Annotated in this window: 48 protein-coding genes (1 of these 48 running past the window's edge); 8 read left to right on the top strand and 40 right to left on the bottom strand. The window is 57.9% G+C overall.

From position 1 onward, the window contains the following. Positions 1-553, top strand: partial view of a polysaccharide pyruvyl transferase family protein gene (locus AAZU54_RS20880; protein WP_425635343.1) — the 3' portion only. 248 nt of this gene lie to the left of the window's left edge; 553 of the gene's 801 nt are visible here — the last part of the coding sequence; its start codon lies beyond the left edge, outside the window; its stop codon occupies positions 551-553. Between the two features lie 67 nt (positions 554-620). On the opposite strand, the gene AAZU54_RS20875 is transcribed toward AAZU54_RS20880, so the two are convergent. From AAZU54_RS20875 to rfbC, 5 genes are all read right to left on the bottom strand, one after another. Next, entirely contained in the window at positions 621-959 is a 339-nt protein-coding gene (locus tag AAZU54_RS20875) for a ComEA family DNA-binding protein (RefSeq protein ID WP_425635344.1), read from the bottom strand. A gap of 185 nt (positions 960-1144) precedes the next feature. Next, positions 1145-2026, bottom strand: a complete 882-nt coding sequence (rfbA, locus tag AAZU54_RS20870; protein WP_392464783.1) for a glucose-1-phosphate thymidylyltransferase RfbA — start codon at positions 2024-2026, stop codon at positions 1145-1147. Between the two features lie 4 nt (positions 2027-2030). Continuing rightward, a complete protein-coding gene (gene rfbD, locus AAZU54_RS20865; protein ID WP_434727619.1) occupies positions 2031-2927 on the bottom strand; it encodes a dTDP-4-dehydrorhamnose reductase in 897 nt (298 codons plus the stop codon). Next, positions 2924-3994 carry a dTDP-glucose 4,6-dehydratase gene (gene rfbB, locus AAZU54_RS20860; RefSeq protein WP_434727618.1) on the bottom strand — a complete coding sequence of 357 codons (1071 nt, stop codon included), beginning with the start codon at positions 3992-3994 and terminating at the stop codon, positions 2924-2926. The genes rfbD and rfbB overlap by 4 nt, the downstream gene beginning before the upstream one ends. A gap of 246 nt (positions 3995-4240) precedes the next feature. Further along, positions 4241-4786 carry a dTDP-4-dehydrorhamnose 3,5-epimerase gene (rfbC, locus tag AAZU54_RS20855; RefSeq protein ID WP_434727626.1) on the bottom strand — a complete coding sequence of 182 codons (546 nt, stop codon included), beginning with the start codon at positions 4784-4786 and terminating at the stop codon, positions 4241-4243. Between the two features lie 578 nt (positions 4787-5364). Between rfbC and pseH the strand changes: the two genes are divergently transcribed. Continuing rightward, the gene (gene pseH, locus AAZU54_RS20850; RefSeq protein WP_434727617.1) at positions 5365-5928 is read left to right on the top strand and encodes a UDP-4-amino-4,6-dideoxy-N-acetyl-beta-L-altrosamine N-acetyltransferase; all 564 of its coding nucleotides are present in this window, start codon (positions 5365-5367) and stop codon (positions 5926-5928) included. 58 nt (positions 5929-5986) lie between these two features. Continuing rightward, positions 5987-7033 carry a pseudaminic acid synthase gene (gene pseI, locus AAZU54_RS20845; RefSeq protein WP_434727616.1) on the top strand — a complete coding sequence of 349 codons (1047 nt, stop codon included), beginning with the start codon at positions 5987-5989 and terminating at the stop codon, positions 7031-7033. Positions 7034-7188: 155 nt separating this feature from the next. Here the strand turns inward: pseI and AAZU54_RS20840 are convergent, their stop codons facing one another. The 27 genes from AAZU54_RS20840 to mtnA all read right to left on the bottom strand — a co-directional run bounded on the left by AAZU54_RS20840 (position 7189) and on the right by mtnA (position 43181). After that, positions 7189-8340: an acyltransferase family protein gene (locus tag AAZU54_RS20840; protein WP_434727615.1), complete on the bottom strand. Its 1152-nt coding sequence runs from the start codon at positions 8338-8340 to the stop codon at positions 7189-7191. 71 nt (positions 8341-8411) lie between these two features. After that, positions 8412-9614: an O-antigen ligase family protein gene (locus AAZU54_RS20835; protein ID WP_434727614.1), complete on the bottom strand. Its 1203-nt coding sequence runs from the start codon at positions 9612-9614 to the stop codon at positions 8412-8414. 87 nt (positions 9615-9701) lie between these two features. Next, a complete protein-coding gene (locus AAZU54_RS20830) occupies positions 9702-11087 on the bottom strand; it encodes an undecaprenyl-phosphate glucose phosphotransferase (protein WP_434727613.1) in 1386 nt (461 codons plus the stop codon). A 145-nt stretch (positions 11088-11232) separates the two neighbouring features. After that, on the bottom strand, positions 11233-12654 hold the full coding sequence (locus AAZU54_RS20825; RefSeq protein WP_434727612.1) for a mannose-1-phosphate guanylyltransferase/mannose-6-phosphate isomerase: 1422 nt from the start codon (positions 12652-12654) through the stop codon (positions 11233-11235). A gap of 183 nt (positions 12655-12837) precedes the next feature. Then, positions 12838-13944, bottom strand: coding sequence for a DUF1972 domain-containing protein (locus AAZU54_RS20820; protein WP_434727611.1), 1107 nt, complete (start codon positions 13942-13944; stop codon positions 12838-12840). Positions 13945-13990: 46 nt separating this feature from the next. Next, positions 13991-15121, bottom strand: coding sequence for a glycosyltransferase family 4 protein (locus AAZU54_RS20815; protein ID WP_434727610.1), 1131 nt, complete (start codon positions 15119-15121; stop codon positions 13991-13993). Positions 15122-15214: 93 nt separating this feature from the next. Then, on the bottom strand, positions 15215-16627 hold the full coding sequence (locus AAZU54_RS20810) for an O-antigen ligase family protein (protein WP_434727609.1): 1413 nt from the start codon (positions 16625-16627) through the stop codon (positions 15215-15217). Further along, the gene (locus AAZU54_RS20805) at positions 16620-17966 is read right to left on the bottom strand and encodes a hypothetical protein (RefSeq protein ID WP_434727608.1); all 1347 of its coding nucleotides are present in this window, start codon (positions 17964-17966) and stop codon (positions 16620-16622) included. Before AAZU54_RS20805 ends, AAZU54_RS20810 begins: the two co-directional genes overlap by 8 nt. A gap of 64 nt (positions 17967-18030) precedes the next feature. Then, positions 18031-19794, bottom strand: a complete 1764-nt coding sequence (locus AAZU54_RS20800; RefSeq protein ID WP_434727607.1) for an asparagine synthase-related protein — start codon at positions 19792-19794, stop codon at positions 18031-18033. Between the two features lie 49 nt (positions 19795-19843). Beyond that, entirely contained in the window at positions 19844-20563 is a 720-nt protein-coding gene (locus AAZU54_RS20795) for an acyltransferase (protein ID WP_434727606.1), read from the bottom strand. Next, entirely contained in the window at positions 20560-21786 is a 1227-nt protein-coding gene (locus tag AAZU54_RS20790) for a hypothetical protein (RefSeq protein ID WP_434727605.1), read from the bottom strand. Before AAZU54_RS20790 ends, AAZU54_RS20795 begins: the two co-directional genes overlap by 4 nt. 63 nt (positions 21787-21849) lie before the next feature. Then, entirely contained in the window at positions 21850-22968 is a 1119-nt protein-coding gene (pseG, locus tag AAZU54_RS20785) for a UDP-2,4-diacetamido-2,4,6-trideoxy-beta-L-altropyranose hydrolase (protein WP_434727604.1), read from the bottom strand. Between the two features lie 11 nt (positions 22969-22979). Next, the gene (gene pseF, locus AAZU54_RS20780; protein WP_434727603.1) at positions 22980-23675 is read right to left on the bottom strand and encodes a pseudaminic acid cytidylyltransferase; all 696 of its coding nucleotides are present in this window, start codon (positions 23673-23675) and stop codon (positions 22980-22982) included. Further along, positions 23672-24832, bottom strand: a complete 1161-nt coding sequence (gene pseC / locus AAZU54_RS20775; protein WP_434727602.1) for a UDP-4-amino-4,6-dideoxy-N-acetyl-beta-L-altrosamine transaminase — start codon at positions 24830-24832, stop codon at positions 23672-23674. The genes pseF and pseC overlap by 4 nt, the downstream gene beginning before the upstream one ends. A 3-nt stretch (positions 24833-24835) precedes the next feature. Further along, positions 24836-25834 carry a UDP-N-acetylglucosamine 4,6-dehydratase (inverting) gene (gene pseB, locus AAZU54_RS20770; protein WP_434727601.1) on the bottom strand — a complete coding sequence of 333 codons (999 nt, stop codon included), beginning with the start codon at positions 25832-25834 and terminating at the stop codon, positions 24836-24838. 614 nt (positions 25835-26448) lie between these two features. Beyond that, entirely contained in the window at positions 26449-27807 is a 1359-nt protein-coding gene (locus tag AAZU54_RS20765; protein WP_434727600.1) for a Wzz/FepE/Etk N-terminal domain-containing protein, read from the bottom strand. A 174-nt stretch (positions 27808-27981) separates the two neighbouring features. After that, positions 27982-29043, bottom strand: a complete 1062-nt coding sequence (locus tag AAZU54_RS20760) for an LPS O-antigen chain length determinant protein WzzB (protein ID WP_434727599.1) — start codon at positions 29041-29043, stop codon at positions 27982-27984. A gap of 217 nt (positions 29044-29260) precedes the next feature. Further along, complete coding sequence (locus AAZU54_RS20755) at positions 29261-30700, bottom strand: MBL fold metallo-hydrolase RNA specificity domain-containing protein (RefSeq protein WP_434727598.1); 1440 nt, start codon at positions 30698-30700, stop codon at positions 29261-29263. 104 nt (positions 30701-30804) lie between these two features. Beyond that, on the bottom strand, positions 30805-31068 hold the full coding sequence (locus AAZU54_RS20750) for a lipopolysaccharide assembly protein LapA domain-containing protein (protein WP_186554762.1): 264 nt from the start codon (positions 31066-31068) through the stop codon (positions 30805-30807). A 19-nt stretch (positions 31069-31087) separates the two neighbouring features. Further along, positions 31088-31387 carry an integration host factor subunit beta gene (gene ihfB, locus AAZU54_RS20745; RefSeq protein WP_186554761.1) on the bottom strand — a complete coding sequence of 100 codons (300 nt, stop codon included), beginning with the start codon at positions 31385-31387 and terminating at the stop codon, positions 31088-31090. Positions 31388-31879: 492 nt separating this feature from the next. Further along, positions 31880-33556 carry a 30S ribosomal protein S1 gene (gene rpsA / locus AAZU54_RS20740; RefSeq protein WP_186554760.1) on the bottom strand — a complete coding sequence of 559 codons (1677 nt, stop codon included), beginning with the start codon at positions 33554-33556 and terminating at the stop codon, positions 31880-31882. 122 nt (positions 33557-33678) lie between these two features. Beyond that, positions 33679-34365, bottom strand: a complete 687-nt coding sequence (cmk, locus tag AAZU54_RS20735) for a (d)CMP kinase (RefSeq protein ID WP_186554759.1) — start codon at positions 34363-34365, stop codon at positions 33679-33681. After that, positions 34362-36569, bottom strand: coding sequence for a bifunctional prephenate dehydrogenase/3-phosphoshikimate 1-carboxyvinyltransferase (locus AAZU54_RS20730; RefSeq protein WP_428628897.1), 2208 nt, complete (start codon positions 36567-36569; stop codon positions 34362-34364). The genes cmk and AAZU54_RS20730 overlap by 4 nt, the downstream gene beginning before the upstream one ends. Before the next feature lie 225 nt (positions 36570-36794). Beyond that, positions 36795-37889, bottom strand: coding sequence for a prephenate dehydratase (pheA, locus tag AAZU54_RS20725; RefSeq protein WP_186554757.1), 1095 nt, complete (start codon positions 37887-37889; stop codon positions 36795-36797). Continuing rightward, positions 37889-38974 carry a 3-phosphoserine/phosphohydroxythreonine transaminase gene (gene serC / locus AAZU54_RS20720; RefSeq protein ID WP_312155340.1) on the bottom strand — a complete coding sequence of 362 codons (1086 nt, stop codon included), beginning with the start codon at positions 38972-38974 and terminating at the stop codon, positions 37889-37891. The genes pheA and serC overlap by 1 nt, the downstream gene beginning before the upstream one ends. Before the next feature lie 70 nt (positions 38975-39044). Beyond that, the gene (gyrA, locus tag AAZU54_RS20715) at positions 39045-41810 is read right to left on the bottom strand and encodes a DNA gyrase subunit A (RefSeq protein WP_186554755.1); all 2766 of its coding nucleotides are present in this window, start codon (positions 41808-41810) and stop codon (positions 39045-39047) included. 294 nt (positions 41811-42104) lie between these two features. Then, on the bottom strand, positions 42105-43181 hold the full coding sequence (mtnA, locus tag AAZU54_RS20710) for an S-methyl-5-thioribose-1-phosphate isomerase (protein WP_312156451.1): 1077 nt from the start codon (positions 43179-43181) through the stop codon (positions 42105-42107). Positions 43182-43290: 109 nt separating this feature from the next. On the opposite strand from mtnA, the gene AAZU54_RS20705 reads away from it, so the two are divergent. From AAZU54_RS20705 to AAZU54_RS20690, 4 genes are all read left to right on the top strand, one after another. Continuing rightward, positions 43291-44613 carry a TRZ/ATZ family hydrolase gene (locus tag AAZU54_RS20705; protein WP_434727597.1) on the top strand — a complete coding sequence of 441 codons (1323 nt, stop codon included), beginning with the start codon at positions 43291-43293 and terminating at the stop codon, positions 44611-44613. Between the two features lie 64 nt (positions 44614-44677). Beyond that, positions 44678-45376 carry a bifunctional 2-polyprenyl-6-hydroxyphenol methylase/3-demethylubiquinol 3-O-methyltransferase UbiG gene (ubiG, locus tag AAZU54_RS20700; protein ID WP_186554752.1) on the top strand — a complete coding sequence of 233 codons (699 nt, stop codon included), beginning with the start codon at positions 44678-44680 and terminating at the stop codon, positions 45374-45376. A gap of 2 nt (positions 45377-45378) precedes the next feature. After that, positions 45379-46050 (top strand): N-acetylmuramic acid 6-phosphate phosphatase MupP, encoded by a 672-nt coding sequence (gene mupP / locus AAZU54_RS20695; RefSeq protein ID WP_434727596.1) that lies wholly within the window; start codon positions 45379-45381, stop codon positions 46048-46050. 92 nt (positions 46051-46142) lie between these two features. After that, positions 46143-46883, top strand: coding sequence for a YciK family oxidoreductase (locus AAZU54_RS20690; RefSeq protein WP_186554750.1), 741 nt, complete (start codon positions 46143-46145; stop codon positions 46881-46883). A gap of 152 nt (positions 46884-47035) precedes the next feature. Here the strand turns inward: AAZU54_RS20690 and AAZU54_RS20685 are convergent, their stop codons facing one another. The 7 genes from AAZU54_RS20685 to AAZU54_RS20655 form a co-directional block, all read right to left on the bottom strand. Continuing rightward, positions 47036-47821, bottom strand: a complete 786-nt coding sequence (locus tag AAZU54_RS20685; RefSeq protein WP_312155194.1) for a TenA family transcriptional regulator — start codon at positions 47819-47821, stop codon at positions 47036-47038. Positions 47822-47860: 39 nt separating this feature from the next. Continuing rightward, positions 47861-50317, bottom strand: a complete 2457-nt coding sequence (locus AAZU54_RS20680; protein ID WP_312155196.1) for an EAL domain-containing protein — start codon at positions 50315-50317, stop codon at positions 47861-47863. Positions 50318-50500: 183 nt separating this feature from the next. Next, positions 50501-52333, bottom strand: coding sequence for an ABC transporter ATP-binding protein (locus tag AAZU54_RS20675; protein ID WP_186554747.1), 1833 nt, complete (start codon positions 52331-52333; stop codon positions 50501-50503). Further along, positions 52326-52958: a DsbA family protein gene (locus tag AAZU54_RS20670; protein ID WP_186554746.1), complete on the bottom strand. Its 633-nt coding sequence runs from the start codon at positions 52956-52958 to the stop codon at positions 52326-52328. The genes AAZU54_RS20675 and AAZU54_RS20670 overlap by 8 nt, the downstream gene beginning before the upstream one ends. A gap of 3 nt (positions 52959-52961) precedes the next feature. Beyond that, complete coding sequence (locus AAZU54_RS20665) at positions 52962-53894, bottom strand: rhodanese-related sulfurtransferase (protein WP_186554745.1); 933 nt, start codon at positions 53892-53894, stop codon at positions 52962-52964. Between the two features lie 176 nt (positions 53895-54070). After that, positions 54071-54367, bottom strand: a complete 297-nt coding sequence (locus AAZU54_RS20660) for a BolA family protein (protein ID WP_186554744.1) — start codon at positions 54365-54367, stop codon at positions 54071-54073. A 10-nt stretch (positions 54368-54377) separates the two neighbouring features. Then, on the bottom strand, positions 54378-54899 hold the full coding sequence (locus AAZU54_RS20655; RefSeq protein ID WP_264235162.1) for a DUF2059 domain-containing protein: 522 nt from the start codon (positions 54897-54899) through the stop codon (positions 54378-54380). A gap of 154 nt (positions 54900-55053) precedes the next feature. Here AAZU54_RS20655 and AAZU54_RS20650 point away from each other — a divergent pair, with 154 nt between their 5' ends. Further along, entirely contained in the window at positions 55054-56448 is a 1395-nt protein-coding gene (locus tag AAZU54_RS20650) for a class II fumarate hydratase (protein ID WP_434727595.1), read from the top strand. 100 nt (positions 56449-56548) lie between these two features. Here AAZU54_RS20650 and AAZU54_RS20645 read toward each other — a convergent pair whose 3' ends face one another. Further along, a complete protein-coding gene (locus AAZU54_RS20645; protein ID WP_186554741.1) occupies positions 56549-57511 on the bottom strand; it encodes a DMT family transporter in 963 nt (320 codons plus the stop codon). Positions 57512-57671 lie beyond the last annotated feature (160 nt).

The raw sequence follows: 57671 nt of genomic DNA, 5'->3' as shown, positions 1-57671 counted from the left end.
TGTGTTCTGCAGTCGTCACCACTACCATGCGGTACGTGGGCAAAAATGCCTGGCACAGATCAATCAGCCAAAAAGCCAACCCGTACTCGGCGACCCCGGTCTGTTAGCCTCATCACTGGTTGCCAAGCCCGGCACGAAAAAAATCCGGGTCGGTCTGATCCCGCACATTGCTCATCGCACTGCTCCGGAAATCACCGACTTGCTGAGCAGAATTCCCGGCGCAAAAATCATCGACGTCTATTCGCCAGTCAAACAAGTACTAGAGGAAATTGCCTCGTGTGAGTTTGTTTTGTCGACCAGCCTGCACGGTTTGATTGTGGCGGATTCGTATGGCGTACCCAACCAATGGCTGATGCTTGAGCGCAATGTACGCAAAGAATTCAAGTATCAAGATTATTATTCCAGCTTTGCGATGAGCCAGCCCGCACCCGTGACAACGGAACAAGTTAGACTTGGGCAAGACTGGTCGATCGAACAGTGCATGGCTGACTATGCCCGTCCCGGTCTCGAAGCGATGCAACAAGGGTTGATCAAGGCCTTTCCTGCCCTGTGAGAGAATAACCAGCATTGAAAAGTAGCGAGCACTGTATCGTTAAACGATACAGTGCTGGGCCAGGTCCTTACTCCACGCTCAACTTGTCTCGATTACGTTCCAATAGAGCACTGCCAATACCCTTGACCTCCAGCAGCTCGTCAACAGTGGCGAAGGGGCCATTGGCTTCGCGGTAAGCTATTACTGCTTCTGCTTTGGCTTTACCGATCCCGTTGAGCTCCTTTTGCAGCGTCTGGGCATCAGCCTGGTTTACATTGACTTTAACGGTTTGTGTTGTTGCTGAAGACTCTACTGCATGGGTAGCCGTCAATGCTGAAACTGCGGGAGTAGCCGGGGCCGCGCTGAGTGAAAAGGACAGGCCCGCGAACAGCGGAAGAAACAGGTAAGAAAGAACGGTATTGCGCATTTTTCACACTCCTGTGCGATGAGATTTGCAGGGCAGCGTTTCCGTAGCTGCCACACAAACCTAGCGCGTCTGAAGTTCCGACGAAAGTGCGCGAAGGATGAGAATCTTTACTGAATTAGACGTCACACTTTATGTCCTCTTCTTGGGCAAAAAGTCGCACAAGAAGAGGATATAAAACTTACCAATTAATAAACCTTATCTTGCAACAAGCGCTTCAAATACTGACCGTACCCATTCTTCGCAAGAGGCGCGGCAAGCTTTTCAAGTTGCTCTGCACTGATCCAGCCCTGGCGGAACGAAACCTCTTCCGGGCACGCCACTTTCAAGCCCTGGCGGCGCTCGATGGTCGCGATATATTGACTGGCTTCGAGCAACGAATCGTGGGTGCCGGTATCCAGCCAGGCGTAGCCGCGGCCCATGATTTCAACCGACAGCTTGTTACGCTCAAGGTAGGCGCGGTTGACGTCGGTGATCTCAAGCTCGCCACGTGGCGAGGGCTTGATGGCCTTGGCGATCTCGACCACATCCTGATCGTAGAAATACAGGCCGGTTACCGCGTAGCTGGACTTGGGTTGCAGTGGCTTCTCTTCAAGGCTGATAGCGGTCCCTTGGGCATCGAATTCAACTACGCCATAGCGTTCAGGATCATGCACGTGGTAGGCGAACACGCTAGCACCAGTGGCACGACTGTTGGCGTTGCTCAACAGGTGCTGGAAGTCGTGGCCGTAGTAGATGTTGTCACCCAACACCAACGCCGACGGATCATTGCCAATGAACTGCTCACCAATGATGAACGCCTGCGCCAGGCCATCCGGAGAGGGTTGCACGGCGTAGGAAATATTCAGGCCCCACTGATTACCGTCGCCCAGCAACTGCTCGAAACGCGGCGTGTCCTGCGGGGTGGAAATGATCAGGATGTCGCGAATCCCCGCCAGCATCAGCGTAGTCAGCGGGTAATAGATCATCGGCTTGTCGTAGACCGGCAAGAGCTGCTTGGAGATCGCCAACGTTGCAGGGTGCAGTCGAGTACCCGAGCCGCCTGCCAGAATAATGCCTTTACGTTTCATGCGGTTATTTCCCTTGTATTTCCGTCAGCATCCGCGCAACGCCCAGGCGCCAATCAGGAAGCTGCAAACCGAAAGCCTTTTCAAGTTTTTGCGTGTCGAGTCGCGAATTGGCTGGCCGCCGCGCAGGCGTGGGATAGGCGTCGGTGGTCAACGCCGAAACCGCCTGCGCCTTGACCTTCAGCTCAATGCCCGACTGCTCAGCCCGCTCAAGAACGTAGCGCGCATAGCCACACCAGGTGGTTTCACCTCGTGCCGCAAGATGGTAGAGCCCACCCAGTTCAGGCTTGGCGCGCCAGGCGACGATCGCATGCGCCGTCACATCTGCGATCAACTCAGCACCGGTTGGTGCGCCGAACTGATCATCGATTACCCCAAGGGTGTCTCGCTCGCCAGCCAGGCGCAGCATGGTCTTGGCAAAATTATTGCCACGCGCCGCGTACACCCACGAGGTGCGGAAGATCAGATGCGAGCACGCCGAGGCTTGAATAGCCTGCTCTCCAGCCAACTTGCTCAGACCATAGACATTCAGCGGCCCCACCACGTCTTCTTCGCGCCAGGGCGCTTGACCCTCCCCTGGGAAGACATAGTCAGTGGAGTAATGCACCAGCAGCGCACCTGAACGTGCAGCGGCCTGCGCGAGCACTTCGAGCGCCTCGGCGTTGACGCGATGAGCTTGCGCCTGCTCGGACTCGGCCTTGTCTACCGCGGTGTAAGCCGCCGCATTGACAATCACATCTGGCGCCCAGGCCTGGACGGTCTGCGCCAAACCTTGCAGATTGGCGAGATCACCGCAGTAATCCTGACTCTTGGAGTTAAGGGCCAGCAGCTCTCCCAGCGGGGCCAGGCTGCGCTGCAGCTCCCAGCCGACCTGGCCGTCTTTACCAAGCAGCAAAATCTTCATTCGCTGCGCTCGCCGTAGTTCTTCTCGACCCACTCGCGGTAGTTGCCCGACTGCACGTTTTCAACCCACTGCCAGTTGCTCAGGTACCACTCGACCGTCTTGCGGATACCGGTCTCGAAGGTTTCCGCAGGCTTCCAGCCCAGCTCACGCTCGAGTTTGCGCGCATCGATGGCGTAACGGCGGTCATGGCCTGGGCGGTCGGTGACGAAGGTGATCTGCTCGCTGTAGGACTTGCCATCAGCGCGCGGGCGAAGCTCATCGAGCAAAGCGCAAATGCGGTTAACGATCTCCAGATTTGGCTTCTCGTTCCAGCCGCCAACGTTGTAGACCTCACCCACCTTGCCTGCCTCTAGCACCCGGCGAATCGCGCTGCAGTGATCTTTTACGTACAGCCAGTCGCGGATTTGCTGGCCGTCACCGTAGATCGGCAGCCCTTTGCCACCCAACGCGTTGACGATCATCAGCGGGATGAGCTTTTCCGGGAAGTGGAACGGGCCGTAGTTGTTGGAGCAGTTGGTGGTGAGAACCGGCAGGCCATAGGTGTGGTGGTAGGAGCGCACCAAGTGATCGCTGGCCGCCTTGCTCGCGGAGTAAGGGCTGTTTGGTTCGTACTGGTGCGTCTCGGTGAACGCCGGGGCGTCAGGCGCCAAAGAGCCATAGACTTCGTCGGTGGAAACATGCAGGAAACGGAACGCTTGCTGCGCATCGCCCGGAAGGGCTTTCCAGTAGGCGCGCACCGCTTCGAGCAGGCGGAAGGTGCCAACGATGTTGGTCTGGATGAAGTCTTCCGGGCCATGAATCGAACGATCGACATGCGACTCGGCGGCGAAATTGATCACCGCACGCGGCTGATGCTCGGCCAGCAACTTCTCGACCAGCGCCGAGTCGGCGATATCGCCGTGGACGAACAGGTGCTTGGGGTTACCATCGATGGACGCCAGGCTCTGCACGTTGCCCGCGTAGGTCAGCTTATCCAGGTTGATGACCAGCTCATCTGCTTGAGCTACCCAGTCCAGGACAAAGTTGGCGCCGATAAAGCCGGCTCCGCCGGTTACTAAGATAGTCATTGTTCGGATCTTTTCAGTGGTGTCGAGAAAAAGTGGGCGGGCGTCAGCGTCAGCCAAGCATGGAAAATGCCCGGAGTCTGTCCACAGAGAAGCAGAAAAACGACCTCATCCATGGCCTAGCAGTGCCCCCAGCACTGGCCAGTGTCGGGATCAACGCCACATTGTACCGCCAAAGTTGGCCAACCGTAGAAATTGGCACGCCGATGCGAATCGAGACGAGCTACAGATAAGAGGCTGCAAAAACGTTCAATCGAAGCAGTCGGCGTCTTTGAGTACATTGCCAAGCTTGTCCTTACCAGACAGTAAAGGTGGCTCGCTCAGGGGCCAGCGGATAGCAACCTGCTGGTCATCCCAAGCCAAACAGCGTTCATGCTCGGGAGCGTAATAGTCCGTGGTTTTGTAAAGAAACTCAGCATAGTCCGAGAGCACCACGAATCCGTGTGCAAAGCCCTCCGGAACCCAGAGCTGATGCTTGTTCTCGGCGGAAAGATAAGCGCCGACCCATTGACCGAAGCTTGGCGAAGAACGGCGAAGATCCACCGCAACATCGAACACCTCACCTTCGATCACACGCACAAGCTTGCCTTGAGGCTGCTGAATTTGGTAATGCAACCCGCGCAGAACACCTTTACTGGAGCGAGAATGGTTGTCTTGGACAAATTGAACCTTGCGCCCAATAGCGTCTTCGAATAGCCGATGGTTGAAGCTTTCGAAAAAGAAACCGCGATCATCACCGAACACGCGAGGTTCGAAGAGAATCACATCAGAAATAGCTAACGGGGTTGCTTTCACTGTGAATAATCCAAAAATGAATGCCGGATTGAGTGAGTCTATGCCTGCACGGTTGAGCTGATGGCACCCACTCAATTTAATCCTTCCAAAATACCATACGTAGTCCACGACAGGCGACCCAGACCAATTCGAACAAATGCAGCCTTAACTGGAGATATTAACGACTTGACTACCCGTGTAGTACGGGTACATCAGAGACACTACTAGTAACCGCTAAATCTCAGGCGAGCCCGACAGCTAGACTCGCATCCGCATTTGCTCTGAGCACGTCAATGCATCAGTCTGGCAGGACACTCAGGATCTCGTCTCACTAAGCCAGCGAACGGTAGGATGCGCGCGCCCCAACCGGCATGGAAAATACTCTACATAGTGGCTCTATGCCCACCTACACACACGGGCGGATCGCTCCTTCTAGACCCTGCAATGGGCGCAAAAGGCGGCCTTCGTGCGACCGGCACCTAGATTTGACAAGTCGCTTGACTGATAATCTGTCAAGTCAATTTGCCGGACACGCTTCCTTCCCCTACTGGGGACGCTCACCAGCGTTACCGGCTAAACTTAAACCCAGGAGTAGATGAATGGCACTTCGGCTGTTGTGTGAAAGCGATTTAAGCCTGATTCTGGGTTGGCGCAACACGCCAGCCGTGCGAATGAGCATGTTTTCCACACACGAAATCAGCGAAACAGAACACCGCGCCTGGTTTTCGCGCACGCAAGTGAACCCAACTGTTCGTTGGTATATCTATGAAAATGAGCAGGGCACTGCCGACGGCGTGATCTCTCTGACTGAAATAAACGAAAAAAACCGCAGTGCGTTCTGGGGGTTTTATACAAACCCATCAGCCCCTTTAGGGACAGGTACTAAGTTGGGCCTGCAGGCGATGAATCAGGCTTTCGAAGTTGATAAACTTCGAAAGCTCAGCACTGAAGTACTGGCCAACAATGAAAAAAGCCTAAAACTTCATCGACGCTTAGGCTTTCGTGAAGAAGGCATATTTAAAGAGCACCATCTCACTGAAGCCGGTTACACCGATGTCGTCAGGTTTGGCATGCTGTCTTCAGAGTGGCGCATCCATCAACCGGACGTGTTAGCGTACCTCTCTCAATTTAACATGCCCGGTGAAGTTTTCACCCCAGAATGACGATTCATATGTGCCCGGTAGAACCGCGCCATCCACCCCTTTTCAAGAGGCATTACCCATGGCTTTCGTAATCAATGGCAGATCGATCGGCAGTGACCACCCTCCGTACATCATTGCCGAGCTGTCTGCCAACCATAATGGGGACTTGCAGCGCGCCTTTGATACCATCAAAGCCGCCAAAGACAGCGGTGCGGACGCGATAAAGATTCAGACCTACACCGCTGATACCATGACCATCGATTCTGATAGAGAAGAGTTCATGATTCGCGGAGGCTTGTGGGATGGCTACAAGCTCTATGATCTGTACAAGCAGGCTGAAACACCCTACGAATGGCACAAAGCGATTTTCGACTATGCCAATCAATTGGGCATCACGCTCTTTTCTACTCCGTTCGACGAAACGGCTGTCGACCTGCTCGAATCGCTGAATGCACCAGCCTATAAGATCGCTTCCTTTGAAGCCACCGACTTGCCCTTGATCCGTTACGTTGCAAGCAAAGGTAAGCCAATGATCATGTCAACCGGCATGTGTTCGGAGGAAGAAATCGCCGAAGCCGTGGGTGCAGCACGCGAAGGGGGCTGCAAGGACTTGGTCCTGCTTCACTGCATTAGCAGCTACCCTGCTCCAATGGACCAGGCAAACCTCGCCCAGATGGCAGGGCTTACGGATCGCTTCGAGACCATTCCAGGGCTGTCTGACCATACACTCGGCACTACCGTATCCGTTGCGGCAGTGGCGCTTGGCGCCTGCGTGATCGAAAAGCACTTTACCCTCAGTCGTAATGACAAAGGGCCGGACAGTGAGTTTTCGCTCGAGCCCGAGGAGCTGCAACGCCTGTGCAAAGACTCCTTCGATGCTTGGTCTGCTATTGGCAAACGGAGTTTTGAGCGGCAAAAGGCCGAGGAAGGTAACAAACAGTTCCGTCGTTCAGTGTATTTTGTCAAAAAACTCAAGGCAGGCGACGTTATCCAAGCCACCGATATTCGTCGTATCCGCCCCGGCTTTGGCTTGGCGCCCAAGTATTTTGATCAACTGATTGGCAAAAAAGTCACAGCGGACATCGACTTTGGTACCCCAGCGAGCTGGGAGCTGATTGAAAAGTAAGATAATCCAGCGTTGACATGCCTCACGCCTGGATAGGCTCGTTGCCGCGCAAGCGGTCTTCACCTGCGCTGTGAAGACCGCTGTCCAGAGTCGACAGCAACGCCCGCCGAAGCGCCTGCTCTATCCAGCCAGATTAGACCCGCCAACCCTATTACTTAGCTACTCACTGGACGCTTACCAGGAACTTGAGAAGCCCCAAGCAACCTGCGCCCGAACTTCTGCCCTGGCAGCTCGACATACTTGTAAGTCAGTGCTGAGACCAGCACGACACACACAATCACGGCGCACACGATCATGTTATTGACGCTGACACTACCGCTGTCCAGGAACCGGGTACCACTGATCGTTGGGGCGAGGGGGCGTCCTAAAAACTTCTGCGCCACTATAAACAGCGAAACGAAGCAAAACAGAACTGCCGCATGGGTCATGTAAATCGAGTAGGACAACTTGCCCAAAAACCCAAACAATCGATTGCCCAGCCACTGTGACAACAGCCCTTTGTCAAAGGCAAACACTACAACGGTCACGCAGAATAACAGTGTACACATCAGGGAGCGCGCCTCAAGATTAGAGGAGAGCAGTGCAACAACTAGAGCAACGCTAACAAACTCGACAACCGACATCAGACGGTAGCCTGGCACCCAAGCCTTACTCAACTTACGATATAGCAAATACGCCAATGCACCAGCAAAGAAACACGAAAGTCCCTTTGCTGCCGGTAGCGTGAAGAATGCAGACCCCATCAGCAAGTCCATGAAGGCGACCACCGAAACGACCGCCCACAGCAGATACCTGGCCCGGAAAGCCAAGAGCACAATGAGGGCAAAGAGTAAGTACATATAATACTCAATGCTGATGCTCCACGACGGGTAATTGAAACTGTAGTTTTCGGTAAGCGTCGTCCACGACTGCACCAGCAACGCGTTGGGCAGTATCTGCGAGTAGGCATACTCTCCGGTAAAGGGCTCATTGTTGAAAACGAATCCTTTTTTCGCAGCCTGCAACTTGGCGATTTCGAAAACCACAAAGACCACAAGCATCAATAGGTGCAACGGAAACAATCGAAAGGTTCTTGAGACCAGAAACCTTTTGATCTCCAACCCCTGTTGCTGACCGTAAGAATAAGAAAAGACGAACCCACTCAAAACAAAGAAGTAATCGACAAACAAGTCAGCACTTCTGAAAACCTGTAATTCAGAGAATGCTCCGAGCACGTGCATATGAAAAACCACAACGGCCAGCGCACAGATGCCCCTGAAGCTGTCCAGTGCGTGGAACCGCTGGCTTTCCTTATGATCGTCGCGCATGACTATTTACCTTTGAGCAGGCAGTGCAGCCACTGCCACACTGCCCTGATGGATACCTTCGATAGGACGCGTTAGCGCCCATCCGAAACAGGCGGTTTGTCTTCTGTCTTGCGGCGACTCGGCACTGCCAGCAACACTGCAACAGGTAACCAGAATACTGTCCAGTAATCGCCTGGCCTGGTAAAGATCCGCTCAACATCGGTCAGCATTGCAATCAACGCGAAGACCAGCGCGGGAAAGGCCAGCTGTACCCAAGGATGACTTCTGAGTTGCCAGGCTTTGTAGGTCAACCCGAGCAGTCCTGCACACATCAACGCCAATGAGACAATACCGCTGTCATAGATCTGTTGAAGGTAGAGGCTGTGCGCATGCGGCGAAATGGCAACCTCATTTGGCCACACGAATCTGAACGGTGTGCCCAAGCCGTAGCCAATAGTCCAGTGGTCCGTCATCGCCGCGTAGAAGTACTCCCAGATTTTGGCGCGCCCAGACAGCTGGCGTCTTTGCACCTCAAGGAGCAAATGATCCCAGGACAGGATAATTGCAACCAACGCCACCAACACAACCGCTGCCAGTACCAGCCAACCGCGTCGGGAGTTCTGAATAACCACGATCAGAATGCAGCAGACTGCCAAAGCAATCCACGCCCCTCGGGTGTAGGTCAACAAGACATATCCGGCCAGGGCGACGAAGGCGGCGAGCCAGAACAGACTTAGCGCGGGGCGTGTCCGCTTGTCCAACGCTACCCCAAGCGCCCACGTCGCAACAGCACCATGAAAGATGCCAGCAGCGACTGGCCATCCGAAGTTGGCAAAGTTACCGATACCCAATCGATCAATGCGATAACCCCTGAATGACAGAGGCCGATCAAGGACACCAAACTGATAGACCAGACTGACCGCTGCGCTCAGAGCGATGACGGCAACGGCGGCAAGCAAGGCACGGCGCAATAGCCATTGATGTTGTGTCATCAAGCAATGAATGGCCATCAGGTAGAGACCGATGAACAGCCCGCGCTTTGCCAACGACCACGCCCCAGCATCGGCGTCTGTCGCCCATAAGGTGCTCAACGCTACCCAGAGTAAATACAGCAACCATGGAACGTACTGCCAATCCGGCCAGCGCAGGGATCGGGAGATTATTTTATGTACGCAGTAGATCAGCGCAGGCGCCAACAACCAGATATATACCTGCGCATTGCGCGCACTGGTCGACTCCAACCAGATCTTGCCACTGAGTTGAATGAACAGCCCTAACGACAGCGCCCAAACCATTGCCACTCGCCACTTACTTTCACTCGTGGTCGAGGCCAACACCCTACTACTAGTTATCATACTGCTCCGCCATCGCAAAATCTTAAATCAGAATGCATTCTTATTGATAAAACCTTTGAACACCGTCAGCCAAATTATTTTCAGGTCGAGCCAGAGCGTCCAGTTCTCGATATACCAAAGGTCATACTCGACGCGTTTTTGCATCTTTTCCAACGTGTCGGTTTCGCCGCGGTAACCACTGACCTGAGCCCAGCCGGTGATGCCTGGTTTTACTTTGTGCCGCTGCATGTAGGACTCTACCAGGTCCTTGTAATATTCATTGTGTGCCAACGCGTGCGGACGCGGCCCAACGATCGACATCCGTCCTTGCAAGACATTAAAAAACTGCGGCAACTCGTCCAGACTGGTACGCCGCAAGAATGCCCCGACCCGGGTAACCCGCGTATCGTTACGAGTGGCCTGGGTGACATCCCCCTCTTTTTCCTTGTGGACGACCATCGAGCGGAACTTGTACACCTTGAAGCGCTTACCATTAATCCCCATGCGGTACTGTTTGAACAAAATCGGCCCCGGGGAACTGACCTTGATGGCCACGCCAACCATGAGACAAACAGGCAAGATCAATGAAATGATCGCACTGCCCACCACCAGGTCCTCCAAACGCTTGAACAGCCGCGCCGGACCATCCATGGGGCTGCAGCTCAGATCCAACGAGTACAGACCCGCAATGTGGCTTACTTTATGATTGAGCAGGCGAATATCGCCCCACTCCGGAATAAACCGAATCGCCACCGTGTGGTGGCGCAACTCATACATGATTGAGCGAATCGCCCCCCCTTCACTCAGCGGCAGGCATAACCAGACTTCATGCACGCGGTGCTCTTCGATCTGCTCAATCAGCCGTTTCGACCATTCGGCATCAGGACTGTACTCAAGATTGGCCGCGATGCGGAAACCGTACTCATCGAGCGTATCGCCATTATTTAGCTGACCGGCTGACAGCCCACCGCTATCTACCAATAGCACCGACTTCAAGTTCATCCCGGACGCACGCACCCGACGCAAGGTCAGGTACACCACCAGCCGCATGACCAGGCACAATGAGCCGCCGATGGCCAGCATCGAGGAAAACCAGATACGTGAGTAGTTATCTGAAACTTTCAGAAAGAAGGTCAATGCCAGCAAAATTCCAGCCGCCGACAACCAGCACACGATGAGAATACTCAACTGTCGCCAGAACGAGTGGCCTCGCTGCGAGCCATAGACCCCCCCAAGCGCCAGGCATAGCACGACGACGATGCTGCTAATCAACGTGGCGGTGTTGTAACGGCCCGTCATGTCCAGGGTGCCAAAGCGGTATTCATGGGCCGCCATGCCGGAACCGATAACTATGAGCATGTCCAGGAGCGCCACGATAAAAGGAACGGGATAGCGCTCGGCGAAAGTAGGCTGATAGCGATGAATGACTTGCATGTCCTTTATACAAACCCCGATGTCATTTTAAGCCAAGGCGTCAATATCAAGTTCGGCCAGACCGGCACCTAATGATTACTGCCGTGCAGTGTGCCAGTCGCTTGCAGGGGCGCGCGCTGCGTGCCTCTTGCAACCTCCCAGCTCGCTAGTTATTGGGTTTTACGCGCCCATACTTGTCTTCGAAACGAACAATATCGTCCTCCCCCAGGTAAGAGCCTGATTGAACTTCAATCAGCTCCAGGGGAATGACACCGGGGTTCTCCAGCGCATGCACTTGGCCAATGGGTATGTACGTCGATTGATTTTCGGTTACCAGGTAAGTTTTCTCACCATTTGTCACCTGTGCGGTACCACTGACAACAATCCAGTGCTCGGCCCGGTGGTGGTGCATTTGAACCGAGAGTTTCGCACCCGGATTGACAGTGATGCGCTTGACCTGATAGCGCGCACCATTGTCTATGCAATCGTACATCCCCCATGGTCGGTAGACTTCTCGATGATTGGTGTGCTCGTGGCGCTGATCACGCTTGAGTTGATCGACTATTTTCTTAACGCTCTGGACTTGATCCTTGTGCGCAACCAAAACAGCATCTTTGGTCTCGACAATCACCAGGTTGTCCACGCCCACTACAGCGACCAGGCGATGATCAGCATGCACATAGCTGCTGTGGGTATTCTCCTGCAGCACGTCGCCTTTGAAAAAATTGCCATCACTGTCCTTCTCGCTGGCCTCCCACAGGGCAGACCAAGAGCCGATATCACTCCAGCCTGCGTTCAAGGGAACCATCACTGCATCGGTGGTTTTTTCCATGACTGCATAATCGATGGAGTCATCCGGACACGCGGCAAACGCCTGCGCGTCGACGCGAGTGAAGTGCATATCCTGCTCACCACCGGCAATCGAAGCACGGCACGCAGAGAGAATATCCGGACGATGACGCCCCAGCTCTTGCAGGTATCGCTCAGCACGAAACATGAACATGCCGCTGTTCCAGAAATGCCGGCCCGATGCCAGGTACTGCTGGGCGGTCAGCAAGTCCGGTTTTTCCACAAAGCGACTAACTGCGAAACCGCCTTGCACGAGCTCCTCACCTCTTTCGATGTAGCCATAGCCAGTCTCAGCCGAGCCCGGCACAATCCCGAAAGTGACCAGTTTGCCGGCGACAGCCAACGTTTCAGCCATCGCGACGCTCTGCTGAAACGCAGCAACATCCTCAATAAGATGATCTGCGGCCAACACCAGCAGAATTGCATCAGCGTCATCATCAACAGCCTGAAGCGCAGCCAGAGCAATTGCCGGCGCAGTATTACGCCCGATCGGCTCCAATAAGATATTGGCTTTCTCCATGCCAAGCTGGCGCAATTGCTCCGCCGCCAGGAACCGATGCTGCTCGTTGCAGATCAACCTGGGCAAGCCGATATCCAGACCTTCAAGACGTTTTATGGTCTCTTGAAGCATCGACAGCTCGGGGTTGAGCAAAGGCAAGAACTGCTTGGGATTGAGCTGACGAGACAATGGCCAAAGGCGTGACCCGGAACCGCCCGCCATAATGACTGGATACAGCATAGAATTTTGTCCTTTGCAAAAAGCATTACCGCGCATCGTCTCAGGATGGATCCAGTTTTTCCACTACGCCGTGCTGTAACCCTTTGAATTTCAGGCTCCTTCACACCCAGATGCTCGGAAAAACAGCATCAATACGTAACAGGCCAATTCAGATCTGCGCAGGGTGAAGGTCAAGCCAAAAAACTATCTGTCGTCTGGCAGCCACTGGGTCAGCAACGCTTCGTAGCTTTGCAGAACCTGCGGCCAGGTAAACCGCTCTTGGAACTTGGCCCGGCTAGCACTACGCATACGCTCCACAGCCTGCTCATCGTCCAGCAACTGGTCAAACAACTGAGCGCAACTGCTTTCGTCTGAGAAGTAATGCGCCTCCGGCCCGGCAACCCAACGGTTGAAGTGGTTGTCGTGCGCGATCACCGCGCAGCTGGCGCCTAACGCTTCAACCAATGACGGATTCGTACCACCGACACGATGCCCATGCAAGTAGAACCGGCTGTAAAAGCGCAGGGACTGTACGATCGAGCTTTCGTAGATGGCACCTACAAACAGCACCTCGTCGCTGGCGGCCTCCATTACCTGACGATGAAAAGCGTTCTCATTCGGGGCAAAATTGCCCAAAACGACCAGCTTGTGCTGACGTTCTTTCAGGCTAAAGGCGCGGACCATTTCAAGCAGGGAGTTCTCCGGCTCGGGTCTGGCGATAATCACTGAAAACCCCTGCGGCTCAACCCCATAAGGGATTAGCCGGGAAACATCAGCCTGCAAAACTTCATCGCCACCGTACGGAATCATGGTGATCTTGGCTTCCCGCACGCGCGTTGCCAAATGTTCCTTGATTTTGGGGTGATCTGCGACCAAGTGACTACCGACCCAACAGCCGACCCGCTCGTTCAGCCAGAACCAGGTCTTGGCCACCAGGCCCCATTTATCTCGGCGCCACTCTATGCCATCCATATTGATGACATTGGGCTGCCCCTTGATCCGCTGTAACACATTAAATACAGCAGTGTTGTAGCCAAGCGTCAGGATCAAACCCGGCTGACGCAGCGCATGCCACGTAGCGCGCCAGTCAAAGACTATGGTGCCCGCCGCGCCCTTGCGTGCAACGGGAATGTGAATGCGCCGCACCCCTTCCCAGTAGGACTCGTAGATTTCCCCATCGCCGTCTTCCTGACAATAGACCGTGACCGTCCAGCCGCGGGAAATCAAGTGGAGAGACAGCTTTTCAGCAAAGGTCTCAAATCCGCCATGTGCAGCCGGAACGCCTCGAATACCCAGAACTACCAAATTCATTGTTTCACACTTATCAATAGATGATTACGGTCGCTGCACCGTGGTCTCAGGCGCGGCGCGCCTGGGCAATATAGGATCTGTAGGTCTCGACCAATACCGCTGCAGAATGGCGCCAATCGAACTTCTGAACTTGCTGCAGCCCATCCTCTACAAGACGCTGTGAAAGCGCAGTATCCGACAACAATTGGTCCATGCCTCTGGCGATGCTATCAGCATCCAGCGGATCGACCAGAATAGCCGCTGCGCCAGCCACCTCAGGCATTGAAGTCGTATTGCTGGTGAGTACCGGCACACCGCTGGCCAACGCTTCAGCGACTGGCATGCCAAAGCCTTCCGCAATGGCCGGGAACACAAAGAATCTGGCGTGTCGCATCAGTATTGGTAGGAGCCGATCGTCAACGTGCTCAAGGAATTTGACGCGATCCTGAAGCCCAAGACTGTTCACCAGTGATAACGCTTGATCGTAGCCAAAATCTCGCTGCCCCACACAAACCAACGGGGGTACGTCGCCTTCCAGCTTCGCGTACGCCTCAATCAGCCGCACGTGATTCTTGCGCGGTTCAAGCCGACCGACATTGAGAATGTAGTCACGCGACTGAAGCCCTACTTCGGCCAGCCGCTCGCGCCCCAGATCACCTGGATGAAAGCGGGAGAAGTCCACACCGTTGTACACCACCTGGATTTTCTCCGGGTCAACTGAATAGCGTTGAACAATCTGCTGTTTGGAATAGTCACTCACGGTGAACAGCAGCGTGGAGAAATACGCTGCGATCCGGAATGAAAGCTTGGACTGCCAAGTAAAGAATTTTGAAAAATACTCAGGATGGCTCTCAAAAAGAACATCATGAATGGTGCAGGCACAGGGCCCCAAAGGCAAAAATGGCAATCGGTACTGAGTGTGCAACAGGCCGAGTGCATGCCGCTTCTGCAGCATGGGTAATTGGACGGCCAGACGCCACAGACTTGGGCGAGAGGGCATGCATATCAAGGTGACGTTGGGATTATTAAATTCAGGATATTCGCTCAACAGGCGCTCAGTTGAGTTCAAGAAAAAAACGAACTCAATCTCCGGCGCCAGCACGACCGCTTCCTTGAACAAACCAAGAATGTGGCTGCGGCTCCCTTGATAAATTCCGTCAAATGTATGGAAGTCCACACCTACTCTGAAACGATCCATGCTTTCCTCAGTCCCGTCATGCACGCCGAGTGAGGCGTGCATCTATATTATTGTTTACAGACCCGCTAATCGAGCCTGAATGCCATAGCCAACCTAGCTGGCCTGCGCAGCCCGCAGATCGTGTCTGCTGCGCTGTTTCGGTGCTGGGGAGTAACGGTCCAGCAGCGACACCAACAAAAACAGCAGAAGGAAATAATAGACGCCCATATCAGGTATGTCCGTACCCGTCATTTGCACCAGCAATCCCCCCAGCAAACAGAGGGTCAGCATATTTCTACGGTGCACCAATTCAAAGAGCGAGGCGATAAACAATACAAAACCCACTATGCCGACCTCGGCCAACTGAATGAATAAGAAGGCGTCACTGACCTTGTCATAAAAGACCTCACCCACCAGTATCTGGCGATCAATCCCGTCTGCTTTCATTGCACCTATGCCACCGCCAAGAGGATTTTGCACGAATGCATCCAAGGCATATTCGCGAAAACCGCCGCGTTGAGACAACGCATTTTTGTCGCCAAATATATCAAATGAAGCAACGATATTTTCTGCGTACTCCCCCGCGGCCACAAAGAAAACGCCGCCGAGCAAAACCAGAAACATGCCCCCCGCCAGTGTTCTCAGCACGATCTTTGAAACCGACTTCGAATTGTAAAGCATGTATCCGAACCCGACAAATCCGGCCAGTACGATTGCGCCGCGCGACATGCTCAGAATAATGATAACGCCTGCCAGGCATACATCAAATTTCTTCAACCGATAGCTTGGTCGCATCAACACAATTAGCGCGAATACAACAGCAAAAATACCTTGAATCCTGAAGTCCCAGAACGTCCCAAGCATCCTCGGCACGCCCAACATGACCAGTGACTGATCTGTCAACGGCTTTGAAAAAACGGTACCACTTGCCAGCAACTCATAGGACTTATCCAGGTAATCACCGGTCAGATAAACCACCACACACGACATAAATAATAGTCGGAAAAACGCGGTTATCTCAGGCCATTCCAGTCGGTCCTTCAGGAATACCAACGCTGCTATAAGCATTAGCATTGGCGCCACACGGGGAATGAATAGCTGCACACCAGCAGCTACATTTGGGAGCAAATACACCAGCAGCAGCAGGGTATAAGCGCACGTTATCCAGTAACGTTTGAACAGTAGATAACGCAACTCCGACCGACGTATCCTGAAATTGAGCAGAACACTTAGTAGCAGTGGGAAGTATCCGGTCAAAACATTGAGCACCTTGAAGACCATCAGGTCTCCTGGAACCACGAAACCGTTGATACAGCGGGCGTAGACGATCAGGAAAACCACAGGATAGATGCGGTTTTTCACGACAATCAAAAAGTACGACCCAAGCACAATCAACACGCCAAAGAGGGATGCGGCGGCCCCCGAGACGTAGACAAAGAAATAGCCTAGTGGAAAACAGAGCAGGTAAAAAACAAAAAATAGCTGCTCAATACTCTTTGACTGGCTTCTGTAATTGGCATTATCCATGGGGTACCGTGATCACTCTCAGAAATGCCGAAGACACCATAGAGATGTTGCTCTCATCCATGCAACGTGGATTCGAGACCGGGTCACTGATCGCACCTGGCCAGCTGTGATCGATGACGTACTGACGTGCTGCAGCATCCCCATCCTGAACGGACGCTGGCGGGTCCTGAAACAGCCTATCATTACGCAGGTCATCAAGGGTTACCCGCGAACAGTTTTCAAAGATATTGAAGAAGCACGGGCCGAAAGTAAACGAGCGCTTGCCCAACAGTGCAGCTTCATAGGCGACGGTACCAGAGACGGTCACCACCGCCTGAGCGCTGAGGATCAGTTGATGAGAATCCGCCTTTTCATCCAGAAGCACGACATTCCTCAGAGCCTGCAACTTTTTATAGAAGCCGTAGCTGCGGTCGCCAATCGCATTGGTATGCTCCTTGACATAAACAAACCACCCCTGTGGCAGCGCGCGCCAAACGTTGAGGATATTCATTAACTGATCCTCGTAATAGCGGCCGATGACGTCAATCGAGGCCTCGGGCTGTTTGTGCAAGGCGATGAAAACATAAGGCCTGCCTTGTAACTCTGGGGTCAAGACAGTGCGTTTGACCAGCCTGTAGACTTCGCGATTCAGCTCCTCGCTCGCGTGTTTTTTGAATGAATTCCAGCGACTGGCGATAACAGAAGGATCATCAGGATCAATATTTTCTCGATTGATGAAACGCCGCACCCGGGCAAGCCGCTCCTTGAGCGTTCTTGATTTATGCAGCTTCACATCGTTCAACAGAAGATAATCTGGCTTTTTGACTTCAAAATTCAGACTGACATCCGCCTCATCTCGAGGCCCTGTGCTCTCATAAAATTCGGACTGAAACTCATCTTTGAAGAAAGCAAAGCGACCGCCGGGTATACGAATAGTGTGTGGGCATAGATAGACCGACTGCAGTTCCGCCCGTTGGCTAAGGATCCGCAGAAACAAGATTTCATGAGCCCAGGTGACTTCACCAAACACATGGCTCACGCTGTGCCTGTGTATAAAATCGTAGAAAGGCCTTTGAATATGGCTCAAGAACGATATGCCGTTGGCGACGTCATACTTCAGAACACGATCCCCATAAACCAACTCGTTCAGCCGATGATCACCGACGACCTCGGCTGGCATCCCGACGTTCTGCTTGGACAGGTAGAGAATCCGCTCAGCGGGATAATGCCCGAGCAGGAAATCGTGTAGCTTCTTATTGACCACCACCCAGTAGACATTTACTCCAGACCGTTCAAGCTGCTGAGCAACTTCATGAAAGAAGTGAGTTTTGTAAAAATTGGCGATAAAGCAAATATTCATGTTCGATCTTCACGTGTGCTTGCATTAAAATACATCATCTGCCTAAGGGTGCCTTCATCCCGCCTCAGGTTTCGACACTGTATTTTCTTGCTAGCGTTTCGAGGAACAACAGGTTATGCGTTTCCACAACCTCTTCATACTCATTGACCTGCCATAGGCCGTTCTTCTGTAGGCCTTTGTCAAACAAGCTTTTCAGGCCCAGCCTGTGGCCGATTTCGCCTTGCAAAAATACCGGCCGTTCGAAATAGTCACTGACATAGGCTTTCAGACAACCGTTGAGGTACAAATGGTTGGTGACGCACACCGCCTTGTCGCGGAAAATCATCTCGCTGGTGAGATCCCCTTTGTACGCCTCACGCAGTACAAATTTATTGACCATCTTCTTCGCAGCGCCATGCCCTGCCCTGCCTGACGTGGTTTTAAGCGCCAGCGGCATGGGGATACCCGCAGAAAAGTTAGAAAGCTTGCGATCGTAGAAGGGCATACTGCAAAGGTTACCGAAGGAACGGGTTCCACCGAGCATGTAGGCAATATCGGACGTGTACTGCCTGTCCCAAGCAACTTGGACGATATCGTTGAAGACCTCCCGAGACCCCTCGGTAAAGTCGACGTTATTGTCAATAACCTCGCCAAGCGCGCGAATCAATTGCTGACCCGTAGTCGATTGCGAAACAGGACTGGCTTTATGGTAATGGAAGAAGTGCTTGGCTACATAGGCGGACAGATCCTGCATCATTTCCAGACGCAGCATACCGCGGCGATTACGGCCATTCCCGCTCAGGGATTTGAGACTGCCCCCCGCAAGCGCAACAGCTTTGCGCAGCACTGGATAATTGAGCAAATGATGCAGGGCCATCCGGTCCACGGAATTATAGTGCGGCGTATGTAAGCGCGTATCCTGCCCGGCAAAAATATTGATACCGGTAAGCCCTATCGCCTCCATACGGTGAGCGGTCGCCTGTAGATAAAGCAAGCCGGGGTAAGGAAAATTACTTTTGCCCAGTAGCGCGTGCAGGTCGACGGCTTGGTTCGGGTCGACCTCGACTCTCTCGAACGGAATATTGAGCTGTGCCGCTACCGACCGAGCATCACCCGTTTCGTCATACTCGGCATTGGCCGTTGCAAAGGAAATAGCCGTCAAATCCTGCAGGCCCAAATCGCGTTTCAAGGTAATGGCCATTACCGATGAGTCGATTCCGCCAGAGAGATAAATGCCATTATTGTTGGTTACCCGCTTTGCATGGGCATCGACGATATTCTGTCGAAGGCCGCCGTAGACCTCCTCGACGTCCACACGCTCCGGCGCCAGGCGATTGCAACCCGTTACCGTCACCCGCCCCCCTGCCTCAACCGTGACCGTTTTTCCTCGAGGTACGACAAAAATGTCTTCGAAGAGTGTGTTTGGCTCTGAAACATATTCAAAGGCCAGATACTCAGCACAGGACAGCGCCGAAAAACGCCGCTGTTCTCGCGCGGTGAGGACTTCATAAACACTGGTGCCGACAATAAGTCGGCCCTTCTCGATCGAATAAAACAGCCCCCCCGCGCCAGACCAGTCACGAGAAAGAACGACTTTCCTGTCCTCAACAAAGACTGCAACCAGCGCATATTCACCATTTGGCTCATAAAGCGCTCCCGACCGCACCGAGCGAGCCCAACGTTCAAGCTCAACGCTGGCATCGCAGCCCGCGTAGGGTCTGAAATCAGCCAGAACCGTGATGCCTTCGATATCCACGCCACGCCCAGGATTAACGTCACCCAATGAACGCACGTGATCTTTCCACTCCGCAACGCCACCACTTAGCTTGATATCGAACAAATAGCTCACGTTTCCTGACTCCAATCAAAACTGTATTGACAATCCGCTGTTGCCAGCGTCATCCCCGGCGTGCGAAATTGTAACCGCCATGGGCAACTGTCTGAGCGCTCGAGTAATTAGCGACATCCGATTTACGGACCAGCGCCGATGAGACATAAAAGCCTGATTCGGTGATGGAGCCTGATACCGTCGTGCCTGCGCCGATCATGGTGTGGGAGGTGATTTTCACGCCCTGAACGATTAATGCCCGAGAACCCACGTAGACATGATCATCGATTGTAATGGGCGCCTGGATCTTCACGTGATTCAGGTCGAAACCATGGGTCCAGAATTGTGTCCCGTCACCGGCGATGGTCACGTCATCGCCCAAGGTAATTTCATCTGACAGGTCGAATGAATGGTGACTTGTGATGACACTGGACTCGCCTATTTTCAACTGCTCGTGCAGTTTGAAAGGCGATACCCCGGGACGGGTGCCGAATGCCACGTTCCAAGATCCCATATGCGAGGACGCACCGACGTGCAAAGCGGTGATAAATTTGATTCTGTTGAAGCGCCCAATTGAGACGTTGTCGGCAAGCTTGAGTTCGTTCAACTGCATCAGGTTGAAAGGCCCCATCGTGATACGGCCCAGCTCACAGCGCTCAACCAGAATCACGTTGAACGGTGCGATCCGGGCGGAGGGGGCTATCTGATAGCCCAACAGGCGCCGATAGCAAATCAACCGCAAAGCATTGAATGGCAACACCGCGATAATCAGGGCAATAATTTTCTTCATTTTTTATTCTTCATCCAAACCAAGCTTAACGAGATGAATAGCATGTAAAACATTGAGCTGGCAGCCATCGACACCGCGAACGCCATCAGCACATCAGAGTCAAACAGATAAAGTACGCTGCAGTAGACACACATCGACAGCACAGTACCGATCAGGATGTTGCCATTGCGATTGGCCCTGTTGAGGTAGATCTCCAGGTAGGCTGCAATGCACCAACACACGACATACAGCATGACCACCAGAAACAGACCCGATATGCCGACAGGCACTGGAACGCTCAGGTAGTCCAACACGTAAATCGAAATAAACGAGAGGATACAGGCCATCATCAAGGCAGCCGCATAGAGCGCAAAGGTGCGACAGTGGTAGCTAAGGCTCTCGCTGACAAACAACTTCTTGGCCAGATACCCGGTGATGGAAATGTGTGCCAATTGGACAATAAGCGCCAAACGTTGCACGAACGAGAGGGAGAACATCTGCTGCTCACTCAAGTGCGTGTATGCGTATATCTTCCCGAAATTTGCGATCAGCATGGCCAATGCCACGCTTAGCAGAACGGGCCACGCGTAGGCCAATGAGCTCATCAGGCCTGCCTTTACTTCAGAGAAGCGCTGCTCGCCCGCGCGTCTGCCAGAAGCCATCACCACGAACAGAGACACCAAGTGCGGCACGGCGATCGCGAGGGTAATGGCCTGACTCTCTTGAGCATTCGCCAGCAGCCAGAGCAGGCTCAGCCCTACCAAGTAGACCGGGATGGTGTAGTAGAACACGCGAGCTGGGTCATCCTTGATTCTGTAAAGCACGGCAAGAAATGCCGCCATCACCAGAAATAGTGACCTTGCCGCCACATTGGAAAATTCGTGGAGATACGCGGAAGATGCCAGCCACAGCGCCACCCAGATCAACAGGGCAGCCAGCAGATAGCACTTGATCATGACCCGCAGGCAGTTAAACAACCGCTGCACTACTTCCATCGACTCCTGGCCCTGGCGATAGGCATACAATACGTAGATCCGTAAACCGCCATCCAGAAATAACGCCAACATGGCGGACACTGCAAACACATACTCCACCTGGTTGTAGCCGGACTGACTTTTGGTCAACCACAGAAACAACAAGGGGAAGCAGAAGATCAAGCCCTTCTCACAGTAGCTCAACAAGGCGTATGACAAGAATTTTTTATAAGCCCCAAAATATCTTTTAGTTATCACGCCACCGACCATCCGGGCAAAATCATGGAGATACAAAGATCTGAAAGACTGGCTAGGCTACTGTCAAATACCGGTTTAGGCATTTGATCCACCTTCGTTCCGAGTCAGGTAATCCACCACGCTTTCCAGCCCACGGCCGTCGCAGATCGCTGCTGCGGCTGCACTCATCCGGGACAACTCACCCTCCCGCAAACACGCGGCAACCAGCGGCTGCAAGTTTTGCTCGATGCGTGCAACGTCGCCTATCCACAACGCCGCACCCGCTGTTTGCAAGGCAGTTGCTCCAGCAATCTGATTTTCTGCCAATGTCACCATCAATGTCGGCAACCCCAGGCAACAGCGCTCCCACGAAGTGCTGCCAGCAGCGCCAATGGCCAGATCACTCTGCGCCATGCGTTCGGCCATATTGCTGACATTGACAACCACCTCGGTCGGCCATGGCATTGATCGCGCTTGGGCGCTTACTGCGTTGAGCCATGGCGCTGTTGCGCCCATGACCACTGTAATCCTGCAGTTGGCGGGCAACGCACAATGACGCAATGCCTGTAACACCGCTTGGGTCGCGTTGGGCAGATCTACCCCACCCATACTGATGAGTATGTGACCTAACGACGTGTTCGCGCGCCGCTGCAGACTGAACGTGCGCAAACGGTGAAATTCTGGACGGAGCAAGGCAAATTGCGCACCGACCAACAACTGGCAGCGGGCAGGAACCCGATGCAAGTAGTGGGCTGCTTCACGACCAAGGTTCTGATCCAGTAAAACATCACACTCATGGGAGCGATCGGCGAGGTCATCGATAACCAACAACTTGCGATAGGCATGTCTCAAACTACGCTCCCATTGTTCATCCAGGGCATAGTGATCCAGCACCAGCCAGGCAGGCTGTTCGCTCACTAGAATCTCAGCGCATTCCTGAGCATCACGCTGCCATGACACGCCTAACCAGTGAGCGTGTGCAGGCAGTGCTTCGCTTGAGTCGGTTTGTGGCGCTTGGCCAGTCGTCTCAACCATCAACGCATGAGCCTTGAAGCCCTTACTCTCGATAAGATCAATCAGGTGTCCAGGATGCGCTCGGCAAATGAACTCGCATTCTGCACCTGACGATCGCAATGCGTCAGCAAGCGACAAACAGCGCATCACATGCCCGCTACCAATCTGCAGCGAAGCATCTGCACGAAAAAGCACTTTCATCGCGTGCGGCCTCACTGGTCAGTTGATTGCATCGCTTTGAACATCCACTCGGCACGTACCCAGTCTTCTGCGGTATCGATGTCTTGGACTCGGTGTCGCGCAAGGATTACCGGCGCCGACTGCTGGCTAAATATCATTTTTCCCTGCAGCCATGCACACGCTGTTCCCCAGTAGAACTGTCCGGCGTCGTGGAAAGCCTCTTCCAGATCCTGCGAGCGCTGGTTGAAATTGGCAGGCTCGAACATTTCGATGCGATTGACTGAGGTAATACGGATGGCCCTTTGAATTGGAAACGCATAACTGGTGACGGAAAAAGCATAGTCACAGTGAGTCGCCTCAAGTACTTCCAGGCCGCGCGCCAAGTCTTCTGCCCGAACAAAGGGAGCTGTGGCGTAGAGGCAGCAGACTTGAGTGAAAGCCTTGCCCTGATCAAGCCACCACTGGGTCGCATGCGCAATGACCGGAATCGTGCCAGTGAAATCATCGGACAATGCTGCTGGCCGCAAAAAGGGCACACTGGCCCCATACTGACGAGCGACTTCAGCAATCTCCGGGTCATCGGTAGAAACCATGACCTGATCGAAGCATTTGCTCTCGAGCGCCGCCTCGATAGACCAGGCAATCATCGGTTTACCACAGAACATTTTTATGTTCTTGCGAGGGATGCGCTTACTGCCACCGCGCGCAGGAATCACAGCCAGCCTCATGACTGGAGAACCTTTGCCAGCGTGGCAACGACCTCATCCTGCTGGGTCTCGGTCATGGTTTGGAACATCGGAATACTGATGGCCTCCCGGTAGTATTGCTGAGAATGCGGGAAGTCCGATGGTACAAAGCCCATCCGCGCGTAATGCGGTTGGGTATAAATAGGAATGTAATGCAGATTTACCCCGATCCCCGCTTCACGCAGCGCTTCGAATACCTCGCGGTGCGACTTACCGATTTTTTCCAGCTGCAAACGGATTACATAAAGGTGAAGACCGGAGTAACTATCGGGGTGCTGCCAAGGCAGCACGAGAGGTAACGTGCTGAGTAGATCGTTGTAGCGCTCCGCCAGTTGGTGCCGGCGCGCGATGTAGCGATCCAGTCGTTCCATCTGGCTGACGCCCAACGCGGCTTGCAACTCTGTCATGCGATAGTTGAAGCCAAGGTCAATTTGCTGGTAATACCAAGGGCCGTCCGCTTCGTGAGTCATCTGCTGCGGGTCGCGGGTAATACCGTGGCTGCGCAGGAGTGCCATTTTCCCGGCCAGTTCGGCATCGTTGGTCAAGGCCATACCACCTTCTGCAGTGGTTATGATCTTAACGGGATGGAAACTGAATACCGTGATATCACTGTACTTACCGCTACCGATGAATTCACCTTGGTATTTACCGCCGATAGCGTGAGAGGCGTCCTCGATGACCTTGAAGCCATAGCGCTGGGCCAGTTTGTGAATAGCTTGCATATCACAAGGCTGACCACACAGGTGTACCGGGATAACGACTTTCGGCAGACTGCCTGCACGCTCGGCCTGCGCCAGCTTGCTTTCCAACTGCTGCGGGCACAGGTTGTAAGTACGTGGGTCGATATCGACGAAATCGATCTCGGCTCCGCAATACAACGCGCAGTTGGCCGACGCAACAAAACTGATCGGGGTGGTCCATACACGATCGCCAGGCCCTACGCCCAAAGCAAGACAGGCAATATGCAAAGCCGAAGTGGCGCTATTGACCGCCAGTGCATGGGCTGCACCGACGTGATTCGCTACCCGTTGCTCAAACAGCGGGACCATAGGCCCTTGTGTGAGGAAGTCGGACTGTAATACACCGACTACAGCATCAATGTCGGCTTGGGTGATGTCCTGGCGACCGTATGGAATCATGAATCAGATGCTCCCGATTTTGTCTTGATTAATGGCGATCCATTGACGCAGATCGTCATCGCTCATCCACTCCGTGTTGTTGTCACTGGAGTAAACAAAACCTTCAGGAACCTTCTTGCCGTCTTTGATACGCTCGGGGCATGTTGCCCAGTCGTTGATCACTGGCAAGATCTTGAAATGCTCAGGGTATTCATAGGTGTAGTAAGCGTCTTCGGCACTGATCATTTGCTCGTGCAGCTTCTCACCGGGGCGGATGCCTACCACTTTTTGCTTGGCATTTGGCGCCACCACTCGGGCGAGGTCGGTGACCTTCATCGACGGAATCTTCTTGACGTAGATCTCACCGCCTTCCATATCTTCGAAGGCATGCCAGACCAACTCAACCCCTTCTTCCAGGGAAATCATAAAGCGGGTCATGCGCTCATCGGTGATCGGCAACTCACCTTTGTCCATAATCGACATGAAGAATGGAATAACCGAACCTCGCGACCCCATGACATTGCCATAACGCACCACCGCCATGCGCGTGTCATGACCACCTGCATAGGAATTACCCGCGACGAACAGCTTGTCCGAAGCCAGTTTGGTAGCGCCATAGAGGTTGATCGGGCTACTGGCTTTATCCGTCGAAAGCGCAACGACACGTTTCACGCCTTTGTCGATGCACGCATCGATAAGGTTCATGGCGCCGTTAATGTTGGTCTTGATGCATTCAAAGGGATTGTACTCTGCAGTCGGCACAATCTTGGTGGCGGCAGCATGAACGACATAATCCACACCATCAAGCGCTCGGTACAGGCGGTCCTTGTCACGCACGTCACCGATGAAGAAGCGTACACGCGAATCGCCTTCGAACTTCTTGGCCATGTCCCATTGCTTCATCTCATCCCGAGAAAAAATGATGATTTTTTTCGGGTTGTACTTGGCGAGGGTCATTGGCACAAAAGTGTTACCGAAGGAACCGGTACCGCCTGTGATGAGGATGGTCTTGTTGGTGAACATTAAAACGTCCCTTGGTTGCGACCTGAACGAAATCAGGTTGGAGTAATCGGCCTGCACTGCGTTCAGAATTACAGCCCTCAACATTGCAGTGCGGCATCGTAAGAAAGCGCGCGGGTGATGCAATTGTGCTAATTAAATCAACGTTACTCGGGGCAGCCCTTTGGAACCACCAGCGCCTCAGGATTGACCCTTCCCTTCCTGAGAACCCGGCATCCAGGCGGCGCCCTGGCTGGCTGGTACAAGTCAGTGTCGCTTGGGTGCGAAATACTTGCCCATAACACACTCAATGCGCTAGGGACGACTGAGCAGCCCACCTACAAAACGACCTATCCCTCACCCTCCATTTCATAAAAACCGCATCAAGCGCCGCAACGCTGCCGCTTGAAATTCATACATTATCGCCCACTTTTTAGCTGGGCATTACCTCAGTTTTCGCCTATGCCCGTAGGAGCTCATTCCTGACCGGCAACGGATATCGGCCGAAGCTTACGAATTGGGTGTCACCAACCGCTATGGAGAAGCACTGCCTTCTGCGCAGCGGGAACTCCTCGCAATTTTGCGCATAACCGCTCACCTCAATCAAGGAAAGGGGTAGCGCGTGCGGGGAGCACAGCCTAAGCATCAACTGCTCTCGCTACCAGTGGTGGCGATTTGATCTCGGAGGCAATGACGGTAGGCTCGGACGCCACTGCAAAGCGCCGCTCAGGATTACTTTTACTCAATGCACTGAGCAGCAATGCGGCGATAACCCCCAGCGCACCCCCTACCATCAAGCCAAGCACGACAAACAGCGATTTTCTCGGACCCATAGGGCTGGTCGGATCAACGGCAAGACGATCGATACTGACTAACCGCAGATCTTTCATATCCGTTTTGATCGTGCCCAAACGCGCCCTTTCCGCCCTTAACGGCTCGATACCCTTGAGAAATAGCTCCTCATTTTCACGAGCTCGCAGAACCTGCACGTCGCGGTTTTTTTCCAGAAGCATTTGTTCCTTACGAATCTCTGCAACTCGCGGATCGGCGAAGTCATCCGAGGTCCGCTTACGCAGCGCCTGCTGCTCCGCCTCCAATGCATCTGTGCCCATGAAGTAGAGCGGAATCTGCTGACTGTTGACCTCTGTGCGCATCACGTTGCCCGCTGACTCAATGCCAGCCTGCCCTAAACTGGATGGGGTCGAGGGGCGCTTCAAACCTAACGAACGAGCAATGACAATAGCTTCACCAAGCTGAGCAATCCGATTGTCCCGCCGCAGCTTCAACTGCATGCGTAACGCTCGCAACTCATCATCGAGTTTTGCACGCTTGAGTGTGTCAGCCTCAAGTAGCTCAGCAATTCGAGCATCTTTCTTGGCCGCGTAATCAACACGTGCTGTTTCAAGTTGTGTATCCAGCTCTCTTAGCCTGTTCTGAACAATGACCTGTAGATCTCTGGCAATCTGTTGACGTTCGCTCTCAATGGCGTACTGGGTCAGGCCATTGAGCACTGACTTACCGTCCAATCCTTCTGGGAAGCGCATCTCAATGCTGACGTAGGTTTTCAAAACAGCAGTTTTTTTGGGGTCAGGCAGGACAAGCTTAAGTGCCTTGGAGTTGAAGTCCTCGAAGGCTTGCTCCACTGTGCGCCCCCCCTTCATGAAAGCTGCTTGTAGCGCTGCATCGGTGCGGAAATAACCAAGACGCGTGTCATACGAATCCAATGCTAAGCCCACGCGATTCAACGCCTCGAGCGGAGGCAACTCGTACACCTTCGTACGATTCAGTTCATCGAGATCATTCAGCGCGACGGGGAGTAAGACGGTGCTGACCTGGTACTCGGGTACCGCAGTGAAGGCATACAGCCCCGAGACCACGGCACAACAGCCTGCGACCACACCGATCAGCAGCCTCCGCTGCCAAATAGATTTGAGCAGCGCAGGGAGGTCTAGATGGTCATGGAGAATCGCTTGAGAGGTAGGGGTAATGCTGGTCACGGCAGCGCCTGTCTGTCATTGGAATAGCCAAAACCAGACAGGAGCAGTCACCTTGCATTCTTTGCACAAATAGCCACATCAGCTAAATGAAACCTCCCTGTCCAGCGTGGACGAATGGCCATTATTGTGACAGCTAGCACATATAGATACCAGCAGAACGCCACCCCTGCCCGCTCAACTTACCTGCAGTCTCCGCGCACCGACCCCGACCATTAGGTACCGTAGTAGACCCAGCATGACACCAAGAACACCTCCGACCACTAACCCCACTGCAACAATCATTGCTTTCTTTGGTTTGACAGGCTTATCCGGGGATTCAATAGCTCCATCCTGGCGGTACACCTGAATAACGCCGGGTTCGACCTTCAACGCCCGATAGAACGCAAGGGCTTCCTGGCGCTGGCGCAGGTTTGCAACGAATGGATCATCAGAGGTCCGATTACGCAAATTTGCGATCTCAGCCTCCAGCGCCTTGGTGCCGCGCATATAGGTCAGCGAACCACCCATTCCCGCCGAAACCTCACTAGAAAGAGTGTTGGAAATGATTGGTGGTTTTTCAAGACCAATCGACCGAGCCACAATTAGCGCCTCTGACAGCTTGGCAATCTGGTCTTCCCGCTGCTTACGCGCACTTTCACGCGTTGACTCGATTTGCTGTTCAAGGTTGTTAGCTTTGATCGTAGCGTCAGCCTTTACATCCTTCGAAATCTCGCTGATACCGCGCTGTCCCGCCATCTCGACATAACGCACAACCCACTCAGCCGCCTGCTGCGGATCAGCCAAGGTCGCCTTCACAAAATAACGGTTTGGCGTATCCTTCGCGGCCACGCCAAGCGACAAAACATCCTGGAAACGTGCATACAACACGTCCTGCGAACCTACCCGCTCCTCTGACGTCAAGCTCGGCAGGTAAACACTACGGAAAAACTCCCTACGCAGCGATTCCGATTGCAGATGCCGCAGGTAGATCTCGTACACATCCTTGACCCCCAGCATCGAAAGCCCAGAGTCACCGCCGCGCCCATAATTCAGCTGAGCCACATCATTCTGCGAAGGCGGCTGAACGAAGACCTTGGCTTCATAGATCGGTGTAGCAAGCAGCGCGTAAGCCACGGCTGCCGCGGTCACGATGACCGTCGTTAAAATGATCAGTACCTTCTGCTTCCACAACCCCTCAACCAGCTCGAACAGATCAATCTCATCATCACCATTGCGGCGCTCAGATTCATTGCGCATTTATTCTAATTTTCCTTGGGTCCGTCTGGTTACGTACATTCCTGAACAGGCCCGACTGAGCCACTCCGTGGCGTGTCGCCTGCCCTGATGAAGCGTAGCGGCAATTTGCCAATATGCTCGCCACTCTTCACTCCAAAAGCGTTAATCAGTAATAGAGAGGACCTCTCGCAGGAAAGTTCCTCCTTTTTCGACTAACCCTCGCCACTCCGCCAGCCGGTCATGGCGGAACTGTGACACTTACCTCATTTCCAAGCTGCGCAAACCTGTGCGCTAGAGCCTTCGCCAACACGCTCTTGCTTTCGCGCTCTCCGTGTACTAACACGACCTGCTTCGCCGCGCTGGCGCGACCCAATGCGAATCTGATCAACCCTTGTTGATCTGCATGCGCTGAGTAGCCGCCCAGTGTCATAACCTTGGCATGAATTTCAATTCTTTCACCATCCAGCTCAACCCAAGCATATTCGCTCCCCACTGCACTACCCTGTATCACCGCCCCAGGCGTCCCCCTCCCCTGATACCCGACGAAAATCACCTCATGCCGCGAATCTCCAAGCATCGCCTTGAGGTAATTGACGATCCGCCCACCCGAGCACATGCCGTTGCCGGCAATGACAATCGCCGGCCGCCCCGTGCTTTTGAGGTAATTGACCACCTGCTGATGCTTGGCATGGCCATCGATGCACAGCAGTTGCTCGAACGCCAGCGGCTTGCGCCCTTCGCTCAGCCGTTGCCTGGCCTCATCGTTCCAGAACCGATGCAGCTCCCGATAGGCTTGAGTGATGCGCAGGGCCAGTGGCGAGTCGAGGATGATCGGCAGTCGCGACCAGATGAGGGCGTCATTACCCTTGATCTCGCCCCCTGCACTGAGCAAGCCTTTGCGATGCAGAATGTCTTCCAGCTCATACAGCAGTTCCTGCGTACGACCAAGACTGAACGCGGGTATGAGGATGGTGCCTTGATCGGCGAGCGCGCGATCGATCGCGGCTTCCAAGCGTTGCTGTCGCTCACTACGATCAGGGTGCAGGCGGTCGCCATAGGTGCTTTCCAGCACCAACAGGTCTGCGCGTTCAGGTGGTTGAACGGGCCGTAACAGCGGGTTGTTGGGCGCACCGAGATCGCCCGAGAACACGACGCGTGTGCTGCCCTCTTGACCTGCCCGCTGCACATGGCATTCGACATAAGCGGAACCGAGCAGGTGCCCAGCGCGCTGCAGGCGGATGCGACACACCAGGCCATCAGCTTCGACCAGGTTGTGCCACTGAGCAAATGACAAGGGCGTAACGAGGCTTTCGAGTAGCGCCAGGTATCGCGCAACTTGAGCAGGCTCGCTGCTGACAACGAGCCTGTAGGCATCTTCCAGCACCAGGGGGAGCAGTTTTGCAGATGGCTCGCTACACAGGATTGGGCCGCGATAGCCGGCAGCCAATAAGGCAGGGATTCGGCCGACGTGATCCAGGTGTACGTGGGTGACGATGAGGGCTTGAATACCCTCGATGGAAAACCCCAGCGGCGCTGATTCGGCACCCGGGGCTGCATCACTACCTTGCTCGAGCCCACAATCGACCAGCAGGCTGGTATGGGGATCAAGGTGCAGCTGGTGGCAGGAGCCGGTGACGCCTCGGGTGCCACCGTGGTGCGACAGGAAAGGGTATTCCATGCGAGCGACACCTTTGCGGGCCAGAAAAATGAAGGGCGCTATTACTTCATTCTGGGCGCGGCCTGCCAATCGAAAAAATTGGCTGCACTTGTAGGAATCGCCTGTTAGTTGCCTGCCACGGCCGCCTGACGGGCTGAGGCGCGAATTTTGCGCTTGCTGCGCATCACCCCATAAGCACCGAGCAAAGGCCCGACCGCCAGGCCGACGACCAGGGCAGCCAGCACCAGTACCGCAACCGGCACCGCAGGCGCCGCCCAACCGAACAATACCAGGGAGACCGCTTGCTGGTTTTCCAGTACGAAGAACAGCACCACGGCCGCCAGCAGCAGAACGAACAACGCCGCCAGGGCGCGCTTGAGATTACGCATCAGTCTGTTCCTTCCCTAATCAGGTGTGGACCTCATGCTCTTCTTCATTGACCCGGTCACGCAGCTCTTTACCCGGTTTGAAGTGCGGCACGAACTTGCCTTCGAGGCTCACCGACTGGCCGGTCTTGGGGTTGCGCCCTACCCGGGGAGCGCGATAGTGCAGAGAGAAGCTGCCAAATCCACGGATCTCGATGCGATCGCCAGTGGCCAGGCATTGCGACATCTGCTCAAGCATGGTCTTGATGGCCAGCTCGACGTCCTTGGACGAGAGCAGCCCTTGATGGGTGACAATACGTTCGATCAGCTCCGACTTCGTCATATTTTTCCCTTCGTTATCAAGCAGCTAGATCATTGCTTAACCAGTTTGTAGCACGCTCTGGGGGATTTGAACAGGGCGGTTCTTGACTTAATAAAAAAATTCAAGATTGGTGCAGTGAGAGATAAGGGTGCGCACAGTGCTGGCGCATGGGATGCAACACGGACATAGAGGGGTCAGGGCCTCTGGGGCTGCTTTGCAGCCCATCGCAGCCAAGGCAATGCCTACAGCGCGCTTTAGGCATATACAACTGCTGTAGGCGAGCCTGGCCGGCACTGGCATCAGCAAGGTCGACATCATTGCCTGATTAAGCGCTATCGCGGGGCAAGCCCGCTCCCACGCTGGATACTGCTCCCTGCGCGGCAGCGCAGCCCGCAAGGGCTAAGTGATCGCCTAGGCGATGAGTGCCAGTCCTCGGCGGCAGAGAGGGGCTTAAAAGGCGGACAATAAAAAAGGGCGACCTAAGTCGCCCTTCTTTTACCGATCAAACAGAACTCAGTTCTGTTTGGCCATTGCTTCGCGCAGCAGCGCAGCCATGGTGGTGTCGGCAGCAGCTTCTGGAGCCGCTTTCAGGCTCTGGATAGCTTCGCGCTCTTCAGCGTCGTCTTTCGATTTGATCGACAGGCTGATAACGCGGGACTTACGGTCGACGCTGATGATCTTAGCTTCGATCTCTTCGCCTTCCTTCAGGACGTTACGGGCGTCTTCGACGCGGTCACGGCTGATTTCGGAAGCTTTCAGAGTGGCTTCGATGTCGTCGGCCAGGGTAACGATGGCGCCTTTGGCGTCAACTTCTTTGACGATACCCTTAACGATTGCACCCTTGTCGTTCACAGCAACGAAGTTGGAGAACGGATCGTCTTCCAGTTGCTTGATACCCAGGGAGATGCGCTCGCGCTCTGGATCGACCGACAGGATGACGGTTTCCAGCTCGTCGCCCTTCTTGAAACGACGTACGGCTTCTTCGCCGGTTTCGTTCCAGGAGATGTCGGACAGGTGAACCAGACCGTCGATGCCGCCGTCCAGACCAATGAAGATACCGAAGTCGGTGATCGACTTGATGGTACCGGTGATCTTGTCACCCTTGTTGAACTGGCCGGAGAAGTCTTCCCATGGGTTGGACTTGCACTGCTTGATGCCCAGGGAGATACGACGACGCTCTTCGTCGATGTCCAGAACCATAACTTCCACTTCGTCGCCAACCTGAACGACTTTCGACGGGTGGATGTTTTTGTTGGTCCAGTCCATTTCGGAAACGTGTACCAGACCTTCAACGCCTTCTTCCAGCTCAGCGAAGCAGCCGTAGTCGGTCAGGTTGGTAACGCGAGCCTGTACGCGAGTACCTTCTGGGTAGCGTGCAGTGATAGCGACCCACGGATCTTCGCCCATTTGCTTCAGACCCAGGGAAACGCGGTTGCGCTCACGGTCGAACTTCAGGACGCGAACATCAACTTCATCGCCAACGTTGACGATTTCCGACGGGTGCTTGATACGCTTCCAAGCCATGTCGGTGATGTGCAGCAGGCCGTCGATACCGCCCAGGTCCACGAATGCGCCGTAGTCGGTGAGGTTCTTGACGATACCTTTGACTTGTTGGCCTTCCTGCAGGGTTTCCAGCAGGGCTTCGCGCTCGGCGCTGTTCTCGGCTTCCAGGACGCTGCGACGCGAAACAACGACGTTGTTGCGCTTCTGGTCCAGCTTGATGACCTTGAATTCCAGCTCTTTGCCTTCGAGGTGGGTGGTGTCGCGCACTGGGCGGACATCAACCAGGGAACCTGGCAGGAACGCACGGATACCGTTAACGTCGACAGTGAAGCCGCCTTTAACCTTACCGTTGATAACGCCCTTGACCACTTCTTCGGCGGCGAAAGCTGCTTCCAGAACAATCCAGCACTCGGCGCGCTTGGCTTTTTCACGGGACAGTTTGGTTTCGCCAAAGCCGTCTTCGACCGCGTCCAGCGCAACGTGAACTTCGTCACCGACCTTGATGGTCAGCTCGCCAGCTTCGTTGTAGAACTGCTCGAGCGGGATGACGCCCTCGGACTTCAGGCCAGCGTGTACGGTAACCCAGTCGCCGTCGATGTCGACAACGATACCGGTGATGATCGCACCCGGCTGAAGATTGAGGGTTTTCAGGCTTTCTTCAAAGAGTTCTGCAAAGCTTTCGCTCATTTTAATTCCTGTAGATTTGGGCGAAGGAAACGCCCCTAGCCACATTCCAGACAATGTGGGTTTCGTTATGTAAAGGAAAGCGGGCAGGACGTTGACTGGTGCCCCTGCCTGCCTTCCTGTCATCAAATGAGATCGCGAAGGGCGAGCTCACTTCTGATGCGTTGCAACACCTGCTCGATGGACAACTCTGTCGAGTCCAGCTGAATCGCATCGGCCGCCGGCTTGAGCGGGGCCACTGCACGCTGGGTGTCACGCTCATCGCGCGCACGTATCTCATCCAGGAGACTCGCCAGACTAACATCTTCGCCCTTGCCCTTCAACTGCAAATAGCGGCGTCGAGCGCGTTCCTCCGCGCTGGCGGTGAGGAACACTTTCAAGGGCGCATCGGGGAACACCACGGTGCCCATGTCACGGCCATCGGCGATCAACCCGGGAGCTTCGCGGAAGGCGCGCTGGCGCTGCAGCAAGGCTTCACGCACTGCCGGCAGCGAAGCCACCATCGAGGCGCCGGCGCCGACTGTCTCGGTGCGGATGACATTGCTGACGTCTTCACCCTCAAGGATGATCTGTTGCAGCTTACCGGGTTCAGCCGCGATGAACTGCACATCCAGATGGGCGGCCAGGGCCTTGAGCAGCTCTTCGTTGGTCAGGTCGACGCCGTGGTTGCTGGCGTTGAACGCCAGCAAACGGTACAGCGCGCCGGAGTCGAGCAGGCGCCAGCCGAGCTCGCGGGCGAGCAGTCCGGCTACGGTACCTTTACCCGAACCGCTAGGTCCGTCGATGGTGATGACGGGGGCTTGCGAATTCACGATTGAGCCTCTTGCGCGACGCGGATGCCAACTTCGGCGCACAGGGCGAGGAAGTTCGGGAACGAGGTGGCGACGTTGGCGCAGTCATGGATGCGTACCGGCGCAGTGGCGCGCAGCGAGGCAACGCTGAAGGCCATGGCGATACGGTGGTCGCCGTGACCATGCACTTCGCCGCCGCCGATCGGGCCGCCGTCGATGATGATGCCGTCCGGGGTCGGTTCGCACTTCACGCCCAGGGTGATCAGGCCGTCAGCCATGACCTGGATACGGTCCGATTCCTTGACCCGCAGCTCTTCGGCGCCACGCAGAATGGTGCGCCCTTCGGCGCAGGCAGCGGCGACGAACAGCACGGGGAATTCGTCGATGGCCAGCGGCACCAGCTCTTCAGGGATCTCGATACCTTTGAGCTTGGCCCCGCGCACGCGCAGGTCAGCCACGGGCTCGCCGCCAACTTCACGCTGGTTTTCCAGAGTGATGTCGCCGCCCATCAGGCGCAGGATGTCGATCACGCCGGTACGGGTCGGATTGATGCCAACGTGCTCCAGCACCAGCTCGGAACCCTCGGCAATCGATGCCGCGACCAGGAAGAACGCCGCCGACGAGATATCTGCCGGGACTTCGATGCGGGTTGCCGTCAGCTTGCCGCCAGCCTGCAGCGAGGCGACCGGGCCGTTGGACTCAACGGCATAGCCAAAGCCGCGCAGCATGCGCTCGGTATGGTCACGGGTCGGCGCAGGCTCGGTGACGGTGGTCTTGCCTTCGGCGTACAGGCCTGCCAGCAGCAGGCAGGATTTGACCTGGGCACTGGCCATCGGCAGCGTGTAGGTCAGCGCCTTGAGCTTTTGCCCACCGCGAATGGTCAGCGGTGGACGGCCGTCCGGGCCGGTCTCGACCACAGCGCCCATCTCACGCAGCGGGTTGGCCACGCGGTTCATCGGGCGCTTGGACAGCGAAGCGTCGCCGGTCATGGTCACGTCGAACGGCTGACCGGCCAGCAGGCCGGAGAGCAGGCGCATCGAGGTGCCGGAGTTGCCGACATAGATCGGCCCAGGCGGCGGCTTGAGGCCATGCAGGCCGACGCCATGAATGGTCACCCGACCATGGTTGGGGCCTTCGATGACCACACCCATGTCGCGGAAGGCCTGCAGGGTCGCCAGGGCGTCCTCGCCTTCGAGGAAGCCTTCGACCTCGGTGGTGCCTTCGGCCAGCGAGCCGAGCATGATCGAGCGATGGGAAATCGACTTGTCGCCTGGAACGCGGATCCGTCCGGACACGCGGCCACCAGGTTGGGCCAGGAAAATCAGATCGTTGGCGTTCATAGCGTCCACATAGGCCCGACGGGCCAAGATTTTACTGAAATGCTCGCGGGCAACCCGAGCGCGGGTGAATACACCCAGCAACTGGTGCCCGTCCCCTGCATCGACCGCGTCGCGCAAGGCGTCGAGGTCGCTACGAAATGTATCAAGGGTGCGCAGGACAGCTTCGCGGTTGGCGAGGAAGATGTCGTGCCACATGATCGGGTCGCTACCGGCGATTCTCGTGAAATCGCGGAAGCCTCCCGCAGCGTACCGGAAGATCTCGAGGTTTTCATTGCGCTTGGCCAGCGAGTCGACCAGGCCAAACGCCAGCAGGTGCGGCAGGTGACTGGTGGCGGCCAGCACTTCGTCGTGGCGCTCCACCGGCATGTGCTCGACATCTGCATCCAGCGCACGCCAGAGGCGATCGACCAGCGCCAGCGCGGCAGGGTCGGTTTCAGCCAGAGGCGTGAGGATGACTTTATGGCGGCGGAACAGCGTCGCATTGGAAGCCTCCACCCCGCTCTGCTCGGAGCCGGCTATCGGGTGACCGGGGACGAAGCGCGGCAGGGACGCACCGAGCACTTCGCGGGCGGCGCGCACCACGTTGCACTTGGCGCTGCCGACATCGGTGATGACCGCATCGCCGAGATCGAGCTGGGCCAGGCGCGCGAGGACTTTTTCCATGGCCAGGATTGGCACGGCCAGCTGGATGACGTCGGCGCCGACGCAGGCGGCTGCCAAGTCTTCTTCGCAGCGGTCGACCACGCCTAGCGCTACTGCCTGTTTGCGTGAGGGTGCGTCGAGATCGACACCGACCACTTCACGGCACAGGCCGCTTTCGCGTAGGCCCTTGGCGAACGAGCCGCCGATCAGGCCGAGGCCGACGACTACCAGGCGACCGATAATCGGCGCGGATTTGTTTGCTACCACATCAACCACGAGTGCGAACCCTGTCAGAACGGCAACGAGTTGCCGGATGAAACCATGCCAGCTGGTGAGATCGATCAGGACGAATGCCTAGCCCATCGCGGGGCAAGCCCGCTCCCACGGGATCTGCGCTGAAACACCCGTGGGAGCGGGCTCGCCCCGCGATGGGCTGCGCAGCAGCCCCGGCCATCTCACAGACCAACCTCAGAGTACCGCCTTCGGATACGAGCCCAGCACTTTCAGCGCAACGGCTTCCTGGCTGATCTTCTCCAGCACCGCCTTGATCAGCGGATCGCGGTGATGACCCACGAAGTCGATGAAGAACACATACGTCCACTTGCCGCTACGCGACGGACGAGTCTCGATGCGAGTCAGGTCGATGCCATTGTCATGGAACGGCACCAGCAGCTCATGCAGCGCGCCGGGCTTGTTGCTCATCGAGACGATGATCGAAGTCTTGTCGTCGCCGGTCGGCGGGACTTCCTGGCTGCCGATCATCAAGAACCGCGTGGAGTTATCCGGACGGTCTTCGATCTTCTCCGCCAGGCGGGTCAAACCATACAGGTTGGCCGCCATATCGCCGGCGATCGCCGCCGAATTCCACTCACCCTTGACCCGCTTGGCCGCCTCGGCGTTGCTCGAAACCGCCACGCGCTCGACGTTCGGGTAATGGGCGTCCAGCCACTTGCGGCACTGGGCCAGCGACTGGGCGTGGGAGTAGATGCGGGTGATGCTGTCGGTCTTGGTGTTCTCGCCCACCAACAAGTGATGGTGAATACGCAGCTCGACTTCACCGCAGATGACCATGTCGTGCTCGAGGAAGCTGTCGAGGGTGTGGCTGACCGCACCTTCGGTGGAGTTCTCCACCGGCACTACGCCGAAGTTGACGGCGCCAGCTGCCACTTCGCGGAACACTTCGTCGATCGCCGCCATCGGCTTGCTGATCACGGCGTGACCAAAGTGCTTCATCGCCGCCGCCTGGGTGAAGGTGCCTTCAGGGCCGAGGTAGGCGACCTTGAGCGGCTCTTCCAGGGCCAGGCACGAGGACATGATTTCGCGGAACAGCCGCGCCATCTCTTCGTTACCCAGCGGCCCCTTGTTGCGCTCCATGACGCGCTTGAGCACAGCTGCTTCGCGCTCAGGGCGATAGAACACCGGCTTCTCGCCTTCGGCCAGGGTGGCGGTCTTGACCTTGGCCACTTCCTGGGCGCAGCGGGCACGCTCGCTGATCAGCTCGAGGATTTTCTCGTCGAGGCTGTCGATGCGCACGCGCAGCGCCTTGAGTTCCTGCTCGGCCATCAAGCGTGCTCCTTCTCGAATTCGGCCATGTAGCCGACCAGCGCTTCAACGGCGTCCAGACCCAGGGCGTTGTAGATCGAGGCACGCATGCCGCCGACCGAACGGTGCCCCTTGAGGTTGAGCAGGCCGCGGGCGTCAGCACCGGCAAGGAAGGCCTTGTCCAGGCGCTCGTCAGCCAGGCGGAACGGTACGTTCATCCACGAACGGGCGTTGACGCTGATCGGGTTGGTGTAGAAGTCGCTGGCATCGATGAAGCCGTACAGACGGTCTTTCTTGGCGCGGTTGCGCGCTTCCATGGCCTCGACGCCGCCCTGCTCCTTGAGCCACTCGAACACCAGGCCCGAGAGATACCAGGAGTAAGTCGCCGGGGTGTTGTACATCGAGCCGTTGTCGGCCGAAACCTTGTAGTCGAGCATGGTCGGGCAGCTGCTGCGGGCGCGACCGAGCAGGTCTTCGCGCACGATCACCACGACCAGGCCGCTTGGGCCGATGTTCTTCTGCGCACCGGCGTAGATCAGGCCGTAGTCGGCAACGTTGATCGGACGCGAGAGGATGTCGGACGACATGTCGACCACCAACGGCACGTCACCGGTCGCGGGCACCCAGTCAAACTGCAGGCCGCCGATGGTTTCGTTGGAAGCATAGTGGACGTATGCGGCGTTCTTGGTCAGGTTCCATTCGTTCTGGCCTGGAATAGCCAGGTAGTCGTAGCCCTTGGCGCTGGCAGCGACATTGATGTTGCCGAAGCGCCGCGCTTCTTCGATGGCCTTTTTCGACCAGATGCCGGTTTCGACGTAGTCGGCAGTGCCGGTTTCCGGCAGCAGGTTCAGCGGGATCTCGGCAAACTGCTGGCTGGCACCACCCTGCAGGAACAGGACTTTGTAGTTAGAGGGGACGGACAGCAGGTCACGCAGGTCTTGCTCGGCCTTTTCAGCGATGGCCACGTAGTCGTCGCTGCGATGGCTCATCTCCATCACCGACAAGCCCTTGCCACGCCAGTCCAGCATTTCAGCCTGGGCGCGCTGCAGGACAGCGTCAGGAAGCGCAGCAGGGCCTGCGCAGAAGTTAAAGGCTCGTTTGCTCACATCCACTCTCGCTCTGCTCTGTTCAGTAAGCGGGGCGACCATAGTCGCCCCGCCGGGTTGTTGCGCTGTGTTATTCCTGAGGCGCCTCTTCGGCGGCGCCGGCATCGTCATCAGCCGCGTCCACCGCGTCGATCTCGACGCCCTCTTCGCCCTCGATCAGCTCATCGAGGTCTTCGGAAGGCTCCTGGATCCGCTCGAGCCCCACCAGGGTCTCGTCGCTGGCCAGCTTGATCAAGGTCACACCCTGGGTGTTACGACCCAGGCTGGAGACCTCGCCCACCCGGGTACGCACCAACGTGCCCTGGTCGGAGATCAGCATGATCTCTTCGCCTTCCTGGACCTGGATCGCCCCGATCAACAGACCGTTGCGCCCCTTGGTACCCATGGCGATCACGCCCTGGCCACCACGGCCGCGACGCGGGAACTTGGACAGCGGAGTGCGCTTGCCGAAGCCACGCTCGGAGGCGGTGAGAATCTGCGCGCCGGACTCAGGGATCAGCATGGAGATGATCCGCTGGCCTTTGCCCAGCTTCATGCCACGCACGCCGCGTGCGGTACGGCCCATTTCACGGACCACGCTCTCAGCGAAGCGAATCACCTTGCCAGCGTCGGAGAACATCATGACTTCCTTGGCACCGTCGGTGATGGCCGCGGCGATCAGGGTGTCACCTTCCTTGAGCTTCAGGGCGATCAGGCCATTGGAGCGCGGACGGGCGAACTGCACCAGCGGGGTCTTCTTGACGGTACCCGAAGCGGTAGCCATGAAGATGTAGGCGCCAGTCGGTTCGGCGACCAGTTCCGGCGTATCGCCGTCTTCTTCGTCGATTTCCTCTGGCTCGACCACCTCGCCTTCGAGCACAGTGTCGTCGGCATCGTCGATGTCTTCATCGACGCCAGCGCTCTGCTGCAGGGCTTCGAGGTCGATCTGCAGCATGGCGGTGATACCTTCACCCTCCTCCAGCGGCAGCAGGTTGACCAGCGGACGACCCCGGGCAGCGCGGGACGCTTCGGGAATGTCGTAGGTCTTGAGCCAGTACACCTTGCCCTTGCTGGAGAACAGCAACAGGGTGGCGTGGCTGTTGGCGACCAGCAGGTGCTCGATGTAGTCCTCGTCCTTGACGCCGGTAGCCGACTTGCCTTTGCCGCCACGGCGCTGGGCCTGGTAGGCGGACAACGGCTGGGTCTTGGCATAACCACCGTGGGAGATGGTCACCACGCGCTCTTCTTCCGGGATCATGTCGCCGTAGCTGAGGTCGTGACGGGCATCGAGGATTTCGGTGCGGCGCACATCGCCGTATTCGGCGCGGATCGCTTCGAGCTCTTCGCGGATCACTTCCATCAGGCGCTCGGCGCTGCTGAGGATGCGGATCAGCTCGCCGATCTGGTCGAGAATCTCTTGGTACTCGGCCAGCAGCTTCTCGTGCTCAAGACCAGTCAGGCGGTGCAGACGCAGGTCAAGAATGGCCTGGGCCTGTTCCGGCGACAGGAAGTACTTGCCGTCGCGCATGCCGTATTGCGGATCGAGGTCTTCCGGACGGCAGGCATCGGCACCGGCGCGCTCGACCATGACCTGCACAGCGCTGGACTCCCAAGGCGTGGTCACCAGGGCTTCCTTGGCTTCGGACGGGGTCGGCGAGGCCTTGATCAGGGCGATGACCGGATCGATGTTGGACAGCGCAACCGCCTGGCCTTCAAGGATATGGCCACGTTCACGGGCCTTGCGCAGCTCGAATACGGTACGACGGGTCACCACTTCACGGCGGTGACGGACGAACGCTTCGAGCAGGTCCTTGAGGTTGAGCAGGCGCGGACGACCGTCGATCAGGGCGACGATGTTGATGCCGAACACGCTTTGCAGCTGGGTCTGGGCATAGAGGTTGTTGAGGATCACCTCCGGCACTTCGCCGCGACGCAGCTCGATGACGATGCGCATGCCGTCCTTGTCGGACTCATCGCGCAGCTCGGTGATGCCTTCGAGTTTCTTCTCTTTGACCAGCTCGGCGATCTTCTCGATCAGACGGGCCTTGTTCAGCTGGTACGGCAGCTCGGTGATGACGATCTGCTGGCGACCACCGACCTTGTCGATGTCTTCGATCTCGGAGCGGGCGCGCATATAGATGCGGCCACGGCCGGTGCGATAGGCCTCGATGATGCCGGAGCGGCCATTGATCAGGCCGGCCGTTGGGAAGTCAGGGCCAGGGATGAACTGCATCAGCTCATCGATGGTGATTTCCGAGTTGTCGATCAGCGCCAGGCAGCCGTCGATGACCTCGCCGAGGTTGTGCGGCGGGATGTTGGTCGCCATGCCCACGGCGATACCGCTGGAACCGTTGACCAGCAGGTTGGGAATCCGCGTTGGCATGACCGCCGGGATCTGCTCGGTGCCGTCATAGTTGGGCACCCAGTCGACCGTTTCTTTATGCAGGTCGGCCAGCAGCTCGTGAGCCAGCTTGGTCATGCGCACTTCGGTGTATCGCATGGCCGCGGCGTTATCGCCGTCGACCGAACCGAAGTTGCCCTGACCGTCGACCAGCAGGTAGCGCAGCGAGAACGGCTGGGCCATACGCACGATGGTGTCGTAGACCGCAGTGTCGCCGTGCGGGTGGTACTTACCGATGACGTCACCGACCACACGGGCGGACTTCTTGTACGGTTTGTTCCAGTCGTTGCCCAGCTCGCTCATCGCATAGAGAACGCGGCGATGCACGGGTTTCAAGCCGTCACGCGCATCGGGCAGTGCACGCCCGACAATCACGCTCATCGCGTAGTCGAGGTAAGACTGTCTCAGTTCGTCTTCGATATTGACCGGGAGGATTTCTTTGGCCAGTTCGCCCATGAGAAGCCTGATTCCTTTTTCTGGTGAAACCTCGTCCAAGTCCATCAAGGACGAACGAAGCTCGTCGCCGCAGCGCACAGTGGTGCGACGACTTACGACAAATCAATAGGTTGTGCCTTGGATCTGCGCAATGAAGACCACCTCAATGGGCGGCCTTGGAAACTGCCGGATGGTATCACAAAGGCGGTGCCGATGGGAGATATGGCAGGTTGCCGCTAATTCGTGAAATCCGCAGGCCCGCAGCCACTCCCATCGCGGGGCAAGCCCGCTCCCACGCCCCGCTCCAGACCGGTTTCAGTGCAGGCGCTTGCGGCACATCAATTGGGCAAGCTTGGCGGTGTCTGGCCGCTCGACGATGCCTTTTTCGGTCACGATCACATCGACCAGATCCGCCGGGGTCACGTCGAACACCGGATTGAACACCTCAACCTCCGCGGCGAAGCGGCTGGCCGCGACATCCAGCAACTCGTCGGCATCGCGCTCTTCCAGTGGAATGTCATCACCCGTCGCCAGGTTCAGGTCGATGCTGGTGCTCGGTGCCACGACCATGAAGCGCACGCCGTGGTGCATTGCCGCCACCGCCATCTGGTAGGTGCCGATCTTGCTGGCCACATCGCCATTGGCAGCGATGCAGTCGGCGCCGACCACCACCCAGGTGATGCCCTTGACCTTCATCAGGTGGGCCATTGCTGAATCCGCGCAGAGCGTCGCCGGGATGCCTTCGTGGGCCAGCTCCCAGGTAGTCAGGCGCGAACCCTGCAACCAAGGGCGGGTTTCGCCGACATACACGCGCTCGACCATCCCTTCGAGGAAGGCTGCGCGAATCACCCCCAGCGCCGTGCCAAAGCCGCCGCTGGCCAAGGCCCCGGCATTGCCGTGGGTGAGCAGGGTCTGCTCATTGCCCTGATGGCGACGGATCTGCTCGATGCCGTACTGAGCCATGGTCAGGTTGGCTTCACGGTCGCTCTCATGAATCGCTACGGCTTCGGCTTCCATTACCGCCAGCACGTCTTCATCCGGGCGCAGGCGCTGCAGCCGATCACGCATGCGGTTGAGCGACCAGAACAGGTTGGCGGCGGTCGGGCGCGACTCGGCCAGGGCGAGGAAATCCTCCTCCAGGGCCATTTCCCAGTCGTCATCCTCGGCCAGCCGATCGCGCAGGGCCAGAACCAGGCCGTAGGCGGCGCTGATGCCAATCGCTGGCGCGCCACGCACCGCCATGCCCTGGATCGCCTTGACCACATCTTCTACATCGGTGCAAGCCAGCCAGTGCTCTTGCGACGGCAGCAGGCGCTGGTCGAGCAGATGCAGGGTGCCGTCACGCCACTGGATGCCGGTCACCTTCTCCGCCGCCAAAAGTCGCTCGCGCATCGCCTCTCCCCGTCGTTCGGTGATCAAAAGGCGGCGATTATAGCGAGCCTCAGCCGCGGGCGCTCGGGTATACTGCGCGTTCCGCCCAAACGTTGCAGGTAGCCCACGCATGCCCACGCCCTCCACTCCCCTAGACCTGCTGCTGGTGCCGGCTTGGCTGGTACCTGTGGAACCGGCCGGGGTAGTACTGGAAGGCCATGCCCTGGGCCTACGCGACGGCCTGATCGCCTGGATCGGCCCACGCGAGCGTGCACCGGCCGCCAACGAGGTGCGCGAGCTGCCCGATTGCCTGCTCTGCCCTGGCCTGGTCAACGCCCATGGCCACGCCGCCATGACGTTGTTCCGCGGTCTGGCTGACGACTTGCCCTTGATGACCTGGCTACACGAGCACATCTGGCCCGCCGAGGGGCGTTGGGTCGATGAGGGGTTCGTCCGTGATGGCACTGACCTGGCCATCGCCGAGCAGCTCAAAGGCGGCATCACCTGCTTCGCCGACATGTATTTCTACCCCCGCGAGGCCTGCGACCGGGTCCACCGTAGCGGCATCCGCGCCCAGGTGGCGGTGCCGTTGCTGGACTTCCCGATCCCTGGCGCACGCACGCCAGACGAAGGCCTGCACCTGGCCATCGAGCTGTTCGGCGATCTGCGCCATCACCCGCGCATCACCATCGCCCTCGGCCCGCACGCGCCGTATACGGTCAACGACCACAACCTGGAGAAGATCCGGGTGATTGCCGACCAGCTGGATGCGCCGCTGCACATGCATATCCACGAAACCGCCAGCGAGGTCGAGCAGGCCGTGGCCGAGCATGGCGAGCGGCCGCTGGCCCGGCTGGCTCGGCTGAGCCTGCTGGGCCCCAACCTGCAAGCGGTGCACATGACCCAGATCAGCGACGACGATCTGGCGCTGCTGGTAGAAAGCAACACCAGCGTAATCCACTGCCCGGAGTCCAACCTCAAGCTGGCCAGCGGCTTCTGCCCGGTCGAGCGCCTGTGGCAGGCTGGGGTCAATGTCGCGGTAGGCACCGATGGTGCAGCCAGCAACAACGATCTGGACCTGCTTGGCGAGACTCGCACCGCCGCCCTGCTGGCCAAGGCGGTCGCTGGCTCTGCGGCGGCGCTGGATGCTCACCGCGCGCTGCGCATGGCTACCCTCAACGGCGCCCGCGCCCTGGGGTTGGAAGCGCGCATCGGTTCACTGGAGGTGGGCAAGGCTGCAGACCTGGTGGCCTTCGACCTGTCGGGCCTGGCCCAGCAGCCGGTCCACGACCCGGTATCACAATTGATCTACGCCACCAGCCGCGACTGCGCGCGGCACGTTTGGGTGGCCGGCGAGCAACTGCTCGACGAGCGCCGCCTGACGCGCATGGACGAAACGGCGCTGACCGCCATGGCCCGCACCTGGGGCGCGCGCATCGCAGGCAAAGAATGACTGGCCGGCAGCTGCGGCTGCCGCCCTGTGACACCTTTCATCGAAGATTCAGAGGATTTGTTCAATGAGCAACGTCGACCACGCCGAAATCGCCAAATTCGAGGCCCTGGCTCACCGCTGGTGGGACCGCGAGAGCGAGTTCAAGCCGCTGCACGACATCAACCCGCTGCGCGTGAACTGGATCGATGAACGCGTCAGCCTGGCCGGCAAGAAGGTACTCGACGTCGGCTGCGGCGGCGGCATCCTCAGCGAAGCCATGGCCCAGCGCGGCGCCACTGTGACTGGCATCGACATGGGCGAAGCGCCGCTGGCGGTGGCCCAGCTGCACCAGCTGGAATCGGGCGTCGAAGTCGAATACCGGCAGATCACCGCCGAGGCCCTGGCAGAAGAAATGCCCGAGCAGTTCGACGTGGTCACCTGCCTTGAGATGCTCGAGCACGTGCCCGACCCTTCGTCGGTAATCCGCGCCTGCTACCGCATGGTCAAGCCGGGCGGCCAGGTGTTCTTCTCCACCATCAACCGCAACCCCAAGGCCTACCTGCTGGCGATCATCGGCGCCGAGTACATCCTCAAGATGCTCCCGCGCGGCACCCACGACTTCAAGAAATTCATCCGCCCGTCGGAGCTCGGCGCCTGGAGCCGCGTGGCCGGCCTGGAAGTCAAAGACATCATCGGCCTGACCTACAACCCGCTGACCAAGCACTACAAGCTGTGCAGCGACGTTGACGTCAACTACATGATCCAGACCCTGCGCGAGGAATGAGCATGCGTTTGCGAGCAGTACTCTTCGACATGGACGGCACGCTGCTGGACACCGCGCCGGACTTCATCGCCATCTGCCAGGCCATGCTCGCCGAGCGCGGCCTGCCTGCCATTGACGACAAGCTGATCCGCGACGTGATCTCCGGCGGCGCCCGGGCGATGGTCGCTGCGACCTTTGCCATGGACCCGCAAGCCGAAGGCTTCGAGGCCCTGCGCCTGGAGTTCCTCGAGCACTATCAGCGAGATTGTGCCGTGCACAGCAAGCTGTTCGATGGCATGGGCGAGCTGTTGGCCGACATCGAAAAAGGCGGCCTGATCTGGGGCGTGGTGACCAACAAGCCGGTGCGCTTCGCTGAGCCGATCATGCAGCGCCTGGGCCTGGCCGAGCGTTCCGCGTTGCTGATCTGCCCGGACCATGTGAAGAACAGCAAGCCTGACCCTGAGCCGCTGATCTTGGCCTGCAAGACCCTGGACCTGGACCCGGCCAGCGTCTTGTTCGTCGGCGATGACCTGCGCGACATCGAGTCTGGCCGCGACGCCGGCACCCGTACTGCGGCAGTGCGCTATGGCTATATTCATCCTCAGGACAACCCCAACAATTGGGGTGCAGACGTGGTGGTGGACCACCCGCTGGAGCTGCGCAAGGTGCTCGACAGCGCGCTTTGCGGCTGCTGATTACTCTCAAAGGAGCTTACCAGCCGCGAGGGAGCGGGCTTTCCCGCCCCCTCGCAGGTGTGCGGCCCTACTGAATTCAAAGGACAGAGCTCATGTTCGACTACACCGCCCGCCCCGACCTGCTCAAAGGCCGGGTCATCCTGGTCACCGGCGCTGGCCGTGGCATCGGCGCCGCTGCCGCCAAGGCCTACGCCGCCCTTGGCGCCACCGTCCTGCTGCTGGGCAAGACCGAAGCCAATCTCAACCAGGTCTATGATGAAATCGTCGCCGCCGGCCACCCTGAGCCCGTAGCGGTCCCGTTCAACCTGGAAACCGCCCTGCCCCACCAGTACGACGAGCTGGCGGTGATGATCGAGAAAGAGTTTGGTCGCCTCGACGGCCTGCTCAACAATGCCTCGATCATCGGCCCACGCACCCCGCTGGAGCAGCTGTCGGGTGACAACTTCATGCGCGTGATGCACATCAACGTCAATGCCACGTTCATGCTCACCAGCACGCTGCTGCCGCTGCTCAAGCTGTCCGAGGATGCTTCGGTGGTGTTCACCTCCAGTAGCGTTGGGCGTAAGGGCCGGGCTTACTGGGGGGCGTACGGGGTGTCGAAGTTCGCTACCGAAGGGCTGATGCAGACCCTGGCCGACGAGCTGGAAAACGTGGCGCCGGTACGCTCCAACAGCATCAACCCAGGGGCAACCCGCACCGCCATGCGCGCGCTGGCCTATCCGAGCGAGAATCCGCAGGATAATCCGCTGCCTGAAGAGATCATGCCGGTGTATCTGTACCTGATGGGGCCGGATAGCAAGGATGTGAATGGGCAGGCGCTGAACGCCCAGTAAGCTGGCCTGCGCCTGTAGCGACGCTATCGCGGGGCAAGCCCGCTCCCACGCGGCCTACCTAGCTTGGCGTGGGAGCAAGCAAGCCCGCTCCCACGCAAACTACCTCTCCTTGCGTGGGAGCGGGCTTGCCCCGCGATGGCGATGGCAGCGACTCAGCCCGCCGCCAAGCCCAACCGAGTCCGCCCTGCCTGACGCTGCTCCAGCTGCATGCAGCGCTCCAGGAACAGGTACATGCAGTCATAGCTCTTGCACACCGCCCGGCGTAGCTCGGCGCGCAACAGCGGGGTGGGATTCTCCCCGACCAGCGTGCAAATGATCTCCAGCGCCTCCCATGGATGCGCATCGTCATACTGGGCATGCATCTTCAGCCACTTCATGGCGCGCTTGCGGGTCTCTTCAGGGAAGCCCTGGGCATAGGTATCATCCGCACACACCACCGCCGACCACTCCCCGGTCGCACCCTCGATGGCATAGTTGGTCGCCGCCATGGCAATGGCCAGCGACTCGGTGGCGCACACTCGCCAGCACCAATCGTTCAGGCCATTGAGCTCAGGCGGCACGTCCTGCGCCTGCAGATCCCCCAGTGTGACGCCATGGGCGTGGCACCAGTGCACCCAGTAATCAGCATGGTTGAGCTCGACGCGGATATTGCGCATCAACCAACGCCGGGCCATGTCTTCGCCGGGATGGCGGGCGAAGCGGGTCTTGGTCAGGTTGTGCGCCATGTACAAGGAGAATTGCTCGACCACCGGCCAGCCGCCAATCAGGTACTGGCGAATGGTCGCCGGCCTCAGTTGGCCATCGCGCAGGCGCTGATAGAATTCGTGCTCGACCACCCGCCGCTTGCTTTCACGACAGTCGTCGATCATGTGTTGCGCCCACTGCGGATAACTGGCGGGATCCATCAATGGCCCGATCCGAACAAATGTATCAATCACTGTCAGCTCCTTGATTCCTTGTGATTTTTCGAACGACCTTCAGCGAAACGTCCCTGGTGCCCTTTGCAGCAGTGGCCTTGCAGCAATCCGCTGGCGTTGCAGGCTGTCGCAGGTGAATACCTGCGGCCGCTCGATCAAGTAGCCCTGGGCGTAGTCCACGCCGATTTCCTGCAGGGCCTGCTCGATCAATGGAGTCTCGACAAACTCGGCAATCGTCCGTTTACCCATGACGTGGCCGATGTGGTTGATCACCTCCACCATAGCGCGATTGATCGGATCGTCCAGCATATCTTTAACGAAACTTCCGTCGATCTTCAGGAAGTCGACGGGTAAATGCTTCAAATAAGCGAATGACGACATTCCGGCGCAGAAATCATCCAGGGAGAACCGGCAGCCCAATCCCTTCAATTCGTTGATGAAGCGAATCGCACTGCCCAGGTTGGCGATGGCGCTGGTTTCGGTAATTTCGAAGCAAATCAGCCGCGGCGGGATGTCGAACTCGCCGAACAGCCGCTGCAAATATTCAAGAAACTTGTCATCACCGATGCTCGAACCGGACAGGTTGATCGCGCACATCGCCAGCGGCCCGCCGCGGTCCTCGTCCAGGCACTGGCGAATGATCTGGAACACATTGCGCACCACCCAGCGATCCAGCGCGGTCATCAACCCATAACGCTCGGCCGCCGGAATGAAGCTGTCCGGCATCACCGTGCGTCCGCTCTCGTCGTGCAGCCTGAGCAGAATTTCAATATGCCCCGGCCCTTCCTGGTAGCTCAAAGGCGCGATCTCCTGGGCATACAGGCAGAAGCGGTTTTCTTCCAACGCCACGTGCAGGCGCTGGATCCAGGCCATTTCGCCAAAGCGCATGGACAACTCGCTGTCATCGGCGTGATAGACCTGCACCCGGTTGCGCCCCTTCTCCTTGGCCATGTAGCAAGCCATGTCGGCGGCCCGTAGCGAAGCTTCCAGGGTGCTCGGCGCCTGGGCCATGTGCACCAGGCCAATACTCACGGTGGTGATGAACGGGCGGCCTTTCCAGACAAAATGCAGGCTCTGGACCAGCTGGCGCAGATGCTCGGCGATGCGCTCGGCCTGCTCCGCCGGGCAGTTTTCCAGCAACACGCCAAACTCGTCGCCACCCAGGCGCGCCAGGGTATCGCCCTCGCGCAAACCCGACTGCAACACGGCGCAGATGTGCCGCAGCAGCTCATCGCCGGCAGCATGGCCGCAGGTGTCGTTGACCAGCTTGAACTGATCCAGATCGAGGAACATCAGCGAATGCCGCCCAGCCTGGCGCGCCAGGCTATTGAGCGCTTGTTCCAGGCGGTATTCGAATTCGCGGCGGTTGGCCAGACCGGTCAGGGCGTCGTGGGTTGCCTGCCAGGACAGGTTGGCGATGTATTGGCGCTCCTGGGTCATGTCGTGCAGCACCAGCACGATGCCGCTGACCTTGCCGGCACTGATGATCGGCGAGCCGACCAGATTGATCGACACGGTGCTGCCGTCCAGACGCTGGATCAAACGAGCATGTTCGGCACCGCCCTTGAGGCTGCCGCTGAGCACTTGCTCGACCAGACCGCGGGCATCCTCATCACTGTGTTCATCGACCAGGCTGAACAAGGCCGTCAACGGCAGGCCATGGGCCGGCCCGGCCTGCCAGTGGGTCAACTGCTCGGCGGCCGGGTTCATGAAGACGATATTGCCCTCGACATCGGCCGTGATCACCGCATCACCAATCGACTCCAAGGTGATCTGCGCCCGTTCGCGCTCGGCCTGCAAGGCACTGGCAAACGCCTGGCGCTGGGCCAACAGTTTGCTTGAGCGGCGCCAAGCCATGGTGATGAGAAACAACGCGGTGAGCAGGTTGGTGATCAGCAACACCTTGAGCAGCACCCGCGAGCCTTCACCCAGGGCATCGCTGAAGGCCTTGGCCGCAGGCGTCACGCCCTCGTTGATATTGACGATGCGCGCCTTCCAGGCACTTATCTGCTCGGGGTCTGGCTGCCCACTGGCGAACCCTGTGCGCATCTCGTTGGCGAGAATATCCAGCTGACGTAAATAGTCATCGCCGATATCCCAGTAGGAAATCGCCGTTTCCATGTAGCTGATATGACGAAAGTTGCGATAGAACCAGATGATCCGGGTGACATCATCAGGGTGATTGCCGCCCTGCAGGATGCCCGCCCGCGCAGCATCGAGGTCAGGGTTAAGCTGGTCGAGCGCCAGGCGTAGCTCGTGGTCGCCCTGCGGCACGGCAATGGCCTGGCGATAGCGCTGGAAAATCCGTTCGCTTGGGCTTTCGGCGTACAGGTTGAGGTAATAGATGGCGTCTTTCTGCGCCTTGGACCAGAGGCTCTCCCCTGCCACATAGGCGCGTACCGCCGAAAGCGTGTAGAGGCTGAGGCTGCCCAGCAAGACCTGGAAAATGACAACCGCGACAAAGGGCCAGATGATGCCCAATAGCTTTGGCGCTTCTAGAGTACGAATTCCCTTCATGGATTCCCTGTCACTGCGGCAGATAAGGCACGAATCAACCCAGACAAGCACTAGCGTAGGCCATTTGCCATCTGCGTGGAGGGATTTTAATAACGCCATAAAAGAGATTTGTAGCGTCTAGTCGGGCCTCATCGCGCGACAAGTCGCAGCGGTGCGATGAGGCCAAACTAACTACAGAAAAACTCAGGTCTGCTGCAAATGCCCGTACAACTTGGCATACAGCCCACCCTCAGCAATCAGTTGCTGATGATCGCCATCCTCGGCCACATGCCCGCCATCGAATACCAATACCCGATCGGCTTGTTTCACCGCAGAGAGGCGGTGAGCGATGATCAGCGTGGTGCGGCCACTGAGGAACCGGGCCAACGCCTGGTGCAGGTTGTACTCGGTTGCGGCATCCAGCGCCGAGGTCGCTTCGTCGAGGATCACCACCTTAGGTTCGGCCAAGACCATCCGGGCAATCGCCAGACGCTGGCGCTGACCACCCGACAAGCGCACACCCGAACGCCCTACCACGCTGTCCAGCCCTTGCGGCAAGGCGGCGATGGTGGCGTCGAGCTGGGCAATGCGCAGCGCCTGCCAGCAGGCATCATCACTGCACTCGCGGCCCATGGTCAGGTTGGCGCGCACCGTGTCGTTAAACAGCGAAGGATGCTGCAGCACGACTGCGACGTTCTCACGCAGGGTCTCCAGGCCGATCTCCTGCAAGCTCGCGCCGCCAAAGCGGATGGTGCCGGCTTGCGCGGTATACAGGCCCAACAGCAACTGCACCAGGGTGCTCTTGCCGCCGCCGCTGGCACCGACGATGGCGACCTTCTCGCCGGGGGCGATGGACAGCTCCAGATGCTCCAGCACCGGCTCGTCAGCATAGGCAAAGCGCAGGTCGCGCACCTCGATTGCCACCGTTTCGCGGCCGCTGAACGGGTCAGTGGCCGCCGGGTACTGCGGCTCGTCATCGCGCGCCAGCAGTTCGTTGAGCCGGCTCAGCGCGCCGCCTGCGGCATAGTAGGCGTACTGCAGGTTGAGCAACTGCTCGACCGGGCCGATCATGAACCACAGGTAGCTGAACACGGCCAGCATCTGGCCGATCGACAGGTCCGAGAACAGCACCGTGAGCATCGCCGCGGCGCGGAAGATGTCGATACCGAACTGGAACAACAGGCCGCTGGCCCGCCCGCTGGCGTCGCTTTTCCATTGCGAGGCCACGGCATAGTCGCGCACTTCCCGGGCGCGCAGGCCAAGGCGCCCGAGGAAATAGCCCTGGCGGTTGCCAGCGCGGATTTCCTGGATGGCGTCGAGGGTTTCGGTCAGTGCCTGGGTAAAGCGTGCGGTGCTGTCGTTTTCCAGCTTCTTCAGGTGCTTGACCCGCTTGCCCAGCTGCACAGTGAAGTAGATCACCAGCGGGTTGAACAGCAGAATCAGCAAGGCCAGCTGCCAGTGCATCCAGATCAGGATCGCCGCTGTACCGGTCAAGGTCAGCACCGCTACCAGGAAGCGACTGAGGGTCTCGCCGACGAACTTGTCCAGGGTATCCAGGTCGGTGACCAGATGGGTGGTCACGGTGCCGCTACCCAGGCTTTCGTATTCCTTGAGCGAGATCCGTTTGAGCCGCTCGATCAGGCGAATGCGCAGGCGGTAGACGATGTCCTTGGCCAAGCCGGCAAACAGCTTGGCCTGCACCACGTTGAACGCCAGCGCCGCCAGGCGCAGGCACAACGTAGCCACCAGCATCAGGCCGATGTAACCAGCCGCTACCTGCCAGTTGGCCGGCAACAGGTTGTTCATCCACTTGAGCGCGGCGTCACCGTTACCCAGCAGCACCTCGTCGACCAACAGCGGCAGCAGCAAAGGGATCGGCACGCTGCACAGGGCTGCGAGCACCGCCACCAGGTTGGCGCTCCACAAGGCTTTGCGGTGATGCAGGGCCAGGCGGCGGATTTCCGCCCAGCTCAGTCGATCGGCCACAGTTTGAGGCTTCCCCGGCACAGGGTCGGGCGACCCTGGCAGATCAAGCACAAGCGGCCTGCTGCAGCCAGCGGCCGAGCAAGGGTTGCAAGCGCTCCAGCGGCTGGTAGCCGTTGGTCAGCAGTGCCAGCTGGCCATTGCGCTCGGCCAGCAGCGTCGGGAAGCCGGCAATGCCCAGGTCCTGCACCCAACTAAAATCGGCAGCGGTCGCGGCGCGGGTTTCGCTACTGATCAGGCTGGCAGAGAACTGTTCGCGGTCAAAGCCGGCCTGTTCGGCCAGCTCGAGCAACTGCGGGGCACGGGTGACGTCCAGGCCGTGCTCGTAGAAACCGCGCTGAATCAGTGCCAGCAGGCCCCAGGCCCGCTCGGCATCCAGCTCGCGCGCAGCGACCAGGGCACGGCAGGCAGGCTCGGTGTCGTAGACAAAACCATCAGGCATCGCCCCGTCGAAGCGAAACACCTGGCCCGTCGCTTCAGCCACGGCCTGCCAGTGCTCAAGGATATAGCGACGGGTCGAGGCATCCAGCGCGCTGCTGCCGGTGCGCAAACCGCCGGCTACCAGGCGGGTCGGCACGCCGGCGTCTTGCGCCTGGGCGATCAGGGCCTGCGCCACTGGCGCAAAGCCCCAGCACCAGGAGCACATCGGGTCCATCACATAAAGCAGGCGTGCAGACATGCATCAAGCCTCGGCTTTGTAGTTGTAGCCGATCGGGTGGGGCAGATTGCGCGCCTTGGCCAGTTCGATCTGCTTCTGCCGGTCGATGGCGCTGCGTCGGGTCTTCTCGCTGAGGCTGTCCCAGCAATGCGGGCAACTGACACCCGGCGAGTAGTGTTCGGACGCACGGTCTTCCACGTTGATCGGATGACGGCAAGCGTGGCACTGGTCGTACTCGCCCTCGGTCAGGTCATGACGCACCGTGACCCGGTTGTCGAAGACGAAGCAGTCGCCGTCCCACAGGCTTTGTTCCTGAGGCACTTCCTCGAAGTACTTCAGCACGCCACCTTTAAGATGATAGACCTCCTCGAAGCCTTCACCGAGCATATAGCTGGAGGCTTTTTCGCAGCGGATGCCACCGGTGCAGAACATCGCCACCTTCTTGTGCTTGCTGGGGTCGAAGTTGGCCTTGATGTAGTCGGGGAACTCGCGGAAGGTCTCGGTCTTCGGGTCGATCGCGCCCTTGAAGGTGCCGATGGCCACTTCGTAGTCGTTGCGGGTGTCGATCAGCAGCACTTCGGGGTCGCTGATCAGCGCGTTCCAGTCTTTGGGCTCGACGTAGGTGCCAACCTTGTGGTTGGGGTCCACGCCCGGCACGCCGAGGGTGACGATCTCTTTTTTCAGCTTGACCTTGGTGCGGTAGAACGGCTGCTCGTCGCAGTAGGATTCTTTGTGGTCAACGTCGATCAGGCGCGGATCATTGCGCAGCCAGGCGAGCAGGCCGTCGATGCCTTCGCGGGTGCTCGACACGGTGCCGTTGATGCCTTCTAGGGCCAGCAGCAAGGTGCCTTTGACGCCGTTGTCCAGCATGGCCTTGAGCAGCGGCTCGCGCAGCTCGACGTAGTCTTCCAGGGTGACGAACTTGTACAGCGCCGCCACGACGATAGCTTGGGACATGAACACTTTTCTCCAAGTGGTCACCCTCGTAAGGGGCGGACCGGAATGACAATTTGACGATGAATCATAAATGCACGTGGGAGCGGGCTTGCCCGGCGATAGCGTCGATTGGCGCTATTGCCGGGCAAGCCCGCTCCCACGGGTGATGCGAAGTTTACCAGAATGGCCAGAAGGATTCAGTGACCGCCGCCAGCGCAGACCGGCGAGGCTGGCGCAGCGCCAACCTGGGCCCACTCTTCAGGGGTATAGGTATGAATCGCCAGGGCATGAATCTGGCCCATCAAGTCGCCCATGGTCGCGTAGACCTTCTGGTGGCGCTTGACGCTGTTGAGGCCGGCGAACTGCTCGCTGACCAGCACCGCCTTGTAGTGGCTTTCCTGGCCGCGGCTGTGCATGTGGCTCTCGTTGAACACCTCAAGGTGCTGGGTGCCCAACGGCGCCAGTTGCTGCTCGATGCGTTGCTGCATGCTCATCGGGTGTTACTCACTTTTTCGCGGGAGCCGCTTTGCCAGCGTTGGGGTCGAGCTCCTTGGTCATGTCTTCGAGCAGCTTGTTGACCACAGGCACCGCAGGCTCAAGGCTCTGCTGGGTCAGCTGGGCCGACTGCTGGGTGACCTTCGGCATTTCGCGCAGGACTTTCTTGCCCAGCGGCGACTCGTAGAACTTGACCAGGTCCTTGAGCTCGCTTTCGGTGAAGGTCGCGGTGTACAGGCTGACCATTTTCGGCTGCAGCTTTTTCCAACCGATGGCGTTGTCCAGGGCGGCGTTGGCCTTGGCCTGGTAACTGTCGAGCACGGACTTCTTGGAGGCCGGCGCCTTGGTCTGCTCGAAGCGCTGGGCAAACATCTGCTGGACCTGCATGTACACCGGAGTGCCCAACTTGTCAGCGTTGGCCAGGGTCAGGAATTTCTCGGCGGCTTGGTTGTGAGCAGGGGTGGCGGCGAGTACCTGGCCGCTGGCACAGGCCAGCGCGACGGCGGCACAGAGGACACGGAGACGGGTCATTGCAAATCCTTCAAGAGAGGGAGGCGGATACCTCAGAGTAGAGCATTCTGCGCCGCGCTGGGCGCTGTACTCAAGTGGCACGACGAGCGATTGAACCGCTCTTTCGAATCAGGGCCTAAACTGCGGATTCAGACGACAAAGGAGTGAACGCAGCATGAGCCGTATCGAGACAGACAGCCTGGGTCAGGTCGAAGTTCCTGAGGACGCTTACTGGGGCGCACAGACCCAGCGTTCGCTGATCAACTTCGCCATCGGTAAAGAGCGCATGCCGCTTGCCGTGTTGCACGCCCTGGCGCTGATCAAGAAAGCCGCGGCGCGGGTCAACGACCGCAATGGCGACCTGCCGGCCGACATCGCCCGGCTGATCGAGCAAGCCGCCGACGAAGTACTCGCTGGCGAGCATGACGAGCAGTTTCCGCTGGTCGTCTGGCAGACCGGCAGCGGTACCCAGAGCAACATGAACGTCAACGAAGTGATCGCCGGGCGCGGCAACGAACTGGCCGGCAAGGGTCGCGGCGGCAAAGTGCCGGTGCACCCGAATGATCACGTCAACCGCTCGCAGAGTTCCAACGACTGCTTCCCTACCGCGATGAACATCGCCGCGGCGCAGGCTGTGCACGACAAGCTGCTGCCGGCGATTGCCGAATTGTCCGCAGGGCTGGCCGAGCTGTCGGCGCGCCACATCAATCTGGTCAAGACCGGCCGCACGCACATGATGGATGCCACGCCGATCACCTTTGGCCAGGAGGTATCGGCCTTCGTTGCCCAGCTCGACTACGCCCAGCGCGCCATCCGCGCCACCTTGCCGGCGGTGTGCGAGCTGGCCCAGGGTGGCACGGCGGTGGGCACCGGCCTGAACGCCCCGCTCGGTTTTGCCGAGGCGGTGGCAGCTGAACTGGCGGCGCTGTCCGGCCTGCCGTTCGTCACGGCGCCGAACAAGTTTGCCGCCCTTGCCGGCCACGAGCCGCTGACCAGCCTGGCTGGCGCGCTGAAGACCTTGGCGGTGGCCTTGATGAAGATCGCCAACGACCTGCGCCTGCTCGGCTCTGGCCCACGTGCCGGGCTTGCCGAAGTGCGCTTGCCGGCCAATGAGCCGGGCAGCTCGATCATGCCCGGCAAGGTCAACCCGACCCAGTGCGAGGCGTTGTCGATGCTCGCCTGCCAGGTGCTGGGCAACGACGCGGCGATTGGCTTTGCCGCCAGCCAAGGGCATCTGCAGTTGAACGTGTTCAAGCCGGTGATCATTCATAACCTGTTGCAATCGATCGAGTTGCTGGCCGATGGCTGTCGCAACTTCCAGCAGCACTGCGTGGCCGGGATCGAGCCGGATGCCGAGCAGATGGCGGCGCATCTGGAGCGCGGCTTGATGCTGGTGACAGCGCTCAATCCGCATATTGGCTATGACAAGGCGGCAGAGATTGCCAAGAAGGCTTATAGCGAGGGCACGACCTTGCGCGAGGCGGCCTTGGAGCTGCAGTACCTGACTAACGAGCAGTTCGATGAGTGGGTGCGACCGGAAAACATGCTGGCGCCGGGGGCCAAGGGCTAAAGAGTTGTAGTGCCTGTACTGGCCCTATCGCGGGACAAGCCCGCTCCCACGGGATCACACGTGGGAGCGGGCTTGTACCGCGATAGGGCCGGCGAGGCAATCAATGCACCTGAGCCAAACGCGCCCGCCGTGCCCGCCAGCCGGCCACCAACGACGGCCCCAGGGCGACCATCGCCGACCCCGCCACCACCGTCACCGCGCCCACATAACCCAGGGCATTGATGTCCTCGGCATGCACGTAGTCCGGCCACAGCCACGCCGCCAGCGCCACGGCAACGAAGGTCACCAACGGCGTCAAGGCCAGGGTCGCACTCACCCGCGAGGCTTCCCAGTGGGCCAACGCCTCGGCAAACGCGCCGTAGGCCACCAGGGTGTTCAGGCAGCAGGCCAACAACAGCCAACCCTGCAACGGGCTCAACTGCAGCGCCTCCAGCGGATGCACCCACGGCATCAGCAAGCCGGCGCAGCCCAGGTAGATCACCATCATCACTTGCTGCGAGTTCCACACGGTGAGCAACTGCTTCTGGCTCAGGGCATAGAACACCCAGATGCTGGTCGCCAGCAAAATGGTCAATACACCCGTGGTATAGGCGCCCAGCGAGGTCAACAGTTCTTCCAGGCGCTGATTGAAGAACAACCCAAAGCCCATCAGCAACACCAGCAGACCCAAGCCCTGCCCCAGGCTGAAACGCTCTTTGAAGACGAACACGCTGGCCACCAACAGCAGCACCGGGCCAAGTTGCACCACCAGTTGCGCGGTGCCGGGGCTGAGCAGCTTCAGCCCGATCAGGTACAGCACGTAGTTCCCCAGCAGGCCGCAGATGGCCACGCCCACCAGGCCCAGACGCTTGCGCCCCATGCCTGCAAAGGTTGGCAGCCGTCGATTGGCCGCAAGCCAGGCGAACAGCAGGCCACCAGAAACCAGCAGGCGATACCAGGTGACGGTCACCGGATCCATGACCTGCAGGACTTGCTTGAGCTTGATCGGCAAGATGCCCCAGAGCAGCGCGGTCAATAGTGCCAACAGCAGGCCATGGACCCAGCGTCCGGAAGTGATATGCATAACGTCCTCGTTCAAGCCCTTGGTTCGGGTCTGTGGATTCTAAGGGCTTGGAGTACGTGACTGGGGGAAAGTGGCGGGAAAAGAATTCATCAGGTCATTCCCACAGGGCATGGCTGGTCATGCCGGCCTCATCGCGGGGCAAGCCCCCACCCCCCCGAAC

The sequence above is a fragment of the Pseudomonas sp. Je.1.5.c genome, from assembly GCF_051129895.1.
In the GTDB taxonomy this organism is placed as follows: domain Bacteria; phylum Pseudomonadota; class Gammaproteobacteria; order Pseudomonadales; family Pseudomonadaceae; genus Aquipseudomonas; species Aquipseudomonas urmiensis.
Note: the sequence above shows the minus strand (reverse complement) of the source record. Positions and strands in the feature narration are given on the sequence as shown.

Coding starts and splice junctions, on each gene's coding strand:
- ihfB (WP_186554761.1), bottom strand. CDS start 31,387: ATGACGAAGTCGGAGCTGATCGAACGTATTGTCACCCATCAAGGGCTG.
- pseH (WP_434727617.1), top strand. CDS start 5,365: ATGGCACTTCGGCTGTTGTGTGAAAGCGATTTAAGCCTGATTCTGGGT.
- AAZU54_RS20655 (WP_264235162.1), bottom strand. CDS start 54,899: ATGACCCGTCTCCGTGTCCTCTGTGCCGCCGTCGCGCTGGCCTGTGCC.
- AAZU54_RS20810 (WP_434727609.1), bottom strand. CDS start 16,627: ATGGATAATGCCAATTACAGAAGCCAGTCAAAGAGTATTGAGCAGCTA.
- AAZU54_RS20690 (WP_186554750.1), top strand. CDS start 46,143: ATGTTCGACTACACCGCCCGCCCCGACCTGCTCAAAGGCCGGGTCATC.
- AAZU54_RS20790 (WP_434727605.1), bottom strand. CDS start 21,786: ATGGTCGGTGGCGTGATAACTAAAAGATATTTTGGGGCTTATAAAAAA.
- rpsA (WP_186554760.1), bottom strand. CDS start 33,556: ATGAGCGAAAGCTTTGCAGAACTCTTTGAAGAAAGCCTGAAAACCCTC.
- AAZU54_RS20820 (WP_434727611.1), bottom strand. CDS start 13,944: ATGAATTTGGTAGTTCTGGGTATTCGAGGCGTTCCGGCTGCACATGGC.
- rfbD (WP_434727619.1), bottom strand. CDS start 2,927: ATGAAGATTTTGCTGCTTGGTAAAGACGGCCAGGTCGGCTGGGAGCTG.
- AAZU54_RS20875 (WP_425635344.1), bottom strand. CDS start 959: ATGCGCAATACCGTTCTTTCTTACCTGTTTCTTCCGCTGTTCGCGGGC.
- pseB (WP_434727601.1), bottom strand. CDS start 25,834: ATGTTCACCAACAAGACCATCCTCATCACAGGCGGTACCGGTTCCTTC.
- AAZU54_RS20805 (WP_434727608.1), bottom strand. CDS start 17,966: ATGAATATTTGCTTTATCGCCAATTTTTACAAAACTCACTTCTTTCAT.
- AAZU54_RS20835 (WP_434727614.1), bottom strand. CDS start 9,614: ATGGTTTGGGCGCTGTCGTTAGGGCTGTTCATTCAACTCAGTGGCAAG.
- AAZU54_RS20795 (WP_434727606.1), bottom strand. CDS start 20,563: ATGAAGAAAATTATTGCCCTGATTATCGCGGTGTTGCCATTCAATGCT.
- AAZU54_RS20760 (WP_434727599.1), bottom strand. CDS start 29,043: ATGCGCAATGAATCTGAGCGCCGCAATGGTGATGATGAGATTGATCTG.
- AAZU54_RS20830 (WP_434727613.1), bottom strand. CDS start 11,087: ATGCAAGTCATTCATCGCTATCAGCCTACTTTCGCCGAGCGCTATCCC.
- AAZU54_RS20705 (WP_434727597.1), top strand. CDS start 43,291: ATGCCCACGCCCTCCACTCCCCTAGACCTGCTGCTGGTGCCGGCTTGG.
- AAZU54_RS20670 (WP_186554746.1), bottom strand. CDS start 52,958: ATGTCTGCACGCCTGCTTTATGTGATGGACCCGATGTGCTCCTGGTGC.
- ubiG (WP_186554752.1), top strand. CDS start 44,678: ATGAGCAACGTCGACCACGCCGAAATCGCCAAATTCGAGGCCCTGGCT.
- pseI (WP_434727616.1), top strand. CDS start 5,987: ATGGCTTTCGTAATCAATGGCAGATCGATCGGCAGTGACCACCCTCCG.
- mupP (WP_434727596.1), top strand. CDS start 45,379: ATGCGTTTGCGAGCAGTACTCTTCGACATGGACGGCACGCTGCTGGAC.
- rfbB (WP_434727618.1), bottom strand. CDS start 3,994: ATGACTATCTTAGTAACCGGCGGAGCCGGCTTTATCGGCGCCAACTTT.
- rfbA (WP_392464783.1), bottom strand. CDS start 2,026: ATGAAACGTAAAGGCATTATTCTGGCAGGCGGCTCGGGTACTCGACTG.
- AAZU54_RS20755 (WP_434727598.1), bottom strand. CDS start 30,700: ATGGAATACCCTTTCCTGTCGCACCACGGTGGCACCCGAGGCGTCACC.
- pseC (WP_434727602.1), bottom strand. CDS start 24,832: ATGATTCCATACGGTCGCCAGGACATCACCCAAGCCGACATTGATGCT.
- mtnA (WP_312156451.1), bottom strand. CDS start 43,181: ATGCGCGAGCGACTTTTGGCGGCGGAGAAGGTGACCGGCATCCAGTGG.
- AAZU54_RS20840 (WP_434727615.1), bottom strand. CDS start 8,340: ATGCGCGACGATCATAAGGAAAGCCAGCGGTTCCACGCACTGGACAGC.
- AAZU54_RS20815 (WP_434727610.1), bottom strand. CDS start 15,121: ATGGATCGTTTCAGAGTAGGTGTGGACTTCCATACATTTGACGGAATT.
- pseF (WP_434727603.1), bottom strand. CDS start 23,675: ATGAGGCTGGCTGTGATTCCTGCGCGCGGTGGCAGTAAGCGCATCCCT.
- AAZU54_RS20825 (WP_434727612.1), bottom strand. CDS start 12,654: ATGCTGTATCCAGTCATTATGGCGGGCGGTTCCGGGTCACGCCTTTGG.
- pheA (WP_186554757.1), bottom strand. CDS start 37,889: ATGGCCGAGCAGGAACTCAAGGCGCTGCGCGTGCGCATCGACAGCCTC.
- AAZU54_RS20680 (WP_312155196.1), bottom strand. CDS start 50,317: ATGAAGGGAATTCGTACTCTAGAAGCGCCAAAGCTATTGGGCATCATC.
- AAZU54_RS20650 (WP_434727595.1), top strand. CDS start 55,054: ATGAGCCGTATCGAGACAGACAGCCTGGGTCAGGTCGAAGTTCCTGAG.
- gyrA (WP_186554755.1), bottom strand. CDS start 41,810: ATGGGCGAACTGGCCAAAGAAATCCTCCCGGTCAATATCGAAGACGAA.
- AAZU54_RS20660 (WP_186554744.1), bottom strand. CDS start 54,367: ATGAGCATGCAGCAACGCATCGAGCAGCAACTGGCGCCGTTGGGCACC.
- pseG (WP_434727604.1), bottom strand. CDS start 22,968: ATGAAAGTGCTTTTTCGTGCAGATGCTTCGCTGCAGATTGGTAGCGGG.
- AAZU54_RS20750 (WP_186554762.1), bottom strand. CDS start 31,068: ATGCGTAATCTCAAGCGCGCCCTGGCGGCGTTGTTCGTTCTGCTGCTG.
- AAZU54_RS20645 (WP_186554741.1), bottom strand. CDS start 57,511: ATGCATATCACTTCCGGACGCTGGGTCCATGGCCTGCTGTTGGCACTA.
- AAZU54_RS20665 (WP_186554745.1), bottom strand. CDS start 53,894: ATGTCCCAAGCTATCGTCGTGGCGGCGCTGTACAAGTTCGTCACCCTG.